Raw genomic sequence first — 50,436 nt, 5'->3', positions numbered from 1 at the left:
TTACATTCACTGCCATGGTGATTTCTCCAATTGATTTTCCGGTGTAGCGGTTTCCGACGTCTCGGAAAACCAAGTAGCTCTCTCAAAGTTACCTCTATTAACGACACCAAATTCAGAAGCTTTAGAAAAAAGTTTAAAAAAATAACATTGCGAGATTTAGCTAATAAAATTGAAGAAAAGTAAGAAAAAGTGCTCAAGTTTCCACAAATCGAGCCGAGAGGGCCAGATTGTATAGAAAACCAGCAAAAGGAAACAATTGAAGATAAGTTCGCAGACGATAGACGTAAGAATTAGAAAAGAAAAAGCCCCTTTTCCTTTGAGAGAACTGGGGCTAGGTTGGTCGCCAGAGCCTATGTGGAGATCAAGAGAAATGAACACATTTCCGGCATACCGAGTGCAACTTTACATTGAAAATGATTGGCAGGTGAGAGATGAGAGAGCCGCTCATTCTATTGTAAAGCTGCTTGCCAAAAGCCTGCATTCCCATCCACGTCTGAATGTATTGAGTACAGGCTAAGTAAACTACTGCAATAGTGACATTGCAGAGTTTGGCAACTGTTTCGCTTGAGCAAGAATCGATGTCCCTGCTTGTTGCAAAATTTGTGCTTTGGTCATTTGCGTGGTTTCTTTCGCAAAATCTGTATCTTTAATTCGGCTGTTCGATGCGTCAACGTTTTCTTGGATATTCGCCAAGTTGTTGATGCTGTGACTCAAACGGTTTTGCTTCGCACCTAAGTCTGCACGTTGCGAGTCCACGTATTTCAGTGCCGAATCCAGCACAGAAATCGCGTTTTGAGAACCTTGTACCGTGGTCATATCAATATCTTGTACTGACGTTCTGATAGGTTCATCACTCAGGCCAAGCTCAGATGCTAATCCACCAGAAATAGAAATCTCACCCTGAACGTTTGGATGCGCGACAAAAACTTGCAACTTGCCATCTTCACTTACAGACGCATTAATCATATCAGACTGACCATTAATGTAAGTGGCAAGCTCTTCGATGTCGTCGCCCGCTTTGGCATTAATGTTGATTTCTAGATCATCAACATTGCCGTCTTCGTCTTCACCCATACCTGGTAGCGTGATCTTCAAGTCAGATTTAGCTGGGTCAACGCTCCAGTTTTTATCTTTACCATTTTCAGATAAGAAGGTCACACCGCCCATGCGAGTATCGTCCGCACGAATGCTGGTGAGTCCCATGATCATGGCTTCACCTGAGCTCGCACCAATCTGGAATGCTGCTTCACCGAATGAGCCATTCAATAGACGACGACCACCAAATGAAGTGGTTTCTGCAATACGGTTTAGCTCGTCAATCAATGCCATTGACTCTTCGTTGATCGCCTGACGCTCAGCCGGAGAGTTAGTACCGTTCGATGATTGAATCGCAAGGTCACGCATTCGTTGCATGACAGAGGTTGCCTCATTCATCGCACCTTCAGCGGTTTGTGCAATCGAGATACCATCGTTCGCGTTACGCATTGCGACATCTAGGCCACGAGACTGTGCAGTTAAGCGGTTAGAGATCTGTAGACCTGCCGCATCATCTTTTGCACTGTTAATCTTATGTCCTGAAGATAAGCGCTCCATCGACGTGTTTAATTCATCAGTCGCTTTGTTTAGGTAACGCTGCGCGGTCATCGCGGAGACGTTAGTACTAACTGTTACAGCCATTTTGCTCTCCTGTTGAGTTCGCAAGCTTTTGCGAAGCGGCCAGCTTTACTCTCATTTGGATAAGCACTGACCGTAAAAGTTACTTGCTAAATCTGCCTTAAACGCAGGGTTTAGAATCTCTAAATCTGTTCTGATATTTTCAATACAATTTGTGTGCCAACTTACGTAAATTATTTAACTACTTTTAAAAGAATCAAATAAACAATAAGTTAGCTTTATCATTAAGCTATTTCCGGTTTGTAAGACTCACCTCACCCCAAGTGTATTGAACGCTGCCCTGTTGCCGCCCGACTTGCCTCTCGCATCATTGCCGCTTTGGGTAAAATCGTGCCGCATGACATCTCAGACTCTCAGGTTACGTCGACTTATCGCGCTTAAGGCTTTGCACATAAGGCATCAAAATCAGACAATGTGTATGAGTGTCATACTAGATGTAGTTAAACAACGTTAGATCTTTGGTCTTACCGAATGCTTGTTGCGATGCCTGTAACGCTCGCGAGTTTTCACTGAACTCGATCACGGCTTTGGAGTAATCCAAATCCTCAAAGTTGCTCTTCGCTTTTGCCAGAGACAAATTAAAGTCTTCATGATTTTGCTCTTGGATATCCAGCGTACTCAATCGAGCACCGGCATCTGTACGCGCTTTATTCAAATGGATAAAAGCAGCGTGGAATTCTTCTGTCATTTGGTGCAATTTAGCAGTCGCCGACGTATCCGAAACCGATTTGTCTGACCATGCCATTGCATCCTTGAAGGTATCGAAAATGCTGAACTCTGCCCGCTTTTCGATCTCAATACTGTCACCAGGCGTAATTTGGCCTTTTACGTGCACTTTCAGGCCTTTGTATTCAATCCCTTTCTCTGGAGAAAACTCATCGGCATCCACTACTTTGCCGTTACGCTCTAATTGGTAACCAAATTTGCCGTTATTCATATCGACAAATGTCACGCGATACGCCGCATCATCCTTAGCGTCAACGTTAGTAGCTTTGTTTAGCAACAGCTCAGAGCCATTTTGTAGATCGTAATTCGGCTGATAGTCGCCAAATGGGTTTGGTATCTCCATAAACAGCTTGCTGCCAGGATCGTTCATTGGCATCTCAAGCATGCTAGAAACTTTCATTTTGCGCTGATAATCGTCCCCAGCGTATTGCACGCTACCATCTTTATCGCGATAAAATGGTTGGCTTTTTGGCTTAGTGCCAGCAAACACGTAGTTACCAGATTCATCTTGCGAGTTCACCAAGTTAAGGAAGTTGTTCGCAATCTCTTCTAGCTCACGCTTCTTTGCTTGTCGGTCTTCAGCAGAAAAGGCACCGTTAATCATCTCCATCGTTAAGCGCTTCGACTCGTCGGCAAAATTCTCCGCATTGGCGATATTAACTTCGTGGTTTTCTAGACGATTACGCACCAACACTATCGAGCTAAGATATTGTTGTAGCTGTTCTTGTTGCTGACTAATGTTTTGGATGTAATGCGCAGCGAGGGGGTCGTCACTAGGTTTCAGTAACTTTTTCCCTGAAGCAAGTTGCTCTTGGTTGTGGTGAACCTTATTCTCTTGACGACGCAGATCATTTTGTACGGACTGATAGTTATGGAAACTAGAAATTCGGGTTAGCACTTATCTCTTCTCCTTACCTCAGTTGTAAAATGGTATTGAAGGTATCATTCGCCGCTTGCATCACACGTGATGAAGCCATGTACGCTTGTTGAAACTTCATCATGTTGGCCGCTTCTTCATCGAGGTTAACGCCAGAAATAGAAGCAACGCGCTCTTGCGCCGCTTCATGCTCTAAACGAGCGACGGAGGCTAAACGGTTTGCTGTAGAAGATTTCAGTCCAACTTCAGTATTGAGGTTATGATAAACATCGATCAAGGTACTGGATTTTCCATCCATCATCTTGTCTGTTTGGATCTTCTGCATTTTTCTCAAGTTGCCGTTACCACCTTCAGAAGGCACCAAGTTTGCGGTGAATTTATCATTCATCAGTGCGCCTTCGCTCAACTCAAACACAGTTGCATCGCCGTTTTTATACAGCGGATGGCTTTTCGGCACTGAGATTTCAATCATCGGGTTATCTTTATCTAACGGGTATGAGTATTTGTCCGATAGTAAATTACCCTTGTTATCCGTGATCTTTAACCACGGCTTATCATGCTTCTCGTCGGCTGGTTGTACGGTAACCTCAAACTCTTTAACATCCCCCGCCTCACGAATTTTAAACTTGGCGTTACCTTGGGCAAAAGTGGTTGAGGCTTCATAACTTTGTGCGGCAATAGCTTTTGCGTCATTGGTTTCCATCTTTATGATGGCTGCACCACTTCTCGTTGGGCGGAGCAATACGCGCTCACCGGCGCCAAGGCCTTCACCAATTTGCACTTTCATACCATCCAGAACAAACGACGAATCCGAACGGTCGATGTTCAACGACATTTGCTCACCTTTCGGTGTTGTCACGCTGTATTGGTCGCCATCAAAACGCAGCGAATATTCACCACCTTTGATCGCGGAAATGTCCTCGATGTAAACCGCAACATCAGCTTGTGAGTCAGGCGCAGCAAAAACTCGAGATTTTGCCACCAGCTCAGAGTTCACGTCGGTAAATACGTCTTTACCTATCTTGCCGTTGAGATCCAGACCTTGAGATTGCAGCTGATTAATTTTGTAGGAAAAGCCCGTCGCTAAACGGCCCATTTCATCTTGCAGTTGTGGGATGTGTTTGTCGCGCATTTCAAGTAAAGCGCCGATTTTGCCATCCATATCATCAGACTTGATCGCTTTAATGCCATTCCCTTCCACCATTGCTAATCGTCTTTGATGAACATCCGGATAGCCATCGATCATTTTGAGCTGGCTTGCTTCCGTGCCAGAAACAAGAGTGTGTCCATTGCCGATATGAACATTAAACCCTTCCGCATTTTTGCGTGGGGTTACGGTAACTTTGGTGTACTCTGACAGCTCAGTAACCAGCTTTTCATGCTGATCCATCAGGTCATTATGTGGACCGGGAGTACGCATCATCAGTCGATGAATATCGCGAATTTCCAACGCAAGTTGGTTAACGCGCTCAATGCCCATATCCAATTTTTTATTGGTGACATCAGATTGCAGTCGCACGGTTTCGTGGAAATCATTTAATGTATCAGAGAAGATTTTCGCCTTTTCCAATACCACTTTTCGTGCCCCTAAATCGTTCGGGGTATCTGCCATGGTTTTTACCGCATCGAACCACTCATTCAGGTTCTCAGGAATTTTCTTCGATGCCACAGAGCTCAACATACTAGAGAGCATATCAAGATTGTCTTGGGTATCCGTTTTGTTGGCATTGTTGGTCGACGACAGGTTCAGTTCATTCACGGCAAACTGATCCCACGAGCGGCGAACATTTTCCACATGCACACCCATGCCGTAGGTAGAACCACCAAACATGCGCGGATCATTCGTGCCTTGGATAACAGACTGACGGCTATAACCCTCTGTATTAACATTAGAAATGTTATGACCAGTGGTGTTTAATTGTCTCTGAGCAGTAAGCACACTTTGAGTACCTACATTCAGAAGATCTGACGCCATACATGCCCCCGAAAACGAAATATAAATCGGCAAAACCGATCACCTAGACACATTAAAAGCAAAAGATGTGCCAAGTGATAGAAAGGCGTAGATGTTCAGATAAAGTGAAGGCTTGCACTATGGCAAGCCTTCGAGAACGTCATAAATTGTCGCAGAAACATTACATACTTTCGATTTTATCCTTCACCTGCAGGACTTTATCTGCGTAATTCGGATCGGTCGCGTAACCCGCACTGTGGATACCGCGAATAAACGACTCTGAATTCCCGCGTTGCTGTAATGCTGTCTCGTAACGTGGGTTGTCATTCAAAAATCGTACAAAGTCATTAAAGCTGTCTTCGTAACTTGAGTAGGAGCGAAACGCTGCCGTCTCTTTCACTGGCGTGTTATCGTGGAACTCTAAAGTTTGAGTCGTCACTTTGTCACCCTGCCAGCTTCGATCTGCTTTGATATTAAATAAGTTGTTGCTGCTGCCACGCGCGTTCTTCACGACCTTTTGTCCCCACCCCGTTTCCAAAGCGGCTTGCGCAAGTAGCAGAGATGGCTCGACACCTAAGGCTTTCGCAGCTTTCTCCGCGTATGGCTTCATCGAGTTAACAAAGGATTCTGGTGAATCGAATCGAGTGGGTTCATTGCTTGGTCGAGATAGCTGACCAGACTCAATCAAGCGCTGTTCAATCTCGCGCGCTTTTTTCGGGTCAACACGACGATATTCCGCAGCATTGTTTGCCGCATCACGCATAGCCGTTTCTTTTTTGTCGTTCCCTTGCCCAGCCGTTAATTGCTTAACAATCATATCGGCCAGTCCCATTGAACCAGACGAACTCAATTCACTCGCCATCTGTTCATCCAACATTTGTCGGTAGAACTTCTCGTTTTGGCTGTTCATCATGTTGGACTCAAAGCCCTCATTGGCTTCACGCATGGATTTCAACATCATGGAGGTAAAGATCGATTCGAACTGACGAGCAGCCGCATGCAATGCTTCTTGCTCGCCATCTTTTCCCTCTTTCACTGCTTTTTGACGCAGAGTATCCAGAGAACTGATGTCATGGATAAAACCAATGTCGTTAGGATTGTTCATTATACCTACCTCCTAACCATTAAATGATGATCAACTGGCCTTCAATGGCACCAGCTTGCTTCAATGCTTGTAAAATTGCCATCAAGTCCGAAGGCGCAGCCCCAACTTGGTTCACGGCACGGACCAAATCATCCAACGTTAAGCCTGGTTCGAACTTAAACATTTTGCCTTGCTCTTCGCTGACTTCGATATCCGAGTCTGGTACGACTACGGTTTGCCCACCAGAAAAGCCGTTAGGTTGGCTAACATTCAGGTTTTCTTTGATCGCAACCGTCATGCCGCCATGCGTTACTGCTGCTGGTTTAAGACGTACATGCTTACCAACTACAATGGTGCCCGTGCGAGAGTTAACGATGATTTTGGCTGCGCCATCTGCTGGGTCGAACTCTAGGTTTTCGATTGCCGATAAGAACGCCACACGCTGGCTGACGTCACGAGGAGCACGCACGCGCACTGATGTCGCGTCAACAGCGCTCGCCATTTGTGGGCCAAGGAAGTTGTTTACCGCATCCGCCATACGTTGAGCCGTTGTGAAGTCTGACTCAAGCAAGTTGAACGTGATGTAATCACCACGACCAAATGGGTTTGGAATTTCTCGCTCTACTGTCGCACCACTAGAGATAAGACCAACGGTTGGATTGTTACCTACGATTTTAGAACCGTCAGCGCCTTCAGCACTGAAGCCGCTCACTACTAAGTTACCTTGAGCAACCGCGTAAACTTGACCGTCGAGACCTTTGAGGAACGTTTGCAGCAAGGTGCCACCACGCAAACTTTTAGCACTTCCGATGGAAGAGACAGTCACGTCCACTTGCTGACCCGGTTTAGAGAAAGGCGGCAATTCTGCCGTAACCATGACTGCGGCAACGTTTTTAATTTTTGGCTTTGTGCCCGGCGGCATCTGAATGCCGAAGTTTTGCAGCATGGCGGCGAAACTTTGCTCTGTAAACGGGTTCGCTTCACCCGTACCAGGTAAGCCTGAAACCAAACCATAACCCACGAGTTGGTTGCTTCGTACACCTGCCACTTGAACGACGTCTTTGATACGTGCGGCTTGGGCTACGGTAGAAAACAGAGCAACGCTCATCAGTACTAAAAGGAGTTTTTTCATGCTTACTTATCTCTTGCAGTCAAATTGCCGTCAGCACGGCGTGTTATAGCGCTACATTAAAGAATCGTGCCAAGAAGCCTGGCTCTTGCATATCTTGTTGCAAACCAGTGCCAGAGTACTGAATTCTTGCGTTAGAAACGCGATTTGATGCAATGGTGTTGTCGAAATTAATATCATCCGGACGAATAGTGCCACTTAAACGTATGTACTCATCACCTGTATTTAGCGTCATCCACTTCTCACCGCGGATCACGAGGTTGCCGTTTGCCAGTACTTCGATCACCTCAACAGTGATGTAACCACTGATGCTGTTGCTCTGTTTTGCAGAAGAGTCACCTGCAAATGAGTTGGAGTTGTTTAGGTCATAAGAGAAATTATATTTTCCGCCAATTTGCAGCTCTTCTCCGCCCACTTGAAGCGGGTCCATTTGCGCTTCATTGGTTTTCGATAAATCGGCATTTGCGCTTTTCGTCGCACTGGTTGTCTCATCCAGTGTTACGGTAATAATGTCGCCAATACCACGTGGTTTAGAATCGTCGTATAGATCGGTAATGTGCTCGGCGCTAAACAACGAACCTGTTGCAGCAGCGTAATGCTCAGGTTTGTTTTTCGGATGAATTGGAGCCCAAGCAGGGTCGCCAGCAACCGGATCGCTTCTACCACGTAAAGTATCTACAATACCGCTGCTCTCTTCTTTCGATTTATCGCCTTCTACTGCGTCGACCACAGTGGTTGCTTGTGTCACTTCATCCGTTTCAATCGGTTCCAACATGGCACAGCCCGACATCGTAGCAATCAAAGCGAGTAGGCAAATACGTTTCATCGTGAGCTCCTCAAATCTTGCTCTTAATCGTTACAATTGCTGGTTAACGAAGCTCATCATCTTATCGACTGACGAGATCACTTTTGAGTTCATTTCGTAAACGCGCTGGGCTTCGATCATATTGACCAACTCTTCTGTTACATTCACGTTGGACGCTTCCAGCATGGATTGACGAATTTCCCCCAAACCGTCCAAACCAGGAACACCCTCTTGTGGATCGCCACTGGCACCCGTTGGTAAGTAAAGGTTCTGACCAATTGGCTCTAGGCCACCCGGGTTAACAAAGTCTGTAATGGTTAGCTGACCAACGACTTGGTTGTCTTGCTGACCTCGGACGCGAACCGACACTTCACCATCCGTACCGACAGTAATAGAAATCGCATCTTCTGGAATCACAATTTCAGGCTCTACAGGGTAGCCAGAACCCGACGTGACTAACGTGCCTTCACCATTGAGCGTGAACTGACCGTTACGGGTATAACCGATGTTGCCGTCCGGCAATGTCACTTGGAAAAAACCGTCGCCTTCCACCATCATGTCCAGTGCGTTGGTCGTTGTCTGTGCATTGCCGTGCGTGTGCACTTTTTGCGTCGCAACCACTTTAGAACCCGCACCTAGCATCAAGCCACTTGGCAGTTCCGTGTTCTGAGATGACTGGCCGCCAGGCTGGTTGATGTTCTGATAGAACAAATCTTCGAATACTGCACGGCTCTTTTTGTAGCCGACAGTAGAGGCGTTCGCCAAGTTGTTCGAAATCGTGGCAATGTTGGTTTGTTGGGCGTCTAGACCTGTTTTACTTACCCATAGTGCTGGATGCATAGTGAACCTCTAACTCTGTTAACTCATACGAAGCAGTGAATCTGAAGATTTATCCATTTCTTCAGCTGTGCTCATCATCTTGACTTGCATTTCAAACTGACGTTGTAAGTCAATCAATGCGGTCATTTCACCTACGGCATTCACGTTACTGCCTTCTATCGCTCCCGTCTGGAGGCTAACAGTCGCGTCTGCTTCGTAAGGTTGGTTTGGAGTTTTATGGCGAAATAAGCCATTGGTGTCTTTAAACAAGCTTTGGTCATTAGGCTTAACAAGCTTAATGCGATCAACCGCTTGGAATTCTTCTGCCGGGGCACCTTGAGGAAGCACAGAGATGGTGCCATCCCGACCGATTTCAATTTTGGAGAGAGGAATAGGCAAAGTAATCGGCGCATCGTTTTCACCCAGCACCAAATGACCACTTGCGTTGGTAAGCATGCCATTTTGATCGACTTTTAGGTTGCCGTTACGGGTCAACCCTTCTTTCCCTGTGTGATCGAGTACCGATATCCAACCGCTGCCTTCAATCGTCACATCCAGATCACGCCCTGTTGTAATCACGCTACCTTGAGCAAAGTTATGCCCTGGACGCTCTGTCATGCTGAATACACGTGAAGGATGGCCTTCACCATAAGCCTGCATTGAGCGAGCCTGTGCTAAATCAGCCCGAAATCCGGTCGTGCTTACGTTAGCCAAGTTATTAGCGCGCAATTGTAGTGCCTGCATATTTTGCTTGGCGCCACTCATTGCGAGAAACAGTGCGTGATCCATAAATTACTCCAAAAAATCTCTCTGTACACGGAGTAAAAGCAATAGTTATGCCAAAATAAAAATAGACTTACTAATCAATACCTTGAATTAATAACAAACTATTAAAAGAGGTCAATAGAGGCAGAAAACTGTAACGAGAGGCAAGGTTTTGATCCATACGGCGGCAACAGCGGCAAATCGTAGATCAAAGCATGCTTAGCCTGAGTGAGGTGTATTCAGGCTAAGCATCAGATGAATGTCATGATGAAAGTGAACAAAGCGGTAATTACTAAGAAGCAACCACACGCCATTGCTTACTCAAGCAGAGTATCGAATGACCCAGCTAGTGCTCTAGCGGATCTGTAAGATATTCTGTTGTAGTTGGTTGTGTACTTCTAGCGAACGTGAGTTTGCTTGGAAGTTACGCTGAGCAGAGATCAGGTCCACCAACTCCTGAGTCATATCAATGTTTGATTGCTCTAGCATACCGTTGTTGATAGTACCGAAAGAGCCTTTGTTTGATTCACCCCAGATCTTGTCACCAGAGAACTGCGTTGAATCCCATTGAGTGCCGCCTTTCTTATCCAGACCTTGCTCGTTTGGAACACGTACGAGAGCAACACGACCCAATGTAACGTTTTCACCGTTTGAGTAAGTCCCCAATACGCTGCCGTTTTCATCGAAGTCAACTTTGGTTAGGAAGCCCGTTGTTGCACCGTCTTCGTCAAACTTAGTTAGTTCGAACGGAGCCGCAAACTGTGTTGCTGAGCCTAAGCCGAAGTTAAGCGTCTGCGCAGGATCAGCACCATTCATATCGACTGGTGTCGTATTCGTCGCTGGATCGCCCAGAGCCACAGAAGTGATTGGCTGACCATTGTTCAAGCTCGCCAACGTACCATCGTTGTTGAACTTCATGGTATGCCCCACATGACCTGTTGGCGTTTGCGCATCACCAGCCGCAACATTTAAAGGCTTTTCACCTTCTTTATCTGTCACGGTGTAGTAAGTGTTCCATGTATTTGGCTGAGTCTGATCTTTCAAGTAATACGTCGTTAGCTTGTAAGACTGACCCATCGAGTCATAAATTGTCGAAGAGGTTGAACGGTTGTATGTATCTGGGTCTGAAAAATCAAACTGCGTTGGATCTTTCAAATCGCCGTTCGCTGGCAAGTTCACACCCACTTCAATGTTTGCTGTTTGTTTTGGCTTACCAAATTCAGCAGGAATATTGATGGGTTGTGGCTCGTATGAAGAAACCTCACCAGAGCTTGGGTCCACTTGGTAACCTAATAAGAACTCGTCGTTCGCGGTCACCATGTAGTTTTCTTTATTTAAGTGAAATGCACCATTACGTGTCAGTTCATTCTGTTGTGGAGTTAGACGCTCTTTCGCTACAGCGAAAAAACCTGTCCCCGAAACACGCAAATCCATTGGGTTGTTGGTGTAAATGCTAGAGCCTTCATGGAACTGCTGTGCCACTTGGCTTGCTTGTGCACCACCACCCGGTGTGGTTTTTGCGTTAGTAAATAAAGAGTTAGAGTAGACATCAGCAAACTCAGCACGGGACTCTTTAAAGCCGTAAGTGTTGGCGTTCGCAATGTTGTTACTGGTGGTGTTCAAATCCAGTTGGGCGGCGGACAAACCGCTTAAAGATACATATGACATTCCAAAATCTCCTAATCTAGCGAGCTATGACTACGCTTTGCCGACTTCCAATACTTCTGCAAGTCGAACTGGCGATTCAAAACCAGCCAGATTGAGTAATACGTTTCCGTCACCTTTGCCAAGCAATACGCTGTTTACGTTGGCATACGTCGATACTGGGAACTCTTGCGACTCCCCCTCAACTAAGCCAGACGCTTTCACTTTGTATTTGCCAGCTGGCAGTGGATTTCCGCTTTCATCTTTACCGTCCCAAAGCACACGCGTGTCGCCGGCTGGTTTCGCCCCTACCTCAAAGGTACGAACCAGTTGGCCAGCTTCATCCTCTACACGAACAAACAGATTATCGATAGATTGTGAAAGCTTAACCATTGCCGCCATTGGTGCGTCGTCCTGCTTCACACCTGCTGCTCCTGGGACCAATACGTCACGCCCTACCAAAGAGGAAGCTTGTAACGCTTGATTTGATGTCATTGACGAATTCAAACTCTCAAACTGAGTGTTCATCTTGCCAATGCCATCAACGGTCGCAAATGAAGCCATTTGCGCAATCATCTGGTCATTACTTACCGGCTTAAAAGGGTCTTGCTGAGACAGTTGCTTCGTGAGCAATGATAAGAAGTCTTCCTGTTTTAGGTCCTGCTTACCCGTGCTCTCTTCCGCTTTCTTGTTACTCTCTTGTAGACTTTTAAGCTGGTCGATATAGGACAAGCCGCTTTGACCAACGTTGTTAATTCCGGCCATACGCTACCCCCTTATCCTTATTGACCCATCTGCAGCGTACGCAGCAGCATTTGTTTACTAGAATCAGCGACCTGTACATTAGTTTGGTATGCACGAGAAGCTGAGATCATGTTTGCCATTTCTTCCATTACATTGACGTTAGGCTTGTAAATGTAGCCTTCTTCGTTTGCAAGGGGATGGTCTGGGTTGTACTCCGCACTCAGCGGTTTATCACTTTCTACAATACCCATCACTTTCACTGGCACCGTATCACCGCCACGCATGGCGTTACTTAACTCTGCACCAAACACGGCATGACGCGCTTTGTAAGTGTCTTTCGCAGAGCTGCTGACACTGTCGGCGTTCGCCAAGTTGCTTGAGGTAGTATTCAGACGAACGGATTCAGCGCTCATTGCAGAACCTGTCACATTGAAAACGTTAAATAAGCTCATCTAAATTATTCCCCTTTGATTGCTTTGGTTAAGTTCTTGAATTTGCTGCCTAGAAAGTCGAGTGATGCTTGGTGTCTGATTTGGTTTTGCATAAACAAGTTACGCTCTAAATCCAAGTCTACCGTGTTGCCATCTCCCGTATCTGGTTGCGTAGGAAGACGATATAACTTGTCCCCAACCAACGTTGTAGTGGCAGGAATATGCCGACCATCTGTGCGACTAAGACCAATGCTTGCCCCAGATGTTGCCGCTTGCAATTCCTTCGCAAAGTCTAAACCTCTTGCTTTGTAACCAGGCGTGTTTGCTTGTGCGATGTTGGTGGAAATCACCTCTGCATTGCGCTCACGTACGCCCACCGTGTGCTGGTGGATGCCTAGTGCATTGTCAAAAGATATAGCCATGTTTGCCTCTACAATTAAGAACTGACCGTGATTGATAACCAAAAAGCAATTAGCATGCCAAAACCTAAAGCATTACACCAACCTAGTGGTTACCGTGAATTGAAATAGCAATAAGTGAGCCAAAGTAACTGGAATGTCATGTCGTATCACTTTGCTCACTTAATAAAGATACACCGTGTTGAGGGCACAAGGCAAAAACGCGCTTCAACTAATTGAGTGATACATGAAGCGCTCGGCGCAGAAAGGTAACAAACAAAAAAGCCTGACACGAAGTCAGGCTTTTCTATCAATGAAGAGATACCGCTATTTAAGCTTGTAAATGATGCCCGGATTACAGCGCACCATTTCAAATTTATCAGTCAGACCAGTTAGCGACTCTGATGCCCCTAACAGCAAGTAACCACCAGGGTTTAAACTGCTCGCCATTTGGTTAAGCACTTTAGATTTCATTTCTGGAGAAAAGTAAATCAATACGTTACGACAGAAAATGATGTCGAACTTACCCATCAGTGCGTAACTGTCCATCAGGTTTTGTGGACGAAAGTTCACCAAACGCTTGACGTTATCTTTGACTTTCATGCGACCACCGTCCGCATTTTCAAAGAAGGTGCGACGACGTTCTGGTGAAAGCCCGCGACCCAAAGCCAAGTTGTCGTACACCCCTGCACGACACATCTCGAGCATACTTGCCGAAATATCTGTGGCTGTAATGGACACGTTTGGTAACAAGCCCGGCTTGCGCTGTTGCGTTTCCAGGATCGTCATTGCAATAGAATACGGTTCTTGGCCCGATGAACTGGCAGCAGACCAGATCTTAATTGGGCGCTTGCTTGCCGCTACTTCTGGCAATAATTTGTCAGCTAAAACCGTGAACGGATAAGTATCTCGAAACCACAAGGTTTCGTTAGTCGTCATCGCATCCACAGCGGCGACTCGTAATTCTCGATTACGCCCTGTAACAACATCACGTAGCAAATCTGATAACGATGCGAGCTTAAACTTCGTCACTAAAGGACTCAGTCGGCTACGCACGAGGTATTGCTTGCTATCACCTAACACGATGCCACATTGCGATTCTAGAAAACGGCTAAAGTCACGATACTCTTGATCACTGATTGTAATAGCAGTCATTAATGTCTCTTTTATTGTGTTAATGCAGATTTAACCGCGTTACCCAACTCATCTGGGTTAAATTTCGCAATGAAGGTGTTGGCACCTACACGCTCAACCATAGCTTGGTTGAATACACCACTTAATGAAGAATGGAGGATAACATAAAGGTCTTTCAAATCGGCATGTCTGCGAATTTCAGCCGTTAAGGTATAGCCGTCCATTTCTGGCATTTCAATATCGGAAATAACCAACGAAATTTGATCGTAGATATTGCCTTCTTGAGCCATTTCAATCAACTTATTGTACGCTTCTTTGCCGTCTTTGACAGATACGACCTCAAAACCGATGGATGTAATCGCACGCTCTACCTGTTTACGCGCGACCGTCGAGTCATCAGCAATCAGTATGCGGCGTACAATAGGCTTTTCTTGTTCTGCTTGTGCGATTTCTTCGCCAATAGCGGAATCCATCGTTTCATCAACTGGCGCAATTTCTGCCAGGATTTTTTCAACGTCAAGGATTTCAACCAGCTCATTGTCAATGTTTGTAACGGCAGTCAAGTAGTGCGCTTTACCTGCGCCGTCTGGCGGTGGCAAAATCGCTTCCCAATGCATATTGATAATACGCTCAACCGATGATACCAAAAATGCTTGGATCGTACGGTTAAATTCTGCAATAACAACAAAACATTTATCTAAATCAGTGGTTGGGCGGCCACCAATTGCCAGGCTCAAATCAATAACGGACACGGTATGGCCGCGGATATGAGCGATACCTTTAACCAGAGGGTGTAGATTTGGCATTGAAGTCAGCTTAGGGCACTGTAGTACTTCTTTCACTTTGAATACGTTAATGCCGTAGCGCTGTCGGCCCATCAGTCGAAAGGTCAATAATTCCAATCGGTTCTGACCGACGAGTTGCGTACGCTGATTCACCGAGTCAAGAATCCCCGTCATATGCTCATCTCCATCTCAAACTTTTTGTTTTTAAATGATACTCTACCACTGGCAAGCACGATACCAGGGAGACAGTATGGCGTATTTCACTTTCACTTCGACACCATTGACTATGACAATATGTAGAGCGCTAATTACAAAGTACGCTAAGTCTATCGGCATTTTGCTCAGTATGTTTAGCTTTTTTGTTCATTCAGCTTCAGATAATCAGATCGAGCAAATAAAAACAGCAGCAGAACAACATATTCTTGCTACGGTTGATCAGCCTGATGGTGGCGAGCTATCTGTTAATGCGGCAGAGATCGACTCGAGAATAAAAGCAACGGATTGCCCTGTTCCGTTAGATACATCTGCCTCTTCCACCAGCAGCACGAGAAGTAACATCAATGTGTTAGTGGAATGCCAACCGGATGACTGGAAAGTCTATGTCCCTGTGAGGATCTCGGTATCAGTACCAATGATCGTCGCTACACGAACACTAGGGAGAGGAGAAATCGTCAGCGCATCGGATGTTACCACTTCCATGATCGAGCTACAGCGCTTTCGTAAAGATGGATTTTCTAGCTACGATCAAGTGGTTGGGGCAAAGCTAAAGCGTAATGTTCGCTTAGGCGATGTCGTAGAGAGAAATGATGTTTGTGTGGTATGCCGAAATGAAAAGGTCATTATCAAAGCGGTGAATTCTGGCATGACGATCACAACGCAAGGCACAGCATTGCAGGATGGTTCAGCTGGCGATCAAGTAAGAGTGAAAAATGATAAGTCGCAACGTATAATAGAAGGCATAGTGACTGACATTGCGGAAATCACTGTTAATTTTTAATACCCACTGGTAGCGTGTTTAAACTGATCAATAAAAATGCAAAAAATGACTAAAGTTATTTTTGCGCTGGTCGATAGTCTGGATACCAGTATTACGATACAAGGCAAAGGTTAAACATGGCAGGTATAGATAATATACGTTCAGGGCAAATGATGACGACAACAAGTCGCGCACCTGCACGTAACGATTCCAATGCTACCAGCACGACAGAATCAAAAAAGGCGCCAGCGCAACAAGACGCAGTATCACTCAGCCAGCAAAGTAAAGCCGTCAGTAAACTCCAGAAGGATATGGCAGCTTCTCCGGCATATGACAGCGCCAAAGTTGCAGCAATCAAAGAAGCTATCACAAACGGTTCATACAAAGTCGATCCTGAAAAATTGGCTGACAACATGATTAAGTTTGAAAACGAATTGCAAGGCAAAAGCTAACTGACTTAGGCCGAAGGTAAGTATTTTATGGCAGCATTAGTCGATCTCGTTAATTTCCAGCTAGAAAATGCTAAGGCACTTTCCGCTGTTTTACGCCAAGAAACACAAGCAATAACGGCGCGTGTCTCTACCGAGATTGAGAACATTGCCAAACAGAAGATGACGCTCATTGATCAGCTCAGAACAACTGATCAGCGAATCGCCTCTCACCCGCACGTCAATCAACTTACTGAAGATGAGCACCTAAGTCAGGTTGTTGCTCAAATCCAATCGATCGTCCTCGACTGTCAACAAGTTAACCAAGTAAATGGCGAATCGCTTAGTCGCGCACAGCTGAGCTTCAATAAACTCAACAACATGCTCCAGCGAACTCATGGCAAAGTTGGCATGACCTACAATGCGGGCGGAAAAACCCACACCATCTCGACGCTTGGCACCAATATAAAAGCTTAAACGTCACTCCTACCCTCAATTCCCGCGCTCACGTAGATATAAAAAAGCGACTCATTGTTACCAATCAGCCGCTCAAAAAGATTATCTGTCTAGTGAAATGGTTTAAAACAAAGTTTGCTGACGCTTCTCAGGCACTTGCTGAACTTCTCCATAATCACGTAGCTTATCCATCTTACGGATATCCAGACGCAGCTCAGTCACATAACTGTCTTCAACAAGATAACTACGCACAACTTCTGCACCACGAATTACACCATCGACGGCACCAGTGGTGCTTTCAATACCCAAACGCTGGTCTTGCAGCTCTGCACGTCCACTAACACGCATGCCATAAACTTGCTCTGCTAGCTCACGATAAGCATCAATTTTTGATGCGCGCATTGCACGTACACGCTTTTCTTCTACTGTGCGGCCTGTTTGCTCACTGACGCTGGCGTAGCCCACCGCCACTAAGATTTCATCTTGACGCATCTGTTGTAATGGCTGACACCCAACCAATATCAGTGTGGCAACAATAAATAATAACTTCTTCATGCTTCTATCCTATGGACGGAGAATCACAGTGTACGGCTGACGAATGGTAGGGTCAGAACGAATCAACACACCATCTTGTGTGCGGATGCTATTTAACGTATCTAAGTCACGCCCAATACGGTCAGCCGGAAGGAAACCTTGCGCTGTCGCTACAACTACACGGCTTTGCATGCCAACCACGCGTGCATTGACAAGCACTCCCCCCTCTTGGCGCAGCATCGTTCCGGTCAATACATACTGAATTTGCTGCTCTTGAGCTAAATCTTGCCAATCACGACTTAAAGCAAAATCGCCCTGTTGCGTCACTTGAATAGAGCCCGTAGTTTTGAAATCAACCACTTTAAACCCTCGGCGCTGAAACTGATGGATAAAACCTTCAGAGACCGAGTTACCTAACCAGTTTGTTGCATCCATATTTTGTAGATCAACAAACGAGGTAATCGCAATCGGTGTCCGCGCTGATACTGCCACATTAGAAACCATCAGGTCTTCTGTCATGCTCTCAATGAAAAAGTCCATCGTATGACGCGGACTATCCATCAGCATGAACTGGCTTCCCGAGTAAGGTTCTTTACCATTGTAAATCGGTGAGTACGCGCACGATGTCAGAAGCGTCATCATCGATGCAGCGACAAGCCACTTTTTCATGGTTTGATTCTCCAGATAATCTTAGGTGATACCGTTCTTTATTAATTCCTTTCCAAGAAAGTGAATATTGGAACAGTCTTTGCTTTTCTTTGTTTGCCTAACGAAGAAAAACCCACCAAACTTCACTGAATTTGTTAAAGCAATATTTATACCCGAACGGTTGTAACCAATGAAAAAAATATTAAACAGTCTGTTTTCAATCACTTTAGTGATGCTTGTGCCTTTTAAGGTAATGGCATCTTGGTATGAAGTCACAGGCGTTGCCACCATCGTTTCTTCAGAAGAGACGGCAAGGCTCCATGCGTTGGAAGACGCGCTGTTCAAAGCCGTCAATTTTTCGGGCGCAGATATTGGCAGTATTAGCAACTTGATGCCGCTATTAGAAGAAAGTCGCAACGAATACCAGTTTACCAATCATGAAGTCCGTTACATTTTGGTGGAGTCTGAACGCAAACGTCGCGGTAAAGTCGAGGTAAAAATCCGCGTTGATATTTATCCATCGGCAACGGGTTGCCACACCGATCAATACAAAAAGACAATGCTGGTCGGCAATATTGAGGTCGCATCACCACAACAAGCAGTGATGGGACAAATTTATCAAGTTGGTGACGATTTTAGCCACGTAGTGAACCGTCAACTTGATCAAACCTCACGCAGCTTTGTGTCTGTTGGTACAACGGACTACTCAATAAGCAGCAACTATCCTGCTCGCACTCAAATGATCGCGCAAGACAATGGCGCACAATACATCATTGGAGGGGTCATTACCGATCTCACTGCAACGGTCGAATCTCAACTATTGCAAGATGACATCATCAATCGTCAGTTTGCGTTAGAAATGAAAGTATTTGATGGTAAAACTGGCCATGAAATCTTCAACAAAGCCTACCGTGAGGTCGCGCGTTGGCCATTTGCTAAGACGAGTCAAGTGGACACTCGTAGTGCACGTTTTTGGGCATCGACCTATGGCGAGATGATGCTTCGCGTTAGTCGCAATATTATGTTGGATCTGGAGTCGGAGCTATCTTGCAAAATTACACTGCCAGAGGTTGTGGCAGTCTTCGGTAATACCGTAACGATGGATCTCGGCCGTATGCACGGCGTAAAAGAGGGAGACAAATTACAGCTTTGGCACACCGCGTCGTTTATCGACCAAAATGGATTGCCAAGAAACAAAGTCTCGCAAAGCGAAATTACATTAACGGTATCACGCATATACGAACACGAAGCGGAACTGACGATTGATCAGCCAAATTTAGCATCTAGCGTTCAAATTGGCGACGTAATGAACAAGATCCTATAAAAGCAAACATTAAGTCTTGAGATATGCTCACTTTTGAATATCATAGGCAGCGCATCTTATTTGATTATACCAATGACCGTAGCGAATCGTTCAACGTGATGCTGATACAGATCTAGGTAGATTGCTAGATTTGAACTCAGTAAAACAGTGCAATGAACTGCAACTATTGGTATTACGCCCCCATGGCACAGCTGGATAGCGCAGTCCCCTCCTAAGGGACAGGTCGTAGGTTCGAATCCTACTGGGGGCGCCATATCATAGCCTTAGCTCCCACTTGAGCTAAGGCTTTTTTGTATCTTCAATTTCAAGCCTCGCACTGCTCCCCCTAGTACATCGTGTTAGATAATCTTCCCAATAATCAATATGATCGGATCAGGTGTTTCGGTTACGGGATAAAGCCTTCTACTGATCTGACTTCTTCCCCTTGAAATCATTTCAACAAGCCCTATTTACAGTTTTGTATTTTATTACTTTAATTATCTATGAGTTTTGCTTACCCTTTTAGCTATTAATAAAATTATTAGTTAGCACTATGTCTAAGAGCAATTTAATAACTAACACTGGACACCGCTTTATTTCTAAAGGCAAGACAGCCTTTAAGATACATATCCATACCCCCGAGGATACGGTACTACACCGCTCGGTAGGATTTGTTCGTATTGGAGAAAAGAAAGGCTTACAAAAAGCCATTAAGCTGAGAAACGAGTTAGGCCGGCAAATGTGGGGCAAATTCTGGCGACGTCTTTTGAAAGACCCTTACCTAATGACCAGGCTTCCACATAGCGTTGAGCCTAAAATCGTTCACAAGCCTAACCCTACTCTTGAAAACCCTGACAACCGAGATACGTGTTACATCGCCAAGTGGCGAGAGTTCAATGATGACGGTGAGTATAAATATAAAACGGTGGTTCGCTCTATTAGTAAGTACGGCAAACTTGCCGCCTACATGCAAACCAAAAAAGCGTTGTTAGAAGCACATAAAGATAACTTGGAGATCCTGACATTTATGGGGCGTTTAAACAGCATTGATCTTAAGTAATACCTAGCCACTTTGAACATTTCAGTCAGTTTTTAAAGAGAAATAAAAAGCCCCAAAGAGCGAACTCTTTGGGGCTTTCAGCTTCAGTCTTCTATACTACGGTCGAATAGGAGCTTATTGCTGAACTTGGTATTCAAATTCTGGAACAACGACTTCTACGCGACGGTTTTGTTGACGACCTTCACGAGTGTCGTTTGAAGCGATTGGGTTGTTTTCACCTTCGCCACGAGCTTGGATACGTGATGAATCAATACCTTTTTCAACCAGTGCGTTAGCAACAGACTCAGCACGTTTTTCAGAAACTTTTAGGTTGTAAGCTGCTGGACCAGACGTATCTGTGTAACCTACAACTTCAACGTTCGCTTGTGGGTGCTCGTTTAGGAAAGCAACTAGGTTATCAAGTTTTGCAGCGCTCTCTGGTTTTAGAGTTGTGCTGTTTAGATCGAAGCTACCTGTACCAATTGTTTGAGTTTCGAATGTTTTCGTAACTACAACTGGCTCTTCTACCACTTCTTCTACAACCACTTCTTCAACAACAACTGGCTCTTCTACGATTACTGGCTCATCGTTGCCGCCGAATTTGAAAGAAACACCTAGTGTTGCAGTGTTACCTGTCGCACGAGTTACATCGTTGCTGATGTCAGTTAGTGTTTGGTATTCCGCACGAGCTGTTACGTTTTGGCTTAGGTTGAATTCAAGACCAGCCGCGCCTAGGTAAGAGTAATCATCTTTGCCATCAAACATTACGTAAGCGCCACCCACTTTACCGTAAAGTGCGATGTCTTCAGTGATTGGTAGGCTAAATTTAGGAGCAAGAGTGATTGCTTCTACGTGGCCACCGAAAGAAGTTTGGTTAAAATCACCGATGTTGTCGAAACCCGCTTCTACTGCGAAGTATTTATTCATTTCGTAACCAACAAAAGCGCCAAGAGTAGAATCATCTTTGTCACAAGCCTGGCCCGCTACACACGCGTCTTCCATCCATGACTTACCCATCTTACCACCAACGTATACTTCTGCTTGTGCTGCTGAAGCCATAAGTAGAGACGCTGAAATTACCGCTGCTAATTTTTTCATTATTGATTCCTCTAAAGAAGTTCTTTTGTTAGATGCCGAAATGCGCCGTCTGACTGACGTTGTATTTCAATTCTTTTTATTCATTCCTTGAGTGAGATACTTAGTCAGCTTCTTTTTATGCACATGCATTTTTTTTATGGAAGCAACTTACGTACATTTCCTGTTCAGTGATACATATCGCCATCTCGGTATCGCTGACGGGATGAACTATAACGCTAAGAAATCGCGAGAAAAATCCCAATTCTGTCAATTTATTGTCATCAAAAATCTCGACAACATGTGATCTTAAGCAAAAAAATCCCCACGCAATCACGACGCAAACGTTTGCTTTGTTTTTTGGAACAACATAGCTAAAGCAAAGGTTTTTCTTAAAAATGAGACAAATAAAATGGAACTTTAAGGAAGATGGATAAAAATCAATCAGATATTTGATATATAATCGCTCGTTTTTTATTCATGCCAACGATATTTGGATTAAAAAATCTTATCCATATTGAGGTAAATTACAGGTGAAACCATCTCTTCATTCACCAATATGAGAGAAAGTTTCTCGTTATCTAAATTGAAGATACAAAAAAGCCGCGGTTGCTCACCGCGGCTTTGTGACTATTTATTCAAAAGAACGTTCAGTTCAAAGCAATTATGCGTTTGCTTCACGCTCAGCAATGAACTCAAGCGCCATCTTAATGCGAGCAATACAACGCTCTTTTCCAACCAGCTCCATTACTGCATCGACAGAAGGAGACTGACCGCCGCCTGTTACAGCAACACGTAATGGCATACCGATTTTGCCCATGCCGATTTCCAACTCTTCACATACTGCTGCGATAACGCCATCTTTGATGTTCGCTGTCGTCCACTCAGTTAGTGCTTCCACTTTCGCTAATGCAAGTTCTAGAGGCTCTTTAGCCACGCCACGTAGATGTTTCTTCGCTGCGCCCGCTTCAAACTCAGAGAAATCTTCATAGAAGTAACGGATTTGCTCAGCTAGCTCAACTAGCGTGTTGCAACGCTCACCCACTAGCTTGATCACGTCAGTGATAGCAGGACCATTCGTTACGTCTAGTTTTTGTTGATCTAGATGCCATTGTAGATGCTCAGCAACGTACGCAGGATCTGAGTTCTTGATGTAGTGGTTGTTCAACCATTGCAGTTTGTCAGTGTTAAAAGCAGACGCTGACTTAGATACTGCGTTTAGGCTAAATAGATTGATCATCTCTTCTTGAGAGAAGATTTCTTGGTCACCATGAGACCAACCAAGGCGCACTAGGTAGTTGTTTAGTGCCGCAGGCAGGTAACCCATATCGCGGTATTGCATGACTGATACAGCGCCGTGACGTTTAGACAGTTTCGCGCCGTCATCACCCAGGATCATTGCACAGTGTGCAAATGTTGGTACTGGCGCACCTAGGGCTTCGTAGATGTTGATTTGACGAGGCGTGTTGTTGATGTGGTCTTCGCCACGAACAACGTGAGTGATACCCATGTCCCAGTCATCCACTACTACACAGAAGTTGTAAGTAGGTGAACCGTCAGTACGACGAATGATTAGGTCATCCATTTGATCGTTGCGGATTTCAATGCGACCACGGATTTGATCATCAAATACTACGCTGCCTTCTTTCGGGTTACGGAAACGGATAACACATGGATCGCCATCTTTTGCCGCTTCGTTTGCTGCTTTGATTTTTGGATGGTTAGCATCGTAGCGAGGCATTTCTTTATTTGCTTCTTGCTCTGCACGGATTTCATCTAGCAGCTCTTTAGAGGCGTAACATTTGTAAGCTTTGTCTTCAGCAAGAAGCTTATCAACCATTTCGTTGTAACGGTCAAAACGTTGAGTTTGGTAGTAAGGACCTTCATCCCACTCCAAGCCTAGCCATTCCATGCCTTCAAGAATTGCATCAACCGCTTCCTGAGAGTTACGCTCAAGGTCTGTATCTTCGATACGTAGAACGAATTCACCACCTTGGTTTTTAGCGTATAGCCAAGAGTAAAGTGCAGTACGCGCACCACCAACGTGTAGATAGCCAGTTGGGCTAGGAGCAAAACGAGTTTTAACCGTCATTTGAGTTCCTTAGGGGTAATGAGCAACGAGAGATCTCTCGTTGTAATGTCAAGGATAAAAGTGGCGACATTTTACCACCGTAAGTCAATTCTACAATCGGTTTGACAACAGAAATAAAAACAGGGCAGAACCAAAAAGGCACAGCCCTGCTATTTACTGTTAAAGCACGAGACGAAATTACTTCAGGTTACGCATTGCCCATTGCATAAATTCTTGCTGCTCTTCACGGCTCAATTCATTAAACGATGCTTTGATTGTTTTGGTTTCCGCTGGAGAAGACGCAATGCTTGCCTTAGTCGATTCTTTATTCATTGCGTTATTATAGTCGGCAACTTCTCGTTCATAATCACGAAAACCTTGCAAACCACCTTTACGAAGTTGAACCATAGAGAATGCCACTTCTTTTCCGTTTTTGTCTTTCAATACCACTTTAGGATCGAGTTCGAAGGCTCTCGCCTCTTCAATAGTACGGAATGTTTGATAAGTCAGAGAAAGCTCGGTGTCTTTTTCTGCATCAAACTCTAATACCAGCGGCTGCGAATCGAATTTACGGCGCTTTCCATCTTCAAATACGATTTGTCCAACCGTTACCGCCAATTGGTTTTCCCCATCCTTTAACTCGATGCTGTTATTTTTGGAAATCCACTCAGGGTACACGAACTCACCGTTGAGAACGCGAGGAACCAGTTCAGCTTGCAGAGTCAGTTGAGCAGCAAAAGCAGGCGCAGAAAGCATTGCGCAAAGTCCGAGAAGTGTCGTTGTTTTTTTCATCGTGGTTTCTCACTTTATACCAATTTAGATAAGCCTCTGAAACTTACAGGCCAGTCATTCCAAAGGCTTATTTGAATCAGTATCAAGACAAAAAGGGCGTTTCCGCCCTTTTAGCTACTTCTTTATTAGAAGTAGTATTCAACACCCACAGAGAACTCGTCGTAGTCAGCAGACTTCCAACGTGCTTCTGTTGGTTTATCTAATTGAGACGCACCGTCGCCAAAGTCTAGAGTACGAGCACGTACGTACAGCACTGCCGATGGGTCTACGAAATACATAACTTGTGCTGATAACACATCGTCCGCTGTATCGTTAATTTTCTTACCATCACGCTCGAGATCAAAGTTAGCGGCGTAAGCCAGTTTGTATTGCCAATCACCCGTGGTGTACATGATAGCGGCAGACATTGCATCTTGCTTTTCACTCACACCATTGCTTGCGTCCGCTTCCATGTATTTGTATTGCGCAAAGAAAGAGATCCCGTTATCAAACCAGCCTTGTGCCCCTACCAAGTACGTGTTGTTTTCCCACGTTTGGCTTTCCATCTTGATATTACGGTTACCTTCATATGCCGCATCTAACTGGATAGGACCAATTTTGTAGTGTGCTGCGATACCACCCCAGTAGTCATCCCCTTCACCTAGACCTGCTTTATCACCTGCACCAGCTGCGATATCTAAGGAGAATTTGTCAGCAAACATTGGAGAGTCCCAGCGGATAGTGTTTGATTGACGGTCTTGGTACTTGGCGCCACCAATAGCACCACCCCAGTCGTATACATCGCCCAGGCCAGGGTTAGATGCTGGCCAGTCAACCAATTCGTACATAGGTGTCAAAACGCGACCCAGACGAATTTGACCCCAAGATGCACTTTCAAAACCGACGAATGTGTCACGTTCACCAAGACCTGCGCCCTCGCCACCAAAGCTAGGGTCTACATAACCGCCTTCGATTTGCCAAATAAAAGTAGGGTCGAAGTTAGCAAATTGTTTTTTACCACGGAAACCAATACGAGATTCGTTGTTTAGCTGCATGCCACCCAAATCATCGTCCGTTGCTTTGCTACCAGAATCGTAATCGCGGTACGCGGCCTGCATCGCGATGATTCCGTAAACTTCATAAGAAAATGAATCTTTGGTTAGAAACTCTTTTGCTGCGTCACTGTTTGCACCATCAGCAAATGCAGCACCACTGAACATCATGCCGGTAATTGCCGTGGCAAGTAGGCTTTTCTTTAGGTAAGACATTATAAACCCCTATATTTTTAGTTTTTTCCATTTTCAAATTCACTAACTAGGACATGGCAGGAACTTGAAACAGTGTTTGGACGGGGCAAATATGACAAACTTTTTTCGCACTAAAAAACTTTCCCTACAGCAATCTGAGCGACTTCAAAATGAGAAGATCAAAAATAAAATAAATCAATAAAAAACAATTACTTAACATCAAATATAAAAAATAAAAAACGTTAAAAGTACGTTTTGACACTGAACTGACATTGAGAGCATCTAAAAAACGTGAGCGACTTCATTCATCTTTTAGGTGTTTTAACGGAACTTTATATTCAAAGAGAAAAAACCTTGAGATCACTCGCAAGTAAAATGACCGTGCACTTGTGGGATTCGAGAGATTTTGACGAAATTGTTGTGAGTAGCAAATGGGTATTGACCTTACCCTTGCAGGAAGGTTTAAGCTCATAGCATCACTACTATTGAGGTGCAGATTATGTATCAGTTAGTTATACCTTTATCAGGGCTCAACTGCATGGGCTGTGCGAGAAAAGTTGAGAATGCTTTACATGCGAATCACGATGTGGAGATCCTCAATTTGTCCCCGACGCAAGTAGAGGTCAAAACCGAGTCTTCTCTTAAAGAGCTCGTCTCGTCGATTGAATCTCTTGGTTACCAAGCAGGAAATCACTACGAGCTAAACCTTTCAGGCTTAAGCTGTGGCGGTTGCGTCAAAAAACTTTCATCTTTATTAGAATCTAATCAAGACGTTATTTCTTTTGAGGCTTCAACAACGCACTTAGAGATTCGTACCCTCCTCTCCGAGCAACAAGTGATCGACTTAATAGCAACACTCGGCTATACCGCCAACCTTGATTCTGTTGAAGTAGAGAACGAAAGCTCACCAGAGACCGAACAGGTAGAAAAGCAAAGCAATATTAAAGATACGCAGGTGCCACCAGCGAGTATTCAATTGCAAATGCTGATTCAAGGCATGACGTGTGCGAGTTGCGTCTCTTCAGTAGAGAAAGCACTTACTAACGTAGAAGGCGTTGAGAAAGCACAGGTCAACCTTGCAGAACAAAGCGCACTAGTATTCGCAAGCCAAGACTCTGATGACCTCCTTAACGCAATTGTTGAATCGGTAAAACAAGCCGGTTACCAAGCAGAGATCCTACAAGACGCCGCAACCCAGCAAGAAAAGCAAGCACAGCAACAACGTCAGCAGCAAAAACGCTTCAAACTGGATGCTATTGCTGGCCTTGTCGTCGGTGCCCCTTTAATGATTTGGGGCGTTGCTGGCGGCAATATGATGATTCGCAGCACCAACGACCAATTAGCTTGGGGCGCGATCGGTATCGTATGTTTACTCCTTCTTGCCACAGCAGGGAAACACTTCTTCAGTAACGCTTGGTTAGCGGCTACTCACAAGCGAGCCACCATGGACACGTTAGTCGCGCTCGGTACTGGCGCAGCGTGGTTCTATTCGATGCTTGTGGTGATTTTCCCAGACTGGTTCCCTCTTGCTTCACGCCACGTGTACTTTGAAGCGAGTGCAATGATCATCGGCTTAATTTCTCTTGGTCACTATATAGAAGCAAAAGCCAAAGCAAACACAACACGCTCATTGCAAGCTCTGATTAACCTGCAACCTCAGCAAGCTACGGTAATCACGGAACAAGGCGATCAACAAATAACGGTTGAGCAAATCACGCTAGGCATGAAGCTGCGTATCAAACCAGGCGAGAAAGTGCCTGTTGATGGTGTTGTGATTCAAGGTGAATCATACATTGATGAGTCGATGCTCACTGGTGAACCAGTACCAGTGTTAAAAGCACAAGAGGCTCAAGTGTCTGCCGGGACATTAAATACCGATGGTGGATTAGTCATTGAGGCAACGGGCATTGGCGCAAATACCATGCTGGCTCGTATCATCCGCATGGTGCGCACAGCGCAAAGCAGTAAGCCAGCCATCGCGAAACTGGCAGACCAGATTTCATCGGTGTTTGTCCCTGTCGTTGTTGGCATAGCAATACTGGCCGCGCTCGTTTGGTTTGCCGTTGGCCCAGAGCCAAAAGCGAGTTATATGCTGGTGGTCACCACAACCGTCCTGATCATCGCCTGCCCTTGCGCTCTAGGCTTAGCAACCCCACTTTCTGTCACGGTGGGAGTGGGTAAAGCCGCAGAGCTCGGCATTCTGATCAAAGACGCCGACGCCCTGCAATTGGCAAGCAAAGTCGACACGGTTGTATTCGACAAAACTGGCACGCTTACCCAAGGTAAACCTAGCGTTCAGCAAGTGTTTACTCACGCCACCAGCCAAGAAGATCTATTGGCTTTAGCGTATGCGGCAGAGCGTCAGTCTGAGCACCCACTGGCAAAAGCGGTATGTGATTACGCCAAACGACACGACGCAAAGGATGTCTCATTAGACAAGTTTGAGAACGTTCGCGGGCGCGGCATTTTGGCGACGTATCAAGATAAACCGCTGCTCATTGGTTCGCTTCAATTTATGCAAGCAGAGAACGTCGAGACTAGCGCACTAAAATCTGCCATCGATGAATGCGCAAAAAATGCGTGGACTCCGGTAGCTGTGGCATTGAACGGCGAACTGATCGGTCTGCTCGCCATTGCCGACCCGATCAAATCAGATGCGAAACAAGCGCTCTCTGCATTAAAATCGCAAGGCATCAAAACGGTAATGCTGACAGGCGATAACCAACACGTTGCCAATGCTATCGGCCAAGAACTTGGTATTGATGAAGTGATTGCCCAAGTAATGCCAGATGAGAAAGCTCAGCACATTGAGCAACTTCAATCTCAAGGACATGTCGTGGCAATGGTGGGGGATGGCATTAACGACGCCCCTGCTCTCGCGTTATCCAACCTAGGTATTGCCATGGGTAGCGGCAGTGATGTCGCCATTGAAAGTTCGCAAATGACCATCCTGAACACGTCACCAATGGCGGTAGTACATGCGATTGAACTCTCTCGCGCTACACTTAAAAACATGAAGCAAAACCTATTTGGTGCCTTTGTTTACAACTCGTTGGGTATTCCAGTTGCCGCTGGCGTGCTTTACCCAGCGTTTGGATTTTTGCTCAGTCCTGTTGTCGCAGGAGCGGCAATGGCACTGTCTTCAATTACTGTCGTTAGTAATGCAAATCGACTACGACTGTTTTCAGTAAAGTAACCACTTCTTTTTGAGGGTATTATGAAGTTGAAACTATTGACCTTTGCAATGCTTGCGACCGTGTCCGCCAACGTATTGGCAGCCGGTGTTATAAACCACAAATCGCCATACTGTGGCTGTTGTGGAGAATGGACAAAACACATGGAAGAGAACGGCTTTACGGTCGAAGAAAAATTGCACGATGACATGAACGCCATCAAACGCGATCTAGGCATCAAGAATGAACAGCTTTACTCTTGCCACACGGCAGAGATCAACGGCTATCTGTTTGAAGGTCACATTCCAGCCGAAGACATTAAAGCGTTTTTGAAAAATCCACCACGTAACGCAAAAGGCCTATCAGTACCGGGCATGCCAATGGGCTCCCCTGGTATGGAATATGGCGACAAAAAAGACAGCTACACCGTTTACGCCTTTAACGAAAAAGGACAAGTGTTCGAATATAGCCACCACGAAGGCAACGGCAAATAAAAACAAAGCCCAGCGAGACAAACCGCTGGGCTTTTTCTTAATGGACAGTTAAGACAAATATAAAATTAGAAGCCGTAAGAAGCACCAAATACAAAAGCGTTATTCACTAGGCTGTCACCACTCGCGTTTTCTGCACCGTGTGCTTGACTACGGAACTCAAAGTAAGGTTGAACACCTTTACGAGTCCACGTTGCACGAAGCTCGTGGTCCATGGTTTCCGCTTCAATCATGTAGACGTTGTTGTAGCTTAGCGTCACATCCTCATTCATCACGTAACCGATGCGGTTGTCCATGCGGTAATCTGTATCCGCATCTGCGTCTGTCGCATCAATGTGCGCACGAGTACGGTTACTTAAGGAGATGCCGTTATCGAAGTTGTAACCGATCTTAACCAATGGACGGTACTGTACATTCTCGCCAGCAGAGAACAGGTGTTGGTAACCCGCGGCAACCCATAAATGATCGGTAATATTAAATGACTGCTCACCACCCACAGTGATTGCTGGTGTTGTGTTACCTGCGCCACCGTTTTCTGTTTCCAGTTTACCCAACTGAATACCATCAAATTCGGTATAAACCGTAAAGCCGCCGAATTGGTTATCAAAAGTATGACCAGCTTCCAGTGTAGACGTAACGTCCGAACCATGAATTCGACCATCATCGTGGAATTGAACATTACCTGTTACGTAAGAAGAACCAGCAAAAGCGCTAGAAGCGAAAGCGAGAGAAAGAGCACTCAGTGCAAAAATGTTTTTCATAATTACTGCCTTTATTTATTCACGTTATGCGATAGTTTTAGAGGGCATCTCTTCCCTTTTATCGCAAACTTTGGAATGTGCCTCCTTGGCGTTCGCAATATTGTTTCAATTAATTCGCGATGGAAAATAAAACATTTTAAAAAGTGATCTTGTTCAAACCGAAGCTCAAAAACCCTGATAGAAACATGGGAAATACAGGCACTTACCGTATTTTTATAAAATTATTAAAAAAATAGAAGTGTGATCGTAAACAGATAATTTATTGATATTTATCAGATTAAGTCGATCCGGTTCACAATAACCTTGACCATTACAACCCAAAACTTATTTATCAATGAAAAATAATTAGACATCGATCACGCTTAATTTCCTAAAAAAATAAAGAAAGCCCCAACATGATGTTGAGGCTTTGCCAAAAAATTAACTTACAAGAATCGAGTTATTTCACGCTGGTCACTCGACTTGCTTTCTCACCGGTTGCTGACACAGAACGGATAAACACTTCACCTTTCACATTTGGACGAGCATTATCTGCGTAAGTTAGCCAGTTCTTGCCGTCTAGAGAGTATTGAAGCTTCACACCCGGGAACTGAACGTTCATTGCCAGTTTACCCTCTTCAACTTTCGCACCTGGTACAGGCAGGCGGTAGTCGATACCCGCTTTTTCTAGCTTAGCCAGTTCGCGTTGGCCAAGTACGTTCGCAAAGCGGTTGTAGTCTTGGTTTAGCGCAGCTTTGTTTACTAGGTTAGAGTTTTGCGAGTATTCAACACCCACTTTGTAGTCGTTTTCCCAATCAGCACGGTGCCATGCACGTTCAGCGGCTGCCAGTACGCGAGGGAATACCATGTACTCGTATTGCTCGTCGTTACGTACTGTCTCAGACCACAGCTGTGCTGATAGACCATAGAAAGGTTTCGCTTTGATTTCACCTTTACCAGTGAAGCCGTTACCATCGCGGTCTACAGAGGTTTCTGCGTTCTGAGGCATGTTCTCTGGTGCAAAACCAAACATCTTACGCGTATCGGTTGCACGCGTCGCCCAGTAATAACCACGCTCTTTAGGGTCCACTTCGTATGGCATGTCCATGTACACGTAGTCTGGGTTAGAAACGATAACGTCGTAACCTTTCTTAGACCATTCGTACACTGATGATGTGCCACCCCAGTAAAGAACGTCCCAGAAGTTAACACGCGTGTTTTCTGTTGCGAACGCTTTCTCACCTTCGCTGTACTTAAGGCCATCTTGCCAAGCTTGGAAGTTTGGAATGCCCTTCTCTGCCACCATCTTCGACACTTCTTCTGCAAAGTGGCTTGGTAGATGAGCAAAATCGCTTACCGTACCGTCTGCAATTAGCGTCTGACATTGTGGTGACTGTGCGAATGGCTTGTCTTGCTTAGACAAATCAATGTTACCCTTCCAGCTTACTTTGTCTTCTGCGTTGATGTCTTGCAGACCAGCGCCTAACTTGATGTTCTTCGCTTCATCACCACCGAAGTGCCATGTTGTTAGCGGCGTACCCGCTTCTTGGTGCATTGCTGCTACTTCTGAAATCACTTTATCAACAAAACGAGTGGAAGATTCCATACATGGGTTGATGAAGCTTTGCTTGTTGTAGAACTGAACCGTCGTTACGTTCGATGTATCTTGAGGGTCCATCAGGCGGTACTCGTTCGCTTCGGCTTCTTTGCCTTCTTCCATTAGACGGTCGTAACGTGCTTCCATTGATATCACTGCGGCACGTGCGTGCGCTGGCATATCGATTTCAGGAATCACTTCGATGTTACGCGCTTTCGCGTACTTCAAGATGTCCACGTAGTCTGCTTTGCTGAAGAAGCCAGAGCCAAAGTTGTCTGTCGTTGCGCCTGAGCCAAGCTGAGGCAGTAAACAGCTTTTCTCTTCCAAATCGAAACAACGGTTAGCACCCACTTCAGTCAGCTCTGGCAGACCCGGGATTTCTAAACGCCAGCCTTCATCATCCGTTAGGTGAAGGTGTAGTTTGTTCATCTTGTACGCGGCCATTTGGTCAAGCGTTGCAAGAATCGCGTCTTTAGAGTGGAAGTTACGAGCCACGTCCACCATCACACCACGGTAATCAAAACGCGGCGCATCTTTAATAGACAGTTGTGGTAGAGAATCAGCATTTTGGCTATCTACCAGGCCAAAGATAGATTGTACTGCGTAGAAAGCACCTGCTTGGTCAAACGCTTTAATCGCAATACCGTCGCCTTTGATGCTCATTTCGTAAGCACCAGATTTTGCCAATTCACCGGTGAAGTCTGCAGGAACAACAGTGATGCTTACAGGAAGATCACCACGAACATCCACACCTACCACTTCTGCACGATCTTGAATTGCTGCGAATTGAGTCGCATCGAATGCGTCTTTAGGCAGCGCAATACCGGCCGCGATATCTACCGTACCGTTACCTGCTTCAACAGACAGTGGCGTTGGTAGTAACGTGGTTGATACGTCTTGTTTTGCTAGGTCTTCGTTCTTCTCGAAACGAGACACAGCGTTTGCAAATACGTTGTTGTCATCTGGCGTACGTTTTAGGTTGTTACCCTCAAGGCCAGTCACGAAAGATGCAACGTCTTCTGTGTTAAGAGAAGCGATCATCTTAGGCTCTGCATTTGGTGCAGCAACGAAAGCGCCTGGCATGAAGTCAGTTTCAAATAGCTGCCAGTATTCAGCAACAAGAGGAAGCACAACCTCTTCACCCGCAGCAAACCCATCAAACTTATCTGTTGGTTCTAGTTTGTGTAGATCACCCGTTACGCGAGAGATTTTGAACTGTTCGTTTTCAACATCCAGAATCAGACGAATGCTGTGGAAGTAAATAGCCCAATCTTTTGAGTCAACCGCTTCACCTTGGTTAACCAGCGTCATGTTTACCTTGTTACAAGACGCCCACTCAGCCCCTAAGTCCTGACAAGCAAGACCTTCGTTTGCACCGTGGTTAGTCAACACTTGGTATTGAATATCAAGATTATTAGCCAACGAATTTACAACTTGTTGTTCAGAGCTTTTCAGCGCAGAGCAACCTGCTAATGTAGTGATAACAGAAACAGCAATCAGACTAGGTTTAAACATCTTACTTCCCCAAAAAAGTCAGTGGTTCAAAACGACAATGATAAAAATCTCGGCCCCTCAAATGCGAGGTACCTAACCGTTACATTCAACATACAACCTGTTATTTCTAAGCGTAAAATAAATAGAAATAGGAAGTGATCCAGTTCAAAAAATGACACTCAGCAAAAACAATAAAAACCTAATTTTCATGGAGTTACAATACACGTCAAAATCGAACAACTTGTTTTGACGAGTTTGCTGCGATCTAGGTCACTTATATTCATGAGTTACGACTGATTTTGTAAGATTTGGATCACGCCTAATTATTTTGTGAACCATTAGTAAGCGAATTACCTATTTACCTTTCGTGAAGTGACTCTCATTTATTCGTCGTCAAAACTCGTCAATATTTTTAGAAATGACGATTTTGTCGAATACACCACTGGAGAAATTGCACTTAACCTCACGCTATTTTGCGTATAAAGTTTAAAGGTATCTTATCTGAGGGCCACTCTATGTTTCGTCTCTTGACGCTCATATCATCTCTACTTGTTACTTTGACTCCTTTTTCCTCTTATGCAGAGCCACAGCATTGGTTAGCGAAAAAAGGGGAAACCGAACTTATGATTATTGGCTCGGTACATGTGGGGGATAAAACGATGTACCCACTCCCTAGAACGGTCATCCAGCACTTAAGCCAAAGCGCAGGGTTGATTATTGAAGCAGACGTCAGGAATTCTGAAGGCTTGGTTTACCCACAAACAACCATTCTTTCTAAAGATGTTTTAGACAGAGCTCAACGTCGCCACTTAATTGAAATTGCCCAAGATTTAGGTTTGCCAGAAACTCAACTCCTAAATTCCCCACCTTGGATGGCTGCATTCACCATCCAACTCGCTTTAGTCAACAAACTGGGGTATGTCTCTGATAAAGGGGTCGACATGCACTTAATAGGACTCGCTGATAAAAAGCAAATCCCGGTCATTCCACTGGAGTCCGTGCAATTCCAAATCGATTTAATCGCAGGTCAATCAGAAGGCGGTAAAGAGATACTTCTCTCGTCAATTGAAGAATATGATGGCGGAGAAGAGTTGGTTCAATGCTTGATAGAGAGTTGGAAGAGCGGTGATGGTAGCATGTTGGTCGAAGCCTCTTTGACCGATCATACAACAGAAGAGTTTAACCAAGCCTTTTTATACGAGCGTAATCGAGATTGGGCTAAAAAACTCGACACTGGCAGTGTTCTACCTCAGCAAGCGGGTCGTTACACCGTTGTTGTTGGTGGCTTGCATTTAGTAGGTAAAGATAACCTGATTGAACTGCTTAAAAATCGGGGTTTTAACATCAAACCACTGGGTAAGACGCGCCAAGCAAATTGTGATATCTAGTGATTGTTTGAAAAATGCCATTTAAATACAATTATTTAAATACAACCATTTAAAATTCATTCAAACTTTCTTATAAATCGCCGTTAAGCTAAGTGGATACAAAACAACTCATATGAAATTTAAATATTTATTCCTATACACGATTGGAATTATGCTCACTTCTTCGCTGTCTTATGCTAAACCGCCATGCAACGTAGAAGCTTTTCAAGCTATTGATATAACTCCGGAAGTAAAAGGCGGTGTTTTAGATAAAGAGAGTGGTCAATTTCTTATTACCGAAAAACCAATGATGCGTTGCGCGAACATCACGTTTTCAACAGCCCACACTCGAAATCGCGTTGCACATATGATGAACCAAGGCTTTGAAGCGGTTTACTATGATGGAAATACAAGCAAATCTCACTCAGTAACGTTTGATGAAGACGATTTAAAAGCGGGTTACGTCAAGATTGGTCCAAATCACCCAAAGACCGCTTATGTCTGCTTCACTACTTCTGAAACTCCTATCAATACTATCTCGTGTGACATCAAGTAATAAATTTACTCACTCTAAAAAATGAAAAGGCCCTACATTTCTGTAGAGCCTTCCTCTCAATACGTGTCGGTGAAGTGCCATATTCGAACATCAGGCGAACCCCAATTTGATTCGATACTATTGAAGTCTAAAATTACTAGCGCTAAAAACGACGAAAGCCTGCTCATTGAGCAGGCTTTCTAAAAGTGGTCGGTGAAGTAGGGATTCGACGCGACCGAGCTTCCAGAGGCCTGGCATTCCAGACCCCGATCCTCTGGTTCCAAATAAATATCACCAAATACGAAAAAGGCTCTACATTTCTGTAGAGCCTTTTTCTCAATATGGTCGGTGAAGAGGGATTCGAACCCCCGACCCTCTGGTCCCAAACCAGATGCGCTACCAAGCTGCGCTATTCACCGATATGTTTAACTGAGGAATTGTCCCCGTCAACGAGTGCGTATATTACGGATTCTGAACTGTGGCGCAAGTGCTTTTTACAAAAAAACCTTAGGTCTTAATTCGTTTGATGAATAACTGAACACTAGCACGTAAAATGTGACTGATAACTCACAACAAAATACAGTTTATTAACCTTAGCAACATAATTGATCCAGATCAGTGTGCAACAAGACACCGCCATTTAGTTTATTCCTGTCGGGAACATCTTGGAGGAAACGTATGGACTTTTGGCTTGATCTCCTATTTGGTAATGCAGTGGGTCTATCGTCAATGATAGTAATTTTTGGGGCAATTGGTCTGATGTTATTTTACGGCGGTTTCTTCATATACAAGATCATGAACGACAAATCTCCTCACTAGATCTCGCTTAGCTCTAGAAACGCTTTGCACCGGAGTCGGTTACTTGCCTACTCCGGTTTTTTATTTGATCTCAATGCACCACTCATTGATATAATCCTATTATTCTTCCCTGTTCTTAATGAGATTACTGCTATGTCTCACGACGACGATTTTGATCTATTTCAACAGATGATGGGCGATGTAAAGCCAATCACTCAAGACACCACCGAACACAAAAAAGTACACCAAGTAACAGAAGCACAGCTCGCAAAACGCGAAGCAGCAATCTGGTTAACGGAAGATGACCCAGAATACCTATCACTTGATCACGCTGAAATGCTCAAGCCAGAGGACTTTGTTGAGTTCAAACGTGATGGTGTACAGGACGGGGTTTACCGCAAACTTCGCCTTGGTAAGTATCCAATCCAAGCTCGCTTGGATTTGCACCGTAAAACATTGAAAGAAGCACGTGATGAAGTCGTAAAGTTTTTAAAACAGTGCCTATCAATGGACATACGAACGGTCGTTATCGTCCATGGTCGAGGAGAACGCTCAAATCCACCTGCAATGATGAAAAGCTTTGTTAGCAGTTGGCTACGACAAATAAAGGAAGTCCAATGCATCCATAGTGCGCAACGCTTTCACGGTGGAACTGGAGCCGTTTACGTCCTACTTAGAAAAAGTGCGGAAAAGAAATTAGAAACCCGCGAACGTCACCAAAAACGGTTAGGCTAAATTTCACCCTAATGCTAGAATGCCCGCCCTTATTCTTCCTTCCCCTTAGAGGAAGGGAGCTTCATTCGCCGTTGTGAAACGTTAGGAGACAAAAATGTCACAAGACAACGCTAAACGATTAAATAAATTCATCAGTGAAACGGGGTTTTGCTCACGCCGTGAAGCAGACAGACTGATTGAGCAAGGCCGTGTCACCATTAATGGCAACAAACCTGAAATGGGGACAAAAGTGCTACCTGGTGATGATGTTTGTGTGGATGGTAAGCCAGTGGCAGCAAAAGAGAAGCCGATTTATATCGCTCTCAATAAACCAACAGGCATCACCTGTACAACTGAGAGAGACGTCCCTGGAAACATCGTTGATTTCATCGGCCACCAAAAACGTATCTTTCCGATCGGCCGCTTAGACAAACCCTCTGATGGTCTGATCTTTTTGACCAACGATGGCGACATCGTGAACAAAATCCTTCGCGCAGGCAACAGCCACGAAAAAGAGTACGTCGTACGCGTGGACAAGCCAATTACAGGCGAGTTTCTCAAACAGATGTCGAGTGGCGTTAAGATTCTCGACACAGTCACCCTACCTTGCAAGGTAACAAAAGAGACTAAATTCTCTTTCCGTATTGTGCTCACTCAAGGACTTAACCGTCAGATCCGTCGTATGTGTGAAGCGCTGGGCTATGAAGTATTCAAGCTGCGTCGCGTACGCATCATGAATATCTCTCTTGATGGTATTCCGAATGGGAAATGGCGTTATCTAAGTGACGAAGAAGTGGCAGAGATCCTAGCAATGTGTGAAGGCTCGGTAGGTACAGAAGAAGCATCAAAAACAGACTCTAGAGGTCGCAACATTCGTAAAGCGACCGACGCGAAGCTGTTTGATAGCCGAGAAGAAAACCAAGATTCTACTGCTCGTCGTAACCAGAAGACACGAACTTTCCGCGGTAACAATGCTGATGAATTCCGTCATGCACCAAACTCGAAAAAAGGTCAACAAAAGCGTCGTCAGCGTGATGATGAAGGCGGACGTCCAGCTAAAGAACATTACAAAGCGAAACCACAAGGTGAACGCAGTAGACCGCAAGGCGAGCATGGTAAATCACACCGTAAACCAGATGCATCGAGCAATACGCATTCAGCAAACAAGCCTCAATCACCGAGTAAGCCCAAGCAGCATTACATGAACCCAAATGCCGCGAAACCAAGTAAACCAGCTAAACGCACTGGTGGTACATTGAGTCTGAAGAAGTAACGCTTCACTGACAGGCAAGATCAAAAAAGGACGCTCATGAGCGTCCTTTTTATTTGTCATGAGTTTACAAACAAAGAGGTGCAAACTGACCGCGAGTTAAGCTCAGCAAATCTCTCGGGGCTAACTCAATTTCTAAACCACGTTTACCAGCACTCACACAGATTGTGTCTTGCTCTACTGCGCTTTCGTGCAAAAAAGTAGGTAAGGCTTTCTTCTGCCCTAGTGGGCTAATTCCACCAACGACATAACCTGTGGTCTTTTGCGCGATTTCCGGATCAGCCATATCGGCCTTTTTGCCCTTCGCTGCTTTCGCCGCCAGTTTTAGGTTCAGCTTTTGATCAACAGGGATAATCGCAACCGCAAGGTTCTTTGGCTCCCCGTTCAAGCAGAACAACAAGGTTTTAAATACTGTTTTCGGATCCTGTCCTAGCACTTCAGCAGCTTCTAAACCATAACTATCGGCTCTAGGATCGTGCTCATATTGATGGATGGTGTGTGGAATTTTTTTCTTTTTCGCAAGATTAATGGCCGGAGTCATCAAGATTCTCCTCATAAAAACAAAAAGCGCAGACTGAATTGGATCTGCGCTTTTAGTTAATGATATCAGCGAGTTTGAGTCAATCGCTTTTTCTCTGTTGGGTTACTGATCAATCGCCGTATCAACTAAATACGTGATTTCACCTGAAGGGGCATACTCATTAACATCAATAGGGCTGTGTGTTTCTAAATAATCCTTCAGAACCTCAGCATCGGTAAAACCTGTATTTACATACCCTGGATGATCGTCGATTTTAGGGTAACCATCTCCACCAGCAGCATTATAGCTTGGTACTGTAAAGCGGTAATTACCATCTAAGCGAAGTTGCTTATTACCAATAAACACATTGGTTACCTCACCATTATTGATACTCATCGCAATGCCGGCAAACTGTGCATAAGCACCAGAGTCAACAGGCTTAGTTGCAACGACATTTAGATAATCTAATACCTCTTTACCCGTCATATCAACGTAAGAAACCATATTGCCAAATGGCTGAACAGTGAGCACGTCTTTATAAGTAATATCACCCGCAGCAATCGAATCTCGAACACCACCAGAATTCATTACAGCAAAATCTGCTTTCGCACGTTCCATGTGAGCCGTTGCAATTAATCGGCCTAAGTTTGTTTGCTGGTAACGAACCACATTGCGGTCACCCTCAAGCTTACCGTTAGATTCTGCAATCTTCACGTTTAGCTTGCCCTGACCTTTCTCTTGATAAGGACGAAGAAACTCAAGCATCATTTCGTCTTGTTTAATCTCATCTTGGATCAAGACTCGTTGCGACTGACCATCAACTTTAATTTTCTTTTTCAAGTTTACAGGGATTAGATCGTAGCTCACCATCGAGAGTTCGCCATTACGAAACTCGTAATCGGCGCGTCCCACATATTTCCCCCACTCATGTGCCTGAACAATAAAGGTACCATTTTGTTTATCGGGCTGACATTCATCACCTGGTTTAAAGTTCTTTTTGATAACGTTTGGACCTTCCATGCACACAGGTTCTTGTGAGTGTCCTCCAACGATCATGTCGAGATCGCCGTCATTCAAATAACGAGCTAACGCCACATCGCCAGGAGCATTGATGCCTCTATTACCATTTTCATAGTGTCCCATATGCGTGACAGCAAAAATCAGATCTGGATACTCTGTCTCTTTCAGTTCTGCAATCAACTTCTTGGCTTCTTCTTTTGGGTCACGGAAGTCAATTTGTTCAATGAATTCAGGGTTGCCAAGTTTCGCTGTGTCTTCGGTTGTAAGACCAATGACCGCAATTTTAATGCCCTGCTTGTTAAACATCGCGTATGGTTGGAATAAACGCTTGCCAGTATTTTTATCGTAAATATTGGCAGACAACATCGGAAAGTTTGCCCACTCTTGCTGCTTGAATAGCACGTCCAATGGATTATCAAACTCATGATTACCTAGAGCCATCGCATCGTAACCAATTTTGCTCATGCCTTTAAAATCCGGCTCGGCATCTTGTAAATCAGACTCAGGTACTCCTGTGTTGATGTCACCACCAGAAAGCAATAACACGCTCCCCCCCTCAGCCTGTATTTCTTCGCGCAAATCATCGATTAACGTTTTACGCGCCGCCATGCCATATTCACCGTATCGATTTTGCCAAAAGCGACCATGATGATCGTTAGTGTGCAACACGGTCAATTTATAGGTTGTATCGGCATTCCATTCTGGTGCAGGTTGCGTAGCACACCCAGCTAACGAGGCCAAGATAGCGGCACTCAAAACAGTTTTGATCATCAGACGCTGATTCATTTATTTACCTTTTTCTTATTGGGATTACTGACGCACATTTTAAGCATTCGATCTATTTGAAAACCACGTGCACCCTAACACATTGATTTAATAATTATGATGCATTGTTTAGCAATAACAAATTCATCAGTAACAAGTTTGAGAATTTACAGTTTTTCAGATAAAAAAATAGCCAACACTCGGTTGGCTATAGTATTTGTTACCACCAGTCATCTGGCGTTTACTTGATATCGATATCTGCAAAGCTCTTGATTAGATCATCAAGCGATTTCATTTGTGCTAAGAATGGCTCTAACTTGTCTAGAGGCAGTGCAGATGGGCCATCACAACGCGCTTGGTCTGGGTTTGGGTGCGCTTCGATAAATAGACCTGCGATGCCTGTCGCTAGACCCGCTTTTGCAAGCTCAACTGTCTGCTCACGACGGCCGCCAGATGCTGCGCCTGATGGGTCACGCATTTGTAGTGAGTGCGTTACGTCAAAGATGATTGGGCTACCTTTCGAAGCATTTTTCATCACACCAAAACCAAGCATGTCTACAACTAGGTTATCGTAACCGTGGCAAGAACCGCGCTCACATAGGATGATCTTGTCGTTACCGCATTCTGCGAACTTCTCAACGATGTTACCCACTTGACCAGGGCTCATAAATTGAGGTTTCTTCACGTTTATAACCGCACCTGTTTTGGCCATAGCTTCAACAAGGTCAGTTTGACGAGCTAGGAATGCAGGAAGCTGAATAACGTCTACCACGTCAGCGACAGGTTGAGCTTGCGCTTCAGTGTGAACGTCCGTGATGATCTTTACACCAAAAGTGTCTTTCAGCTCCTGAAAGATTTTCATACCTTCTTCCAGACCTGGACCACGGTATGAATGAACAGAACTGCGGTTTGCTTTGTCAAACGACGCCTTAAATACGTAAGGAATACCAAGTTTTTCCGTTACTTTTACGTAGTGCTCACAGATCTGCATCGCAAGATCACGAGACTCAAGAACGTTCATACCTGCAAATAGGGTGAATGGCTTGTCGTTAGCAACCTGAATGTCGCCGATATTAACGATTTTCTGTTCCATTTTGATTCTCTTTTTCTGTCCACGATACGCCACAGTTCGGCACATCGATAAAATTAGTGAAGTGTGACGTGCGTTTCACTCATCACATTAACTTGTGATTTTAGTAGCTCAGAAGCCGGATCGTCAGGGCATTGGTCAATAAAGTACTGAAAATCTGATACCGCTACTTGAGGGCACTCTAGCTGTTGGAAAATAAAACCACGGTCACGAATTTCGTATGGGTCATCTGGCACAAACGTTAGAGCAAGATTCGTACAACGTAATGCCAACGTATAATGCTCTTCACGCAACATCGCACTTTTAATCAATGCCAACCAGCGACCAATAATTGTTGGGTTGTCAGCTTCCTCAAAATGTTCAGGCGTTAGCTGAGCTAACGGTCCTTCCTGGCCAATAAGCCAAGCTTGAAGAATCCTTTCACCTACATACTCACCATTAAATGGGTTGATGTAGTCTGGCTTCTTATGCATCCAATCGACTTTTAACAGGAACTGAGTAGGGAAAGTAACTCCCTTCAACGGGAACCCCAGCTTTTTGCCTAGGTATAACAAAATCGAACCTAAGCTCACAGGAATACCTTTTCTGCGCTCCAACACTTTATCGATGAAGCTGTTGTCCGAAATAAAGTATTCCTGCTCGTCGCCTTTGAATCCCCACTCGTGGAAAAACAGTCGTAGGAATGCATCAAATCGTTGCTCTTCATCGGTTTCATGAACAAGCGTGGCTTCTGCATCTTTGTAAAGACGCTCTAACTCTTGTTTCGCCCAATGTACTTTGGTTTCTGGGTTAATCGCTTTGTTTAGCTCAAGCGCACCTTCCACCAACGGTATATTGTCAAAATCTTCGTCAAAAAACTCTAACATGACGTCTATCCAAATAACGTAGGGCTCTTAGACACAGCAATGTTTGCAGCCATGACCAACCAACCTAATGCGCCGAAAAAGCCAAATATCTTCAGTAGGTTGTTTTTCGCAAGTTTCAATGAGAAGAATCCAAGCGCAATGTACGCCAGTACGCAGGTGATTTTGTTTGTTAACCACGGTGCGGCATCGGTAAACGGGATGAAACCCGTAATGAAAATAAGCGCAATACCTGACACTAGCAATGCAGTATCAACGATGTGGGGAAACACTTTCAAAAAGCGATTATTTCGCTTCGGTGAGTTCATCATCATTAACACGAATCGGATCGATAGTAGCGTCGCGCTGAGAGCGATCGTCACTAAGTGTATGTGTTTTAGAGCTACGTACATTTTTCTTCTCTTTTTAGTTAGTGTTTGCTGACTTCCATGATTAACTGGCCAGACACCCAAGCGTTACTCGATCGTTACCGCCATAATCTTTTTCCGTAGCGACCTGTTGGTAACCAAAGCCACGCATTATCTCACGCACCGCCTCACCTTGATCATAACCATGTTCAAATGCCAGCCAACCGCCCACTTCAAGATACTGACGAGCAAGATCCGAGATATGACGAATATCAGCTAAGCCATTCTCTTTAGCAACTAATGCAGATTTTGGCTCAAAGCGCACATCACCTTGGGATAAATGTGGATCTTTTTCATCAATATATGGCGGGTTGGAGACAATTAAAGCAAACTTCGTACCTTCTGTAATAGGCTCAAACCAACTGCCTTGAGCAAAGGTCACATTTTTGATGTTTAGCTGCTCAGCATTGTACTCTGCAAGTGCTTTCGCTTCTTGCTTAAGGTCTACGCCCATCACTTGACGCTTTGGCATTTCAGATGCAAGCGCGATGGCGATAGCTCCCGTCCCCGTTCCAAGATCTAAAATAGGCCCAGTTTGCTCGTAGGTCTTATCGAGTGCAACTTCGACCAAACGTTCTGTATCCGGTCTAGGTATCAGGGTAGAGGGAGAAACTTTAAACGGTAAAGACCAAAACTCTCGCTCACCAATAATATAAGCGACGGGTTCACCAGTTAAACGTCGTTCAAGTAGAGCGTCAAACTGAGATTTTTGCTCTGCTTCTAACGCTTTTTCTGGCCAGGTCAGCAGGTAAGTTCGTGGTTTGCCAAGGACATGGCAAAGGAGTACAGCTGCATCGAGAGAAGGCGACTCTTTGCCGCCTTCTGCCAGTTTCGCCGTCGCACTTTTCAGTGCTTGCTCAATCGATTGAACTTGGCTCATCGATTAGCCGTTCTCTGCGAGCGCCGCAAGTTGGTCTGCTTGGTGCTCTTGAATCACAGGATCAATCAAGCTCTGCAGGTCACCTTCCATCACTTCGTTCAAACGATAGATGGTCAGGTTGATACGGTGATCAGACACACGACCTTGTGGGTAGTTGTATGTACGAATACGGTCACTACGGTCACCAGAACCTAGAAGGTTACGACGTGTATCAGACACTTCTGCGGCACGACGCTCTTCTTCCGCTTGAACGATACGAGCAGCAAGAACCGCCATTGCTTTCGCTTTGTTCTTGTGCTGTGAACGCTCATCCTGACACTCTACTACCGTACCCGTTGGTAAGTGGGTAATACGGATTGCAGAATCCGTGGTGTTAACGTGCTGACCACCCGCGCCAGATGCACGGAACGTATCGATTTTCAGGTCTGCTGCTTTGATTTCTGGCAGATCCGCTTCAGGGATTTCCGCCATTACTGCTACTGTACAAGCAGAAGTATGCACACGGCCTTGAGATTCAGTTGCAGGAACACGTTGCACACGGTGACCGCCAGACTCAAACTTCAGTACGCCGTATGCACCGTCGCCGCTCACTTTTGCGATCATCTCTTTGTAACCACCGTGCTCAGCCTCGTTTGAAGACATGACTTCGATGCGCCAGCCACGCTTTTCTGCGTACTTGCTGTACATACGGAATAGATCACCCGCGAAAATGCCCGCTTCATCGCCACCCGCACCTGCACGAATTTCTAGGAAACAGTTACGATCATCGTTCGGATCTTTTGGCAGAAGAAGAATCTGTAACTCATCAGTAAGACGCTCAATCGTCGCTTTCGCTTCTTTGATTTCTTCTTGCGCCATTTCACGCATTTCTTCGTCGTCTTCGTTTGCCATCTCTTCAGCGGCGACAAGATCTTCTTGTGCTTGTTGATAAGCTTGGAAGCACTTGGTTACTTCTTCTAGCTGAGAGTACTCTCTTGATAGAGCACGGAATTTGTCCTGATTTCCAATTACATCAGGATCACCAAGAAGATGTTGAACTTCTTCGTAACGTTCTACTAGCGTTTCTAGCTTAGTCAGAATAGAGGCTTTCATAGTGTCGTTTTCTTAATAAAAAGCGTGAGTTATAGATCATCCAAGCCAAGTGTTTGGCGGATAATCGTTAATTTTGCTGGTTCGCCTTGCTCTGCTGCACTTTGCAATGCGCGAGTTGGAGCGTGAATCAGTTTGTTGGTGAGTTTATTACTCAGCTCGCGCAGCACTTTCTCCGGATCTGCGCCTGCCGCTAAAGATTGCAAACTTTTGCTCAGTAACTCTTCACGAATTTCGTTGGCTGATTTGCGATAGTCGCGAATACTATCGACGGCTTGCAGTGAACGCAACCATGTCATAAACGCAGCGCTTTCTTCACTAACAATCGCTTCAGCTTGAATCGCTTCGACTTTACGCTGCTCAATGTTGCTGTCGATGATAGATTGCAAGTCATCAACAGAATACAGATATGCGTCGTTCAGTTCACCGACTTCCGACTCTACATCTCGCGGCACCGCAATATCGACTAACAAGATAGGTTGATGTCGGCGCTGCTTTAGAGCCGTTTCGACCATACCTTTGCCAATAATAGGCAATGGGCTCGCCGTTGAGCTAATCACAATGTCCGCTTTCGCCAAATGTTCAGGAATTTCGTTCAAACTGATCACTTCTGCGCCAAATTGGTCCGCTAAGCCTTGCGCGCGCTCTTTAGTGCGGTTCGCGACAATCATTTTTGTGCAACCGTTGGACGCTAAATGCTTCGCGACCAATTCAATCGTCTCACCCGCACCAACTAAAAGCACGGTTGAATCTGATAACGACTCAAAAATATGTTTTGCCAGTGTACATGCCGCATAAGCCACGGACACGGCATTACCACCAATATCTGTCTCTGTTCTCACCCGTTTGGCGACTGAGAACGTCTTTTGAAACAGTTTATCAATCGAGGCATCGACGGCTTGATGATCTCGCGAGTCAGAAAATGCTTGCTTTACCTGCCCTAAAATTTGAGGCTCACCCAACACCAGAGAGTCAAGACCGCACGATACGCGCATCAAATGCTTTATTGCAGCTTGTTCTTCATGAACATACAAACTCGGCATTAAATCTTCGCGGCTCACTTGATGAAATTGAGCAAGCCAATCGATCAACTTGTTTCGCGCTCCTTGCTTAACATCGCAGTACAACTCAGTTCGGTTACAGGTTGAAACAATCACACTGCCGTTAACCGCTTCGTGCTCTCTAAGTTGCTCGAGTGCAGGGCCGAGTTTATCCGGACCAAACGCCACCTTCTCTCGCAAGTCGACAGACGCTGTATTGTGATTAATTCCAATAGCAAGCAAGGACATCTAACGTGGTATCTCTGGGATAGGTTATAAAATAGGTCCAGAATTTTACTGTAAGCACGCATTTATTGAAAGGGTAAGCCGGATTTGTTTTCCTAAGTGCGACTTTTCAATGCTATAGTTGTGAGCGATTCCCGATGAAACTGATTAATAAGCCATCAAACATGACGTTACGCTCCTTTATTCTTTTTTTCTTGTCGAGCTTACTGCTCGCTGGTTGTTCGTCCGTTCCTGAAAGTGTTACCAGCGTTGAATGGCAAGCTCATGAGCAGCGACTCGAAACCATCCAAGATTTTCAAGCAACGGGGAAACTTGGTTATATTGGCCCAGACCAAAGACAAAATTTAAACTTCTACTGGAAACATTCTTCAGCACTAAGCCAGTTGCGTTTAACAACGATTCTCGGACAAACGGCATTAAAGCTCACCATCACCCCACAAGGCGCCACAGTAGAAACTTACGATGATCAGGTCCTTTCTTCTCGCAGTGCTAATCAGCTGATTTACCGTCTTACAGGGTTGATGATGCCCGTCGATCACATGCCTGACTGGCTATTAGGTCTACCGACCGATGCCGACAAATTCCAACTGTCTCCAACCAATACACTGCAAGCGTTAAACAAACAAATTGGTTTAAATGATTGGAGTATTGCATATCAAAGATATGGCGACGTTCAATGGCATGAACAGTCTCTCCCTCTGCCAAATAAGCTGAAACTCACCACAGCTGATGTCAAAATAAATCTAGTGATCACAAAATGGAACATCACCCAATGATTGAACTTTCAACACGTTGGCCATCACCAGCGAAATTGAATCTCTTTCTATATATCAACGGCCGTACAGAGAATGGCTACCACGAGTTACAAACGTTATTCCAATTCGTCGATCACGGCGATGAGCTCACCATTCAAGCGAACCATTCTGGTGATATTACGATTTCTCCAGAGATAGAAGGTGTGCCTCTTCAAGACAATTTAATTTGGAAAGCAGCAACCGCGCTTCAAACTTACTCAAACTGCCCTTTTGGCGCGCATATTGAGCTACAGAAAGTGCTGCCTATGGGTGGAGGCATTGGTGGGGGCTCATCGAATGCAGCTACAGCATTAGTGGCACTGAATTACTTATGGCAACTGAATCTAACTGACGACGAACTGGCTGAAATAGGTTTAAAACTAGGCGCAGACGTGCCCGTATTTGTGCGCGGATTTGCAGCTTTTGCTGAAGGTGTTGGTGAAAAACTCTCTCCTGCTTATCCCGAAGAAAAATGGTATTTAGTCGTCAGACCGAATGTATCTATCGCAACCGTCGACGTTTTTTGTCATCCAGATCTGACGCGAAACACCCCAAAACGAGATCTAGAAACACTTTTAAATACGCCAAGCGTAAACGATTGCGAAAAAATTGTACGAATGCTCTACCCAGAGGTTGATAAGCAACTTTCTTGGCTGCTACAATACGCGCCGTCAAGATTGACGGGGACAGGATCTTGCGTTTTTGCTGAATTTTCGAGCAAATCTGAAGCAGAAACTATCCTTGCACAACTCTCTGATAAAGTCTCGGCATTTGTCGCTCAAGGGCGCAATATTTCGCCATTAAAAGAGACTTTGGCTGAATACCAATCAGCCTCACACCGACCTATTTAAACTGGACGCAAACCCGAGGTTTCCACCGTGCCTGATATGAAGCTATTTGCTGGTAACGCAACACCTGAACTAGCCCAACGTATTGCTGATCGTCTTTACATCTCTCTTGGTGATGCATCTGTTTCTCGCTTTTCTGATGGCGAAGTTGCAGTTCAAATCAATGAGAATGTTCGTGGTAGCGATGTTTTCATCATTCAATCCACTTGTGCACCGACTAACGACAACCTAATGGAATTGGTTGTTATGATTGATGCAATGCGCCGTGCTTCAGCAGGCCGTATCACTGCAGTTATCCCTTACTTCGGCTACGCTCGCCAAGACCGTCGTGTACGTTCTGCGCGTGTGCCAATTACTGCAAAAGTTGTTGCTGATTTCCTATCTAACGTTGGTGTTGACCGCGTTCTAACTATCGACCTACACGCAGAGCAAATTCAAGGCTTCTTCGATGTACCTGTAGACAACATCTTCGGCACGCCAGTGCTACTTGAAGATATGCAGGCTCGCGGTCTAGATAACCCTGTAGTGGTATCTCCTGACCTAGGTGGCGTTGTTCGTGCTCGTGCAACAGCAAAAGCACTAGGCGACATCGACATCGCAATCGTAGATAAGCGTCGTCCACGTGCAAACGTTTCTGAAGTAATGAACCTAATCGGTGATGTTGAAGGTCGTGACTGTGTGATCGTTGATGACATGATCGACACAGGTGGCACACTATGTAAAGCAGCTGAAGCACTAAAAGAGCGCGGTGCTAAGCGTGTATTCGCTTACGCTACTCACGCAGTATTCTCAGGCAACGCTGCGGATAACATCAAGAACTCAGTTCTTGACCAAGTTATCGTAACTGACTCTATCTCTCTGTCTAAAGAGATGGCTGCAACAGGTAAAGTGACAACACTAAGCCTATCTCGCATGCTGGCTGAAGCGATTCGTCGTATCAGCAACGAAGAGTCAATCTCTGCAATGTTCAACTAATACGAACATTTCAGTTACACTGATTTCAAAAGCACCCCTCTTTGGGGTGTTTTTTTATTTGTACTGATAACTAGAAAATCCCTTGGTCGCCCACCGCGAGTTTTCTGTGCTATCATACTGCGCTTTTTGAGATTCCAGAGAGATCCTAACCTTGAGTCAACAAATCAAACTTCTTGTTGGTCTTGCTAATCCAGGACCAGAATACGCCAGAACTCGTCACAATGCGGGCGCTTGGGTTGTAGAAGAATTAGCACGCGTTCACAACGTTACACTGAAGAACGAACCAAAGTTTTTTGGTCTAACAGGACGCATTATGGTCAATGGCCAGGATCTCCGTTTGCTTATCCCAACCACCTTCATGAATCTATCAGGTAAATCGATCGCAGCGCTTGCGAAATTTTATCAAATTAAACCTGAAGAGATCATGGTTGCTCATGACGAGCTAGACTTACCGCCAGGTGTCGCTAAGTTTAAAAAAGGTGGGGGTCACGGTGGACACAACGGTCTGCGTGACACCATTAGCAAACTGGGCAATAACAAAGATTTTTATCGTCTTCGTATTGGCATTGGTCATCCGGGACACAAAGATAAAGTGGCGGGTTTTGTATTAGGTAAAGCGCCAGCTAAAGAGCAAGAGCTTTTAGATGCAGCAGCTGATGAGGCTGTTCGTTGTCTAGATATCCTGATTAAGGATGGCCTATCTAAAGCACAAAATCGCCTCCACACGTTCAAAGCTGAATAAGGTTACTATCATGGGTTTTAAATGTGGCATCGTTGGTCTACCTAACGTAGGTAAATCAACTCTGTTCAACGCACTAACTAAAGCGGGTATCGAAGCAGCAAACTTCCCGTTCTGTACCATTGAACCAAACACTGGTGTGGTTCCTGTGCCGGATCTACGTCTAGACGCACTAGCTAAGATCGTTAACCCACAGAGAGTTCTTCCAACGACGATGGAGTTCGTGGACATCGCAGGTCTTGTTGCTGGTGCATCACGTGGTGAAGGTTTAGGTAACAAATTCCTAGCTAACATCCGTGAAACAGACGCGATTGGCCACGTTGTACGTTGTTTTGAAAACGAAAACATTGTTCATGTTTCAGGTAAAGTTTCACCTATCGAAGATATCGAAGTGATCAACCTCGAACTTGCAATGGCTGACCTAGATTCTTGTGAGCGAGCGATTCAACGTAACGCGAAGAAGGCAAAAGGCGGCGATAAAGACGCAAAATTTGAACTAACCGTACTAGAGAAACTGTTACCAGTACTAACTGAAGGCGGCATGGCACGCACAGTTGAGCTATCTAAAGAAGAGTTAGCAGCGATCGGCTACTTAAACTTCCTAACACTGAAGCCAACTATGTACATTGCAAACGTAAACGAAGATGGCTTCGAAAATAACCCATATCTAGATGCGGTTCGTGAGTTCGCTGAAAAAGAAAACAATGTCGTTGTACCTGTATGTGCAGCTATCGAATCTGAACTATCTGAACTGGAAGATGAAGATCGCGAAGAATTCCTAGCAGATATGGGGATCGAGGAGCCGGGCCTAAACCGTGTAATTCGCTCTGGTTACGAACTACTGACTCTACACACCTACTTCACAGCAGGTGTTAAAGAAGTACGTGCTTGGACAATCCCTGTTGGTGCAACTGCACCTCAGGCGGCAGGTAAGATCCACACTGACTTCGAGAAAGGCTTTATTCGTGCAGAAGTAGTCGGTTACGACGATTTCATCCAATTCAATGGTGAAAATGGCGCAAAAGACGCAGGTAAATGGCGTCTAGAAGGTAAAGACTACATCGTAAAAGATGGTGATGTTGTACACTTCCGCTTCAATGTTTAATTAAATGAATGAATTCTAAACACTTCATTTACACTAAAAGCCAGCTGTTAAGCTGGCTTTTTTAATACCTTAAGTAAATGAACAAAAATAAATTACGCAACTGCAAGCTAATTTATTTCCAGTTTTAGATCATAAACACGCCTCTTTGTTTAAAAAGGAAGCGAACGAGGTTTTTTCCGAAATTTATTAAAAAAAACTGTTGACGGATCTCACTCAACTTCGCATAATGCGCGCCGTTCCCAACGACAAGGCAACAAAGCGTTGAGAACAAAAAATATGGTTTTGGCTACGTAGCTCAGCTGGTTAGAGCACATCACTCATAATGATGGGGTCACAGGTTCGAATCCCGTCGTAGCCACC

At 44.9% G+C, this 50,436-nt stretch carries 47 protein-coding genes and 3 tRNA genes; 19 read left to right on the top strand and 31 right to left on the bottom strand.

The window, feature by feature from the left end; genetic code table 11:
- Nucleotides 1-522: 522 nt before the first annotated feature.
- The 14 genes from R7E42_RS21970 to R7E42_RS21905 all read right to left on the bottom strand — a co-directional run bounded on the left by R7E42_RS21970 (nucleotide 523) and on the right by R7E42_RS21905 (nucleotide 15,143).
- Nucleotides 523-1,677, bottom strand: a complete 1,155-nt coding sequence (locus tag R7E42_RS21970; RefSeq protein WP_005382038.1) for a flagellin — start codon at nucleotides 1,675-1,677, stop codon at nucleotides 523-525.
- Between the two features lie 427 nt (nucleotides 1,678-2,104).
- Nucleotides 2,105-3,298, bottom strand: a complete 1,194-nt coding sequence (gene flgL / locus R7E42_RS21965; RefSeq protein WP_005382037.1) for a flagellar hook-associated protein FlgL — start codon at nucleotides 3,296-3,298, stop codon at nucleotides 2,105-2,107.
- A 13-nt stretch (nucleotides 3,299-3,311) separates the two neighbouring features.
- Nucleotides 3,312-5,252, bottom strand: coding sequence for a flagellar hook-associated protein FlgK (gene flgK / locus R7E42_RS21960; RefSeq protein ID WP_085570131.1), 1,941 nt, complete (start codon nucleotides 5,250-5,252; stop codon nucleotides 3,312-3,314).
- 160 nt (nucleotides 5,253-5,412) lie between these two features.
- A complete protein-coding gene (flgJ, locus tag R7E42_RS21955) occupies nucleotides 5,413-6,339 on the bottom strand; it encodes a flagellar assembly peptidoglycan hydrolase FlgJ (protein WP_031779079.1) in 927 nt (308 codons plus the stop codon).
- Nucleotides 6,340-6,355: 16 nt separating this feature from the next.
- Nucleotides 6,356-7,447 (bottom strand): flagellar basal body P-ring protein FlgI, encoded by a 1,092-nt coding sequence (locus R7E42_RS21950; protein WP_318072991.1) that lies wholly within the window; start codon nucleotides 7,445-7,447, stop codon nucleotides 6,356-6,358.
- Nucleotides 7,448-7,490: 43 nt separating this feature from the next.
- Complete coding sequence (gene flgH, locus R7E42_RS21945; protein ID WP_005382033.1) at nucleotides 7,491-8,270, bottom strand: flagellar basal body L-ring protein FlgH; 780 nt, start codon at nucleotides 8,268-8,270, stop codon at nucleotides 7,491-7,493.
- A gap of 30 nt (nucleotides 8,271-8,300) precedes the next feature.
- The gene (gene flgG, locus R7E42_RS21940; RefSeq protein ID WP_005382032.1) at nucleotides 8,301-9,089 is read right to left on the bottom strand and encodes a flagellar basal-body rod protein FlgG; all 789 of its coding nucleotides are present in this window, start codon (nucleotides 9,087-9,089) and stop codon (nucleotides 8,301-8,303) included.
- A gap of 18 nt (nucleotides 9,090-9,107) precedes the next feature.
- Nucleotides 9,108-9,857, bottom strand: coding sequence for a flagellar basal-body rod protein FlgF (flgF, locus tag R7E42_RS21935; RefSeq protein WP_318072990.1), 750 nt, complete (start codon nucleotides 9,855-9,857; stop codon nucleotides 9,108-9,110).
- A gap of 330 nt (nucleotides 9,858-10,187) precedes the next feature.
- On the bottom strand, nucleotides 10,188-11,501 hold the full coding sequence (gene flgE, locus R7E42_RS21930) for a flagellar hook protein FlgE (RefSeq protein WP_005382030.1): 1,314 nt from the start codon (nucleotides 11,499-11,501) through the stop codon (nucleotides 10,188-10,190).
- A 30-nt stretch (nucleotides 11,502-11,531) separates the two neighbouring features.
- Entirely contained in the window at nucleotides 11,532-12,242 is a 711-nt protein-coding gene (gene flgD, locus R7E42_RS21925) for a flagellar hook assembly protein FlgD (RefSeq protein WP_005382029.1), read from the bottom strand.
- Between the two features lie 17 nt (nucleotides 12,243-12,259).
- Nucleotides 12,260-12,673 (bottom strand): flagellar basal body rod protein FlgC, encoded by a 414-nt coding sequence (flgC, locus tag R7E42_RS21920; protein ID WP_005393132.1) that lies wholly within the window; start codon nucleotides 12,671-12,673, stop codon nucleotides 12,260-12,262.
- A 5-nt stretch (nucleotides 12,674-12,678) separates the two neighbouring features.
- Entirely contained in the window at nucleotides 12,679-13,074 is a 396-nt protein-coding gene (gene flgB / locus R7E42_RS21915) for a flagellar basal body rod protein FlgB (RefSeq protein ID WP_005382026.1), read from the bottom strand.
- Nucleotides 13,075-13,377: 303 nt separating this feature from the next.
- The gene (locus R7E42_RS21910; RefSeq protein WP_005382024.1) at nucleotides 13,378-14,205 is read right to left on the bottom strand and encodes a CheR family methyltransferase; all 828 of its coding nucleotides are present in this window, start codon (nucleotides 14,203-14,205) and stop codon (nucleotides 13,378-13,380) included.
- A gap of 11 nt (nucleotides 14,206-14,216) precedes the next feature.
- On the bottom strand, nucleotides 14,217-15,143 hold the full coding sequence (locus R7E42_RS21905; protein ID WP_005382022.1) for a chemotaxis protein CheV: 927 nt from the start codon (nucleotides 15,141-15,143) through the stop codon (nucleotides 14,217-14,219).
- 76 nt (nucleotides 15,144-15,219) lie between these two features.
- Between R7E42_RS21905 and flgA the strand changes: the two genes are divergently transcribed.
- The 3 genes from flgA (at nucleotide 15,220) to R7E42_RS21890 (ending at nucleotide 16,850) form a co-directional block, all read left to right on the top strand.
- Nucleotides 15,220-15,966, top strand: a complete 747-nt coding sequence (gene flgA / locus R7E42_RS21900) for a flagellar basal body P-ring formation chaperone FlgA (protein ID WP_005382020.1) — start codon at nucleotides 15,220-15,222, stop codon at nucleotides 15,964-15,966.
- Between the two features lie 116 nt (nucleotides 15,967-16,082).
- Entirely contained in the window at nucleotides 16,083-16,397 is a 315-nt protein-coding gene (gene flgM / locus R7E42_RS21895) for a flagellar biosynthesis anti-sigma factor FlgM (RefSeq protein WP_005382018.1), read from the top strand.
- A gap of 27 nt (nucleotides 16,398-16,424) precedes the next feature.
- Nucleotides 16,425-16,850, top strand: a complete 426-nt coding sequence (locus tag R7E42_RS21890; RefSeq protein WP_005382015.1) for a flagella synthesis protein FlgN — start codon at nucleotides 16,425-16,427, stop codon at nucleotides 16,848-16,850.
- Nucleotides 16,851-16,952: 102 nt separating this feature from the next.
- On the opposite strand, the gene flgP is transcribed toward R7E42_RS21890, so the two are convergent.
- Nucleotides 16,953-17,384 (bottom strand): flagellar assembly lipoprotein FlgP, encoded by a 432-nt coding sequence (flgP, locus tag R7E42_RS21885; RefSeq protein WP_005382014.1) that lies wholly within the window; start codon nucleotides 17,382-17,384, stop codon nucleotides 16,953-16,955.
- A gap of 9 nt (nucleotides 17,385-17,393) precedes the next feature.
- Nucleotides 17,394-18,032 (bottom strand): FlgO family outer membrane protein, encoded by a 639-nt coding sequence (locus R7E42_RS21880; RefSeq protein ID WP_005382013.1) that lies wholly within the window; start codon nucleotides 18,030-18,032, stop codon nucleotides 17,394-17,396.
- 169 nt (nucleotides 18,033-18,201) lie between these two features.
- On the opposite strand from R7E42_RS21880, the gene R7E42_RS21875 reads away from it, so the two are divergent.
- The 3 genes from R7E42_RS21875 (at nucleotide 18,202) to R7E42_RS21865 (ending at nucleotide 20,374) form a co-directional block, all read left to right on the top strand.
- A complete protein-coding gene (locus tag R7E42_RS21875; RefSeq protein WP_005382012.1) occupies nucleotides 18,202-19,335 on the top strand; it encodes a flagellar assembly protein FlgT in 1,134 nt (377 codons plus the stop codon).
- Between the two features lie 176 nt (nucleotides 19,336-19,511).
- Nucleotides 19,512-19,588, top strand: a tRNA-Arg gene (locus R7E42_RS21870).
- A gap of 279 nt (nucleotides 19,589-19,867) precedes the next feature.
- Complete coding sequence (locus tag R7E42_RS21865; protein ID WP_005382011.1) at nucleotides 19,868-20,374, top strand: hypothetical protein; 507 nt, start codon at nucleotides 19,868-19,870, stop codon at nucleotides 20,372-20,374.
- Between the two features lie 114 nt (nucleotides 20,375-20,488).
- On the opposite strand, the gene R7E42_RS21860 is transcribed toward R7E42_RS21865, so the two are convergent.
- From R7E42_RS21860 to chiP, 4 genes are all read right to left on the bottom strand, one after another.
- On the bottom strand, nucleotides 20,489-21,451 hold the full coding sequence (locus R7E42_RS21860) for an OmpA family protein (protein ID WP_005382010.1): 963 nt from the start codon (nucleotides 21,449-21,451) through the stop codon (nucleotides 20,489-20,491).
- A 640-nt stretch (nucleotides 21,452-22,091) separates the two neighbouring features.
- A complete protein-coding gene (gene gltX / locus R7E42_RS21855; protein WP_005384075.1) occupies nucleotides 22,092-23,519 on the bottom strand; it encodes a glutamate--tRNA ligase in 1,428 nt (475 codons plus the stop codon).
- Nucleotides 23,520-23,696: 177 nt separating this feature from the next.
- Nucleotides 23,697-24,290: a DUF2057 domain-containing protein gene (locus R7E42_RS21850; protein ID WP_213973554.1), complete on the bottom strand. Its 594-nt coding sequence runs from the start codon at nucleotides 24,288-24,290 to the stop codon at nucleotides 23,697-23,699.
- 125 nt (nucleotides 24,291-24,415) lie between these two features.
- The gene (gene chiP, locus R7E42_RS21845; protein ID WP_005382007.1) at nucleotides 24,416-25,537 is read right to left on the bottom strand and encodes a chitoporin; all 1,122 of its coding nucleotides are present in this window, start codon (nucleotides 25,535-25,537) and stop codon (nucleotides 24,416-24,418) included.
- A 478-nt stretch (nucleotides 25,538-26,015) separates the two neighbouring features.
- Between chiP and R7E42_RS21840 the strand changes: the two genes are divergently transcribed.
- Complete coding sequence (locus R7E42_RS21840) at nucleotides 26,016-28,712, top strand: heavy metal translocating P-type ATPase (protein WP_213973555.1); 2,697 nt, start codon at nucleotides 26,016-26,018, stop codon at nucleotides 28,710-28,712.
- 21 nt (nucleotides 28,713-28,733) lie between these two features.
- Complete coding sequence (locus tag R7E42_RS21835) at nucleotides 28,734-29,183, top strand: DUF411 domain-containing protein (RefSeq protein WP_104975943.1); 450 nt, start codon at nucleotides 28,734-28,736, stop codon at nucleotides 29,181-29,183.
- A 65-nt stretch (nucleotides 29,184-29,248) separates the two neighbouring features.
- On the opposite strand, the gene R7E42_RS21830 is transcribed toward R7E42_RS21835, so the two are convergent.
- Together R7E42_RS21830 and R7E42_RS21825 are read right to left on the bottom strand one after the other, a co-directional pair.
- A complete protein-coding gene (locus R7E42_RS21830; protein WP_005382004.1) occupies nucleotides 29,249-29,941 on the bottom strand; it encodes an oligogalacturonate-specific porin KdgM family protein in 693 nt (230 codons plus the stop codon).
- Between the two features lie 439 nt (nucleotides 29,942-30,380).
- Nucleotides 30,381-33,032 (bottom strand): beta-N-acetylhexosaminidase, encoded by a 2,652-nt coding sequence (locus R7E42_RS21825; RefSeq protein WP_318072989.1) that lies wholly within the window; start codon nucleotides 33,030-33,032, stop codon nucleotides 30,381-30,383.
- A 494-nt stretch (nucleotides 33,033-33,526) separates the two neighbouring features.
- On the opposite strand from R7E42_RS21825, the gene R7E42_RS21820 reads away from it, so the two are divergent.
- Together R7E42_RS21820 and R7E42_RS21815 are read left to right on the top strand one after the other, a co-directional pair.
- Nucleotides 33,527-34,399 carry a TraB/GumN family protein gene (locus R7E42_RS21820; RefSeq protein ID WP_213901877.1) on the top strand — a complete coding sequence of 291 codons (873 nt, stop codon included), beginning with the start codon at nucleotides 33,527-33,529 and terminating at the stop codon, nucleotides 34,397-34,399.
- A gap of 151 nt (nucleotides 34,400-34,550) precedes the next feature.
- The gene (locus R7E42_RS21815) at nucleotides 34,551-34,934 is read left to right on the top strand and encodes a hypothetical protein (RefSeq protein ID WP_005384085.1); all 384 of its coding nucleotides are present in this window, start codon (nucleotides 34,551-34,553) and stop codon (nucleotides 34,932-34,934) included.
- A 321-nt stretch (nucleotides 34,935-35,255) separates the two neighbouring features.
- Here the strand turns inward: R7E42_RS21815 and R7E42_RS21810 are convergent.
- Nucleotides 35,256-35,332 (bottom strand) — tRNA-Pro (locus tag R7E42_RS21810).
- A 259-nt stretch (nucleotides 35,333-35,591) separates the two neighbouring features.
- On the opposite strand from R7E42_RS21810, the gene R7E42_RS21805 reads away from it, so the two are divergent.
- From R7E42_RS21805 to rluF, 3 genes are all read left to right on the top strand, one after another.
- On the top strand, nucleotides 35,592-35,732 hold the full coding sequence (locus R7E42_RS21805; RefSeq protein ID WP_005382236.1) for a DUF3149 domain-containing protein: 141 nt from the start codon (nucleotides 35,592-35,594) through the stop codon (nucleotides 35,730-35,732).
- Between the two features lie 132 nt (nucleotides 35,733-35,864).
- The gene (smrA, locus tag R7E42_RS21800) at nucleotides 35,865-36,446 is read left to right on the top strand and encodes a DNA endonuclease SmrA (RefSeq protein WP_213894378.1); all 582 of its coding nucleotides are present in this window, start codon (nucleotides 35,865-35,867) and stop codon (nucleotides 36,444-36,446) included.
- A gap of 94 nt (nucleotides 36,447-36,540) precedes the next feature.
- Nucleotides 36,541-37,698 carry a 23S rRNA pseudouridine(2604) synthase RluF gene (gene rluF, locus R7E42_RS21795; RefSeq protein WP_064377052.1) on the top strand — a complete coding sequence of 386 codons (1,158 nt, stop codon included), beginning with the start codon at nucleotides 36,541-36,543 and terminating at the stop codon, nucleotides 37,696-37,698.
- A gap of 64 nt (nucleotides 37,699-37,762) precedes the next feature.
- Here rluF and ybaK read toward each other — a convergent pair whose 3' ends face one another.
- From ybaK to hemA, 8 genes are all read right to left on the bottom strand, one after another.
- Entirely contained in the window at nucleotides 37,763-38,236 is a 474-nt protein-coding gene (gene ybaK, locus R7E42_RS21790; RefSeq protein ID WP_154204786.1) for a Cys-tRNA(Pro) deacylase, read from the bottom strand.
- A gap of 102 nt (nucleotides 38,237-38,338) precedes the next feature.
- Entirely contained in the window at nucleotides 38,339-40,021 is a 1,683-nt protein-coding gene (gene ushA / locus R7E42_RS21785; protein WP_253657015.1) for a bifunctional UDP-sugar hydrolase/5'-nucleotidase UshA, read from the bottom strand.
- A gap of 220 nt (nucleotides 40,022-40,241) precedes the next feature.
- Complete coding sequence (gene kdsA, locus R7E42_RS21780; protein WP_005384095.1) at nucleotides 40,242-41,093, bottom strand: 3-deoxy-8-phosphooctulonate synthase; 852 nt, start codon at nucleotides 41,091-41,093, stop codon at nucleotides 40,242-40,244.
- 53 nt (nucleotides 41,094-41,146) lie between these two features.
- Nucleotides 41,147-41,956, bottom strand: coding sequence for a SirB1 family protein (locus tag R7E42_RS21775; RefSeq protein ID WP_213894381.1), 810 nt, complete (start codon nucleotides 41,954-41,956; stop codon nucleotides 41,147-41,149).
- Nucleotides 41,957-41,961: 5 nt separating this feature from the next.
- Complete coding sequence (locus R7E42_RS21770) at nucleotides 41,962-42,345, bottom strand: SirB2 family protein (RefSeq protein ID WP_005382225.1); 384 nt, start codon at nucleotides 42,343-42,345, stop codon at nucleotides 41,962-41,964.
- Nucleotides 42,346-42,385: 40 nt separating this feature from the next.
- Nucleotides 42,386-43,240 (bottom strand): peptide chain release factor N(5)-glutamine methyltransferase, encoded by an 855-nt coding sequence (gene prmC / locus R7E42_RS21765; protein ID WP_017634841.1) that lies wholly within the window; start codon nucleotides 43,238-43,240, stop codon nucleotides 42,386-42,388.
- Between the two features lie 3 nt (nucleotides 43,241-43,243).
- Nucleotides 43,244-44,332 (bottom strand): peptide chain release factor 1, encoded by a 1,089-nt coding sequence (gene prfA, locus R7E42_RS21760; protein ID WP_005382222.1) that lies wholly within the window; start codon nucleotides 44,330-44,332, stop codon nucleotides 43,244-43,246.
- A gap of 29 nt (nucleotides 44,333-44,361) precedes the next feature.
- The gene (hemA, locus tag R7E42_RS21755; RefSeq protein ID WP_005384104.1) at nucleotides 44,362-45,618 is read right to left on the bottom strand and encodes a glutamyl-tRNA reductase; all 1,257 of its coding nucleotides are present in this window, start codon (nucleotides 45,616-45,618) and stop codon (nucleotides 44,362-44,364) included.
- A 134-nt stretch (nucleotides 45,619-45,752) separates the two neighbouring features.
- Here hemA and lolB point away from each other — a divergent pair, with 134 nt between their 5' ends.
- The 6 genes from lolB (at nucleotide 45,753) to R7E42_RS21725 (ending at nucleotide 50,434) form a co-directional block, all read left to right on the top strand.
- Nucleotides 45,753-46,391: a lipoprotein insertase outer membrane protein LolB gene (gene lolB / locus R7E42_RS21750; protein WP_017634843.1), complete on the top strand. Its 639-nt coding sequence runs from the start codon at nucleotides 45,753-45,755 to the stop codon at nucleotides 46,389-46,391.
- The gene (gene ispE / locus R7E42_RS21745; RefSeq protein WP_213869001.1) at nucleotides 46,388-47,260 is read left to right on the top strand and encodes a 4-(cytidine 5'-diphospho)-2-C-methyl-D-erythritol kinase; all 873 of its coding nucleotides are present in this window, start codon (nucleotides 46,388-46,390) and stop codon (nucleotides 47,258-47,260) included. Before lolB ends, ispE begins: the two co-directional genes overlap by 4 nt.
- A 27-nt stretch (nucleotides 47,261-47,287) precedes the next feature.
- Nucleotides 47,288-48,232 carry a ribose-phosphate pyrophosphokinase gene (locus R7E42_RS21740; RefSeq protein WP_005393176.1) on the top strand — a complete coding sequence of 315 codons (945 nt, stop codon included), beginning with the start codon at nucleotides 47,288-47,290 and terminating at the stop codon, nucleotides 48,230-48,232.
- 151 nt (nucleotides 48,233-48,383) lie between these two features.
- Nucleotides 48,384-48,974 carry an aminoacyl-tRNA hydrolase gene (pth, locus tag R7E42_RS21735; RefSeq protein ID WP_005384112.1) on the top strand — a complete coding sequence of 197 codons (591 nt, stop codon included), beginning with the start codon at nucleotides 48,384-48,386 and terminating at the stop codon, nucleotides 48,972-48,974.
- Between the two features lie 10 nt (nucleotides 48,975-48,984).
- Nucleotides 48,985-50,076 (top strand): redox-regulated ATPase YchF, encoded by a 1,092-nt coding sequence (ychF, locus tag R7E42_RS21730; protein ID WP_005393178.1) that lies wholly within the window; start codon nucleotides 48,985-48,987, stop codon nucleotides 50,074-50,076.
- Between the two features lie 284 nt (nucleotides 50,077-50,360).
- Nucleotides 50,361-50,434, top strand: a tRNA-Met gene (locus R7E42_RS21725).
- Nucleotides 50,435-50,436: the final 2 nt, after the last annotated feature.

This window comes from Vibrio sp. Vb1337, from assembly GCF_033338715.1.
GTDB lineage: Bacteria > Pseudomonadota > Gammaproteobacteria > Enterobacterales > Vibrionaceae > Vibrio > Vibrio alginolyticus.
The sequence above is the reverse complement of the archived record's forward strand: the minus strand, read 5'-3'. Positions and strand labels throughout refer to the sequence as shown.

What these genes read in the sequence shown, in the direction of transcription:
- R7E42_RS21970 (WP_005382038.1), bottom strand. Translation starts at nt 1,677, where the DNA reads ATGGCTGTAACAGTTAGTACTAACGTCTCCGCGATGACCGCGCAGCGT.
- R7E42_RS21890 (WP_005382015.1), top strand. Translation starts at nt 16,425, where the DNA reads ATGGCAGCATTAGTCGATCTCGTTAATTTCCAGCTAGAAAATGCTAAG.
- flgM (WP_005382018.1), top strand. Translation starts at nt 16,083, where the DNA reads ATGGCAGGTATAGATAATATACGTTCAGGGCAAATGATGACGACAACA.
- flgF (WP_318072990.1), bottom strand. Translation starts at nt 9,857, where the DNA reads ATGGATCACGCACTGTTTCTCGCAATGAGTGGCGCCAAGCAAAATATG.
- R7E42_RS21875 (WP_005382012.1), top strand. Translation starts at nt 18,202, where the DNA reads ATGAAAAAAATATTAAACAGTCTGTTTTCAATCACTTTAGTGATGCTT.
- flgB (WP_005382026.1), bottom strand. Translation starts at nt 13,074, where the DNA reads ATGGCTATATCTTTTGACAATGCACTAGGCATCCACCAGCACACGGTG.
- flgK (WP_085570131.1), bottom strand. Translation starts at nt 5,252, where the DNA reads ATGGCGTCAGATCTTCTGAATGTAGGTACTCAAAGTGTGCTTACTGCT.
- R7E42_RS21865 (WP_005382011.1), top strand. Translation starts at nt 19,868, where the DNA reads ATGTCTAAGAGCAATTTAATAACTAACACTGGACACCGCTTTATTTCT.
- hemA (WP_005384104.1), bottom strand. Translation starts at nt 45,618, where the DNA reads ATGTCCTTGCTTGCTATTGGAATTAATCACAATACAGCGTCTGTCGAC.
- R7E42_RS21830 (WP_005382004.1), bottom strand. Translation starts at nt 29,941, where the DNA reads ATGAAAAACATTTTTGCACTGAGTGCTCTTTCTCTCGCTTTCGCTTCT.
- chiP (WP_005382007.1), bottom strand. Translation starts at nt 25,537, where the DNA reads ATGTCTTACCTAAAGAAAAGCCTACTTGCCACGGCAATTACCGGCATG.
- ispE (WP_213869001.1), top strand. Translation starts at nt 46,388, where the DNA reads ATGATTGAACTTTCAACACGTTGGCCATCACCAGCGAAATTGAATCTC.
- lolB (WP_017634843.1), top strand. Translation starts at nt 45,753, where the DNA reads ATGAAACTGATTAATAAGCCATCAAACATGACGTTACGCTCCTTTATT.
- kdsA (WP_005384095.1), bottom strand. Translation starts at nt 41,093, where the DNA reads ATGGAACAGAAAATCGTTAATATCGGCGACATTCAGGTTGCTAACGAC.
- R7E42_RS21835 (WP_104975943.1), top strand. Translation starts at nt 28,734, where the DNA reads ATGAAGTTGAAACTATTGACCTTTGCAATGCTTGCGACCGTGTCCGCC.
- R7E42_RS21905 (WP_005382022.1), bottom strand. Translation starts at nt 15,143, where the DNA reads ATGACGGGGATTCTTGACTCGGTGAATCAGCGTACGCAACTCGTCGGT.
- flgC (WP_005393132.1), bottom strand. Translation starts at nt 12,673, where the DNA reads ATGAGCTTATTTAACGTTTTCAATGTGACAGGTTCTGCAATGAGCGCT.
- R7E42_RS21910 (WP_005382024.1), bottom strand. Translation starts at nt 14,205, where the DNA reads ATGACTGCTATTACAATCAGTGATCAAGAGTATCGTGACTTTAGCCGT.
- smrA (WP_213894378.1), top strand. Translation starts at nt 35,865, where the DNA reads ATGTCTCACGACGACGATTTTGATCTATTTCAACAGATGATGGGCGAT.
- ybaK (WP_154204786.1), bottom strand. Translation starts at nt 38,236, where the DNA reads ATGACTCCGGCCATTAATCTTGCGAAAAAGAAAAAAATTCCACACACC.
- flgD (WP_005382029.1), bottom strand. Translation starts at nt 12,242, where the DNA reads ATGGCCGGAATTAACAACGTTGGTCAAAGCGGCTTGTCCTATATCGAC.
- rluF (WP_064377052.1), top strand. Translation starts at nt 36,541, where the DNA reads ATGTCACAAGACAACGCTAAACGATTAAATAAATTCATCAGTGAAACG.
- flgP (WP_005382014.1), bottom strand. Translation starts at nt 17,384, where the DNA reads ATGAAGAAGTTATTATTTATTGTTGCCACACTGATATTGGTTGGGTGT.
- R7E42_RS21775 (WP_213894381.1), bottom strand. Translation starts at nt 41,956, where the DNA reads ATGTTAGAGTTTTTTGACGAAGATTTTGACAATATACCGTTGGTGGAA.
- prmC (WP_017634841.1), bottom strand. Translation starts at nt 43,240, where the DNA reads ATGAGCCAAGTTCAATCGATTGAGCAAGCACTGAAAAGTGCGACGGCG.
- ychF (WP_005393178.1), top strand. Translation starts at nt 48,985, where the DNA reads ATGGGTTTTAAATGTGGCATCGTTGGTCTACCTAACGTAGGTAAATCA.
- R7E42_RS21850 (WP_213973554.1), bottom strand. Translation starts at nt 24,290, where the DNA reads ATGAAAAAAACAACGACACTTCTCGGACTTTGCGCAATGCTTTCTGCG.
- R7E42_RS21820 (WP_213901877.1), top strand. Translation starts at nt 33,527, where the DNA reads ATGTTTCGTCTCTTGACGCTCATATCATCTCTACTTGTTACTTTGACT.
- prfA (WP_005382222.1), bottom strand. Translation starts at nt 44,332, where the DNA reads ATGAAAGCCTCTATTCTGACTAAGCTAGAAACGCTAGTAGAACGTTAC.
- ushA (WP_253657015.1), bottom strand. Translation starts at nt 40,021, where the DNA reads ATGAATCAGCGTCTGATGATCAAAACTGTTTTGAGTGCCGCTATCTTG.
- R7E42_RS21770 (WP_005382225.1), bottom strand. Translation starts at nt 42,345, where the DNA reads ATGTACGTAGCTCTAAAACACATACACTTAGTGACGATCGCTCTCAGC.
- R7E42_RS21825 (WP_318072989.1), bottom strand. Translation starts at nt 33,032, where the DNA reads ATGTTTAAACCTAGTCTGATTGCTGTTTCTGTTATCACTACATTAGCA.
- R7E42_RS21880 (WP_005382013.1), bottom strand. Translation starts at nt 18,032, where the DNA reads ATGAAAAAGTGGCTTGTCGCTGCATCGATGATGACGCTTCTGACATCG.
- R7E42_RS21815 (WP_005384085.1), top strand. Translation starts at nt 34,551, where the DNA reads ATGCTCACTTCTTCGCTGTCTTATGCTAAACCGCCATGCAACGTAGAA.
- R7E42_RS21950 (WP_318072991.1), bottom strand. Translation starts at nt 7,447, where the DNA reads ATGAAAAAACTCCTTTTAGTACTGATGAGCGTTGCTCTGTTTTCTACC.
- gltX (WP_005384075.1), bottom strand. Translation starts at nt 23,519, where the DNA reads ATGACGGTTAAAACTCGTTTTGCTCCTAGCCCAACTGGCTATCTACAC.
- R7E42_RS21860 (WP_005382010.1), bottom strand. Translation starts at nt 21,451, where the DNA reads ATGAAAAAATTAGCAGCGGTAATTTCAGCGTCTCTACTTATGGCTTCA.
- R7E42_RS21840 (WP_213973555.1), top strand. Translation starts at nt 26,016, where the DNA reads ATGTATCAGTTAGTTATACCTTTATCAGGGCTCAACTGCATGGGCTGT.
- flgE (WP_005382030.1), bottom strand. Translation starts at nt 11,501, where the DNA reads ATGTCATATGTATCTTTAAGCGGTTTGTCCGCCGCCCAACTGGATTTG.
- flgG (WP_005382032.1), bottom strand. Translation starts at nt 9,089, where the DNA reads ATGCATCCAGCACTATGGGTAAGTAAAACAGGTCTAGACGCCCAACAA.
- R7E42_RS21805 (WP_005382236.1), top strand. Translation starts at nt 35,592, where the DNA reads ATGGACTTTTGGCTTGATCTCCTATTTGGTAATGCAGTGGGTCTATCG.
- flgH (WP_005382033.1), bottom strand. Translation starts at nt 8,270, where the DNA reads ATGAAACGTATTTGCCTACTCGCTTTGATTGCTACGATGTCGGGCTGT.
- flgA (WP_005382020.1), top strand. Translation starts at nt 15,220, where the DNA reads ATGGCGTATTTCACTTTCACTTCGACACCATTGACTATGACAATATGT.